The sequence below is a fragment of the Kitasatospora sp. NPDC058406 genome (assembly GCF_042722765.1).
Classification (GTDB): Bacteria; Actinomycetota; Actinomycetes; order Streptomycetales; family Streptomycetaceae; genus Kitasatospora.
Genome location: NZ_JBHXKE010000023.1, coordinates 12,649 through 58,243, shown reverse-complemented (window position 1 = coordinate 58,243; position 45,595 = coordinate 12,649). Strand labels below are relative to the sequence as shown.

Annotated in this window: 37 protein-coding genes; 19 read left to right on the top strand and 18 right to left on the bottom strand. The window is 75.1% G+C overall.

Annotated elements, in window-relative coordinates; genetic code table 11:
* Window positions 1-152: 152 nt before the first annotated feature.
* The gene (locus ACFWOG_RS07310; protein WP_380355666.1) at window positions 153-623 is read right to left on the bottom strand and encodes a pyridoxamine 5'-phosphate oxidase family protein; all 471 of its coding nucleotides are present in this window, start codon (window positions 621-623) and stop codon (window positions 153-155) included.
* Window positions 624-673: 50 nt separating this feature from the next.
* On the bottom strand, window positions 674-1,552 hold the full coding sequence (locus tag ACFWOG_RS07305) for a sigma 54 modulation/S30EA ribosomal C-terminal domain-containing protein (RefSeq protein WP_380355656.1): 879 nt from the start codon (window positions 1,550-1,552) through the stop codon (window positions 674-676).
* 310 nt (window positions 1,553-1,862) lie between these two features.
* Between ACFWOG_RS07305 and ACFWOG_RS07300 the strand changes: the two genes are divergently transcribed.
* The 4 genes from ACFWOG_RS07300 to ACFWOG_RS07285 all read left to right on the top strand — a co-directional run bounded on the left by ACFWOG_RS07300 (window position 1,863) and on the right by ACFWOG_RS07285 (window position 9,977).
* On the top strand, window positions 1,863-2,507 hold the full coding sequence (locus tag ACFWOG_RS07300) for a class I SAM-dependent methyltransferase (RefSeq protein WP_380355653.1): 645 nt from the start codon (window positions 1,863-1,865) through the stop codon (window positions 2,505-2,507).
* Window positions 2,508-2,756: 249 nt separating this feature from the next.
* Entirely contained in the window at window positions 2,757-6,179 is a 3,423-nt protein-coding gene (gene lanM, locus ACFWOG_RS07295) for a type 2 lanthipeptide synthetase LanM (protein ID WP_380355652.1), read from the top strand.
* 165 nt (window positions 6,180-6,344) lie between these two features.
* On the top strand, window positions 6,345-6,536 hold the full coding sequence (locus tag ACFWOG_RS07290) for a hypothetical protein (protein ID WP_380355649.1): 192 nt from the start codon (window positions 6,345-6,347) through the stop codon (window positions 6,534-6,536).
* A gap of 477 nt (window positions 6,537-7,013) precedes the next feature.
* Window positions 7,014-9,977, top strand: a complete 2,964-nt coding sequence (locus ACFWOG_RS07285; protein ID WP_380355646.1) for an AAA family ATPase — start codon at window positions 7,014-7,016, stop codon at window positions 9,975-9,977.
* Window positions 9,978-10,040: 63 nt separating this feature from the next.
* Here the strand turns inward: ACFWOG_RS07285 and ACFWOG_RS07280 are convergent, their stop codons facing one another.
* Window positions 10,041-11,270: an MFS transporter gene (locus ACFWOG_RS07280; protein ID WP_380355664.1), complete on the bottom strand. Its 1,230-nt coding sequence runs from the start codon at window positions 11,268-11,270 to the stop codon at window positions 10,041-10,043.
* Window positions 11,271-11,354: 84 nt separating this feature from the next.
* Here ACFWOG_RS07280 and ACFWOG_RS07275 point away from each other — a divergent pair, with 84 nt between their 5' ends.
* The gene (locus ACFWOG_RS07275; RefSeq protein WP_380355662.1) at window positions 11,355-12,257 is read left to right on the top strand and encodes an AraC family transcriptional regulator; all 903 of its coding nucleotides are present in this window, start codon (window positions 11,355-11,357) and stop codon (window positions 12,255-12,257) included.
* Window positions 12,258-12,294: 37 nt separating this feature from the next.
* Here the strand turns inward: ACFWOG_RS07275 and ACFWOG_RS07270 are convergent, their stop codons facing one another.
* From ACFWOG_RS07270 to ACFWOG_RS07235, 8 genes are all read right to left on the bottom strand, one after another.
* Window positions 12,295-13,173, bottom strand: a complete 879-nt coding sequence (locus ACFWOG_RS07270; protein ID WP_380355644.1) for a virginiamycin B lyase — start codon at window positions 13,171-13,173, stop codon at window positions 12,295-12,297.
* A gap of 180 nt (window positions 13,174-13,353) precedes the next feature.
* Window positions 13,354-14,589 (bottom strand): AI-2E family transporter, encoded by a 1,236-nt coding sequence (locus tag ACFWOG_RS07265; RefSeq protein WP_380355641.1) that lies wholly within the window; start codon window positions 14,587-14,589, stop codon window positions 13,354-13,356.
* 131 nt (window positions 14,590-14,720) lie between these two features.
* Window positions 14,721-15,155, bottom strand: a complete 435-nt coding sequence (locus ACFWOG_RS07260) for a hypothetical protein (RefSeq protein WP_329882427.1) — start codon at window positions 15,153-15,155, stop codon at window positions 14,721-14,723.
* Between the two features lie 162 nt (window positions 15,156-15,317).
* Entirely contained in the window at window positions 15,318-16,424 is a 1,107-nt protein-coding gene (locus tag ACFWOG_RS07255; RefSeq protein ID WP_380355638.1) for a winged helix DNA-binding domain-containing protein, read from the bottom strand.
* Entirely contained in the window at window positions 16,421-17,149 is a 729-nt protein-coding gene (locus tag ACFWOG_RS07250; protein ID WP_380355637.1) for a glycerophosphodiester phosphodiesterase, read from the bottom strand. The genes ACFWOG_RS07255 and ACFWOG_RS07250 overlap by 4 nt, the downstream gene beginning before the upstream one ends.
* 195 nt (window positions 17,150-17,344) lie before the next feature.
* Window positions 17,345-17,791 (bottom strand): hypothetical protein, encoded by a 447-nt coding sequence (locus ACFWOG_RS07245; RefSeq protein WP_380355634.1) that lies wholly within the window; start codon window positions 17,789-17,791, stop codon window positions 17,345-17,347.
* 36 nt (window positions 17,792-17,827) lie between these two features.
* Window positions 17,828-18,241 (bottom strand): TOBE domain-containing protein, encoded by a 414-nt coding sequence (locus ACFWOG_RS07240; RefSeq protein ID WP_355403074.1) that lies wholly within the window; start codon window positions 18,239-18,241, stop codon window positions 17,828-17,830.
* Between the two features lie 238 nt (window positions 18,242-18,479).
* Window positions 18,480-19,736 carry an ROK family transcriptional regulator gene (locus ACFWOG_RS07235; protein ID WP_380355631.1) on the bottom strand — a complete coding sequence of 419 codons (1,257 nt, stop codon included), beginning with the start codon at window positions 19,734-19,736 and terminating at the stop codon, window positions 18,480-18,482.
* A gap of 204 nt (window positions 19,737-19,940) precedes the next feature.
* Between ACFWOG_RS07235 and ACFWOG_RS07230 the strand changes: the two genes are divergently transcribed.
* From ACFWOG_RS07230 to ACFWOG_RS07190, 9 genes are all read left to right on the top strand, one after another.
* Entirely contained in the window at window positions 19,941-21,233 is a 1,293-nt protein-coding gene (locus ACFWOG_RS07230) for an MFS transporter (RefSeq protein ID WP_380355629.1), read from the top strand.
* A gap of 428 nt (window positions 21,234-21,661) precedes the next feature.
* On the top strand, window positions 21,662-21,820 hold the full coding sequence (locus tag ACFWOG_RS07225; protein WP_329882434.1) for a hypothetical protein: 159 nt from the start codon (window positions 21,662-21,664) through the stop codon (window positions 21,818-21,820).
* 104 nt (window positions 21,821-21,924) lie between these two features.
* On the top strand, window positions 21,925-22,467 hold the full coding sequence (locus ACFWOG_RS07220) for an RICIN domain-containing protein (RefSeq protein ID WP_380355626.1): 543 nt from the start codon (window positions 21,925-21,927) through the stop codon (window positions 22,465-22,467).
* A gap of 61 nt (window positions 22,468-22,528) precedes the next feature.
* Window positions 22,529-23,062: an RICIN domain-containing protein gene (locus tag ACFWOG_RS07215; RefSeq protein ID WP_329948187.1), complete on the top strand. Its 534-nt coding sequence runs from the start codon at window positions 22,529-22,531 to the stop codon at window positions 23,060-23,062.
* Window positions 23,063-23,103: 41 nt separating this feature from the next.
* On the top strand, window positions 23,104-23,652 hold the full coding sequence (locus ACFWOG_RS07210) for an RICIN domain-containing protein (RefSeq protein ID WP_380355624.1): 549 nt from the start codon (window positions 23,104-23,106) through the stop codon (window positions 23,650-23,652).
* Window positions 23,653-23,718: 66 nt separating this feature from the next.
* Entirely contained in the window at window positions 23,719-24,525 is an 807-nt protein-coding gene (locus tag ACFWOG_RS07205) for a TVP38/TMEM64 family protein (RefSeq protein ID WP_380355621.1), read from the top strand.
* Window positions 24,526-24,880: 355 nt separating this feature from the next.
* Window positions 24,881-25,273 (top strand): cell division protein SepF, encoded by a 393-nt coding sequence (locus tag ACFWOG_RS07200; RefSeq protein ID WP_329882440.1) that lies wholly within the window; start codon window positions 24,881-24,883, stop codon window positions 25,271-25,273.
* 137 nt (window positions 25,274-25,410) lie between these two features.
* The gene (locus tag ACFWOG_RS07195) at window positions 25,411-25,989 is read left to right on the top strand and encodes a TetR/AcrR family transcriptional regulator (protein WP_380355619.1); all 579 of its coding nucleotides are present in this window, start codon (window positions 25,411-25,413) and stop codon (window positions 25,987-25,989) included.
* A gap of 47 nt (window positions 25,990-26,036) precedes the next feature.
* Window positions 26,037-27,596, top strand: coding sequence for an MFS transporter (locus tag ACFWOG_RS07190; protein ID WP_380355617.1), 1,560 nt, complete (start codon window positions 26,037-26,039; stop codon window positions 27,594-27,596).
* A 107-nt stretch (window positions 27,597-27,703) separates the two neighbouring features.
* Here the strand turns inward: ACFWOG_RS07190 and ACFWOG_RS07185 are convergent, their stop codons facing one another.
* From ACFWOG_RS07185 to ACFWOG_RS07155, 7 genes are all read right to left on the bottom strand, one after another.
* Complete coding sequence (locus ACFWOG_RS07185; protein WP_329950754.1) at window positions 27,704-30,169, bottom strand: SpoIIE family protein phosphatase; 2,466 nt, start codon at window positions 30,167-30,169, stop codon at window positions 27,704-27,706.
* Window positions 30,170-30,317: 148 nt separating this feature from the next.
* Window positions 30,318-30,938 carry a TetR/AcrR family transcriptional regulator gene (locus ACFWOG_RS07180; RefSeq protein ID WP_329950755.1) on the bottom strand — a complete coding sequence of 207 codons (621 nt, stop codon included), beginning with the start codon at window positions 30,936-30,938 and terminating at the stop codon, window positions 30,318-30,320.
* Between the two features lie 157 nt (window positions 30,939-31,095).
* Window positions 31,096-32,682 (bottom strand): 4-coumarate--CoA ligase family protein, encoded by a 1,587-nt coding sequence (locus ACFWOG_RS07175; RefSeq protein ID WP_329950756.1) that lies wholly within the window; start codon window positions 32,680-32,682, stop codon window positions 31,096-31,098.
* A gap of 319 nt (window positions 32,683-33,001) precedes the next feature.
* Complete coding sequence (locus ACFWOG_RS07170; protein ID WP_380355613.1) at window positions 33,002-34,189, bottom strand: acyl-CoA dehydrogenase family protein; 1,188 nt, start codon at window positions 34,187-34,189, stop codon at window positions 33,002-33,004.
* A gap of 103 nt (window positions 34,190-34,292) precedes the next feature.
* Entirely contained in the window at window positions 34,293-36,251 is a 1,959-nt protein-coding gene (locus tag ACFWOG_RS07165; protein WP_380355660.1) for an acetyl/propionyl/methylcrotonyl-CoA carboxylase subunit alpha, read from the bottom strand.
* Window positions 36,252-36,265: 14 nt separating this feature from the next.
* Window positions 36,266-37,864 (bottom strand): acyl-CoA carboxylase subunit beta, encoded by a 1,599-nt coding sequence (locus ACFWOG_RS07160; RefSeq protein ID WP_380355610.1) that lies wholly within the window; start codon window positions 37,862-37,864, stop codon window positions 36,266-36,268.
* The gene (locus ACFWOG_RS07155; protein ID WP_380355659.1) at window positions 37,861-39,537 is read right to left on the bottom strand and encodes an acyclic terpene utilization AtuA family protein; all 1,677 of its coding nucleotides are present in this window, start codon (window positions 39,535-39,537) and stop codon (window positions 37,861-37,863) included. Before ACFWOG_RS07155 ends, ACFWOG_RS07160 begins: the two co-directional genes overlap by 4 nt.
* 540 nt (window positions 39,538-40,077) lie before the next feature.
* On the opposite strand from ACFWOG_RS07155, the gene ACFWOG_RS07150 reads away from it, so the two are divergent.
* The 5 genes from ACFWOG_RS07150 to ACFWOG_RS07130 all read left to right on the top strand — a co-directional run bounded on the left by ACFWOG_RS07150 (window position 40,078) and on the right by ACFWOG_RS07130 (window position 45,453).
* Window positions 40,078-41,010, top strand: coding sequence for a tyrosine-type recombinase/integrase (locus tag ACFWOG_RS07150; RefSeq protein ID WP_380355607.1), 933 nt, complete (start codon window positions 40,078-40,080; stop codon window positions 41,008-41,010).
* 507 nt (window positions 41,011-41,517) lie between these two features.
* Window positions 41,518-42,066, top strand: coding sequence for a SigE family RNA polymerase sigma factor (locus ACFWOG_RS07145; RefSeq protein WP_380355605.1), 549 nt, complete (start codon window positions 41,518-41,520; stop codon window positions 42,064-42,066).
* Window positions 42,063-42,641 carry a PASTA domain-containing protein gene (locus ACFWOG_RS07140; protein WP_380355603.1) on the top strand — a complete coding sequence of 193 codons (579 nt, stop codon included), beginning with the start codon at window positions 42,063-42,065 and terminating at the stop codon, window positions 42,639-42,641. Before ACFWOG_RS07145 ends, ACFWOG_RS07140 begins: the two co-directional genes overlap by 4 nt.
* Window positions 42,642-43,039: 398 nt before the next feature.
* Window positions 43,040-43,552: a hypothetical protein gene (locus tag ACFWOG_RS07135; protein WP_380355600.1), complete on the top strand. Its 513-nt coding sequence runs from the start codon at window positions 43,040-43,042 to the stop codon at window positions 43,550-43,552.
* A gap of 668 nt (window positions 43,553-44,220) precedes the next feature.
* Window positions 44,221-45,453: a hypothetical protein gene (locus tag ACFWOG_RS07130; RefSeq protein ID WP_355403024.1), complete on the top strand. Its 1,233-nt coding sequence runs from the start codon at window positions 44,221-44,223 to the stop codon at window positions 45,451-45,453.
* Window positions 45,454-45,595: the final 142 nt, after the last annotated feature.

Genomic DNA, 45,595 nt, shown 5'->3' with positions numbered 1-45,595 from the left:
GCCGGGGAGTTGACGTTCTCCCCGGTCGCGCCGGCGCAGTCGGGGGCCGTCGGCCGAGGGACGGCGGAGCGTCGGCGAAGGCCGCCCGCGGGCCTCGGCCGCTCACGTCCGCGGTGGCCACGCCCCCGGCCGCCGGGGCCGACGCGGGAGCGTCAGGAGGCGGCGGCGGTGCCGACCGCGGCGATCCGGTAGCCGGTCACGAGGTCGGGCCGGATGGCCACCGTGTGGTCCATCGAGGCGTTCACCCACGGGCTCAACAGCCCGCGGTAGCGGGCCAGGAGGGACGGATCGGTGACCGGCCGCGCGAAGCCGGTCACCACCACGCTCCACCCGAGCCGGGTCGACGGGTCGATCGCGTCGGCCTCGTAGGCGACCACCACGCCGGCGTCGTCCCCGCCCTGGGCGACCGTGGTCAGCGCGGCGCCGTCGTGGGTCCGGATCACGATGACGTCGTCCACCAGGAGGTGGTTCACGGGGCGGATCGCCGGTAGCGCGGACACGGTGAAGACGATCCGGCCGAACGGCGCACGTCCCAACAGCCGCAGGGCCTCGGCCCGTTCGAGCGGGACCAGCTCGCGCGGCGGGGCGTCGGAGGCCGGACGGGGTCGGGCGAGCGGCGGCAGGCCCTCGGGCCGGCGCAGCGCGCGCAGGCGGCGACGGACGGACTCGTCGTTCACGAGGCGCCCGCGATCAGGCCGAGCCGGCCGTCGAAGCGTCGGTAGAGCACCCGCCCGCGCCGCGAACCCGGCTGGGCGAAGAACAGGTACGGCAGCTCGGCGGCGGCCAGCCGTTCGACAGCCTGATTTTCCGTCAACTCCGGTGCACCGCTCGGACTGAGGGTGAGCGGGGCGATCGGCCGGGTGGGCGGACCGGCCGCGGCCGTACGGGCCAGCCGGTAGCCGGTCGGACCCACCCGGTAGACCACGGCGTCGGTCTCGGTGGCCGGGTCGGTGAAGAGGTGGATGTCGAAGTCCATCGCGTCCATCGTCCGGGCGGCGGCGTCCGGCGAGCACCACACGAGGTGGGCCTGCTTGCGCCGGACGATGTCCTGCGGCCCGGCGGCGCAGGGGAGTTCGGTACGGGCGGCCTGCGGATCCGCCCAGCGCCGGGCCCTGGCCTCCGAGGCCCTGACCTGCTGGGCCCTTACCTGCTGGGCCCTGACCTGTTGGGCCCTGACCTCCGGAACCCCGGCCGGCGGCGCCTCGACCGACGAGGGGGCCGCGGCAGGCCCGCGGCTCCGGGCCCGGCGGGGCCAGGGCCGGGGCGCCCACCCCGAGGCGACGACTGTCATCCGGCCGCGCAGGCCGTCGGCCAGCCGGTCCAGGGCCTCCCCCAGATCGACGGCGACCTCCTGGACGCGGATCCGCCGGCCGTCCACCTCCGCATTGACCTGGGCCAGGACGCCGGTCGGGCCGACCGATCCGACCCGGACCCGCAGCGACTCGACCAGGGCGTCCGCCCCGCTCACCACGGCTGCGATCCGGGCCCTGGCGTCGACCGCGAAACCTCGCGAAATCCCGTCGCACACCCGCACCGTGACCAACTCGCCCACCTCAGGCCTCTTCCCGTTCCGCGTTCTCGTCAGGCCGCGCCACCCGCCTCCGGCAGGCCCGCACACACCGGCGCGTCGATCACCATCCCGCCACCGCACAGCCGTCACAAGGGTCGAACGGCCCCATCGGCGCCCGCCGTCCGGCCCCCACCGCCGGGACGACCCGGCTCGTCCGGGCGTGGTGCTCCCGCCCGGGCGAGCCGGCCGTCCCGGGCGCCGGGAGTGCGGGAATCCCCGGACGGCCGGGCCACACCCGCTCTCTGACGTCGCGGGATGCCGGACCGCGCCCCGGCCGTGGCATGATCGGGCCATGTCGATCCCCGACGACCAGTCCGCGTACTGGAACTCCACCGGCACCGGGAAGACCTTCGGCCACCCGCTGCACCCCGGCTGGACCGCCCGGATCGACCGGGGTGCCGCCCTCCTGGACTACGGCTGCGGGTACGGCCGGCTCGCCGGCGACCTCGCCGGCCTGGGCTTCACCGACGTCGAAGGCGTGGACGTCGCAGCGGAGTCGGTCGCCCGGGCACGCGCCGAGCAACCGGCCGCCCGGTTCGACGTGCTGACCGACCCGCCCCGGCTCGACCGTCCGGACGCCTCCTACGACGCGGCCTTCCTGTTCGCCGTCCTCACCTGCGTACCGGGCGACGACGCCCAGCGCGCCCTCGTCGCCGAACTCCACCGGGTGCTGCGCCCGGGCGCGCTCCTCCAGGTCAGCGACTACTGCCTCCAGCCGGACGAACGCAACCGCGAGCGCTACCGGCGGTTCGAGTCGCGGTACGGCCGGTTCGGCGTGTTCGAGACCGGCGACGGCGCGGTCTGCCGCCACCACACCCGGGCGTGGCTGGGCGAACTGTTCGGCGACTTCGACGCGGTGGCCGAGCACGAACTCCCGGTGCTCACGATGAACGGCCGCCCGGCGGTCGCCACTCGGCTCCTGTTCGCCAGACGGTAGATCCTCCCCCCGGAACCCGGAAACGCGGCGGCCACGCACCCGACCGCGCACCGGCCCCCGCACTCGGCGCCGCCCCCGGCCCCGGCCGTCGGCCCGGATCATGCGGGCCGACCGCCACAAAGATGGGGGCCCTCCCCCCATGCCCCGGTGGCCGCCTCGACGCCAGGATCGGCACCGAGGGCGGCGCCTTCGACGGCAGCGCAGCCCTCTCCCGGCATCGGAGGTGCGGTGGTGGCAGAGGTGAACGCCGTGCGCAGCACGCGCCTCGACGGAGGCGCCGGACCGGTTCAGGGCCCGGTCGCACCGGCGATCTCCTCGACCGCACCGTTCCCGCACTCTCCGGTGCCCGGTGATGCCCCCTCGCCGGACGAACCGGCCGGTCCCGACCGGGCGCCGGCCGGAACCGGTGCCCCGGCCTCGTCCGGGCCGGGATCCGCATCCGGAACCCCGCACGTCCCCGGGGAGACGCCCGCCGCGCCCCCTCCCGCCGCACCGGACCTCGCCGCGCCGAGCCCCGGCCCGGCGCACCCCGGCCCGGCCTCCCGTCTCCACCGCTCCCGCCTCCGGGCGGCCCGTTCCGGCGGCCCCCCCTGGTGGGAGCGCGGCCTGACGCCGGGCCGGCCCGCCCCCGCCGCCCGCCCCGACTGGGCCGCCTTCACCGAGGCCGCCGTCGCCGCCGCCCCCGTCCGCCCGGTGGTGCCGCGCGCCGCCTACCCGGGGCTGACGGGTTTCGCGCTCGTCCTGCAGCCGTTCGCCGACCGCGCCCAGGTCCGGTTGCTGACCGCCCTCTCCCCCGGCGTGCGGGCCGCCGAGCAGCTGGGTCGGATCGACCTGGCCGCCCTGCGCACCGGGTTCACCGCCCGCCTGACCGAACGGCTCGCCCGGATCGCGGCCCGCACGCTGGTCCTGGAGCTCAACGTGGCACGGGCGGGCGGGCGGCTGGCCGGCGGCAGCCCGCACGAGCGGTTCCGCTCGTTCCTCGCGCTCACGGCGCGCCGCGAGGGCCTGGCCGCGCTGCTGCGCGAGTACCCGGTGCTGGCCCGGCTGCTCGCCCGCGCCTGCCTCGACGCCGCCGACGCGTTCGCCGAGCTGCTGGACCGCTTCGCCGGCGACCGCCCGTCCCTGGTCGCCGGCCTGCTGCGCGGACGCGACCCGGGCGCGCTGGTCGCGGTCGCCGCCGACGCGGGCGACCGGCACCGGCGCGGGCGTGCGGTGGCCGTGCTGCACTTCGCCGACGGCGGCGCCGTCGTCCACCGGCCCCGGCCGCCCGCCGCGCACCGGCACTTCAACGCCCTGCTCACCTGGTACACCGCGCAGCCCGGGGTGCCCCGGCTGCGCGCGCTCGGCCTGCTCGACCGCGGCGGCCACGGCTGGACCGAGTACGCCGAGGCACGCCCCTGCCTGACCGGCTTCGAGGTCGAGCGCTTCTACCGCCGGCAGGGCGCGCTGCTCGCGCTGCTGCACGTCCTGGACGGCACCGACCTGCACTTCGAGAACCTCGTCGCGTGCGGGGAGCACCCGGTGCTGGTGGACGTCGAGACGCTGTTCCACCCGCCGGCCCGGCGTGACCCGGCAGAGGACCCGGCGGTCCTGGCCCTCCAGGAGTCCGTGCACCGGGTCGGCCTGCTGCCGCAGTTGCTGGTCGGCGACGACGGCGCGGTGGACGTCTCCGGCATCGGCGGTGGCGGCGGTGCGGGCCGGCTCACCTCCCCCGTCGAGGGCGTCGACTGGGCCGGCGCCGGCACCGACGAGATGCGGCTGGTCCGGCGCCCGCGACCGTTCGGGGAGGCCCACAACCGCCCCCGCCTGGGCGGCGCGCCGGTGGACCCGGCCGGCCACACCGAGGCCCTGGTCGAAGGCTTCCGCGCCGGGTACGCCGCACTCGCCGCCGGGCGCGACCGGCTCGTCGGCCCGCGCGGCCTGCTGCGCTCGTTCGCCGAGGACGAGGTCCGCGTGGTGCCCCGGGCCACCCGGGTCTACGCACGCCTGCTCGACGAGTCCACCCACCCGGACGTGCTGCGCGACGCCGCCGCGCGCCAGGCCGTCCTGGAGCTGCTGCGCACCGACGCGGTCGACGATCCCGGCCGGCCCGAACTCGCCGACCACGAGATCGCCGACCTCTGGAGCGGTGACGTCCCGCTCTTCACCGCCCGCCCCGGCGCCCGCGATCTGTGGACCTCCGGCGGCCGGCGGCTGCCCGGGGAACTCGCCGAGGCGGGGCTGGCCCGGGCGGAGTCCAAGCTCGCAGGGCTCGGCGGGGTCGACCGCAAGGACCAGGAGTGGATCATCCGCGCGGCCATGGTCGGCGCCGCCGGGACGCCCGCACACCGGCCGGGCCGGCCCGTCCCCGAGAACGTCTGGGCCACCGCGCCGGAGCCCGAGCAGCTCCTCACCGCCGCCCGGGGCGGCGGCGACCAGCTGGTCGCCGACGCCTACCGGGCCCGGTCCCGCACCAACTGGCTCGGCCTGGAGCTGCTCGCCGACCGGTACTGGCGGGTCCGGCCGCTCGGCGCCGACCTGGCCGGCGGCTACACCGGTGCCGCGCTCTTCCTGGCCCAACTCGCCGCGCTCACCGGCTCCGACCGCTACGCCGAGGTCGCCCGTCAGGCCCTCACACCCGTGCCCGGCCTGCTCGAATCCCTCGCCGCCCACCCCGACCTCCCGGCCGCCGTCGGCTCCGGCGGCTTCGCCGGCCTCGGCGGCATCGCCTACGCGCTCACCGAGATCGCCCGTATCCTCGACGACCCCCTGATCAGGCAGTGGACCGGCCCGGCGGTGGCACTCGCCGCGTCCGCGATCGAACGCGAGAGCGACCCGGGCGTGCACAGCGGCACCGCCGGCGGCGTCGCCGCCCTGCTCGCGGTGCACGCCTCGACCGTGCGTTCCGCGCTCGCCTCCCCCGGACACACCGGCCGCGCGGGCCACCCCGGTCACGCCACGGGACGGCCGCCGCACGCCGCCGGCGCCCGCACCGCCGGTACGCCCGGCACCGACGCCCTCGCCGCACAGGCCACCGCCGCACTGCGCGCCGCCGCCCTCGGCGCCGAGCGGCTCGTGGACGGACCCGTGCCGCCCGCCACCGGATTCGCGCACGGCACGGCCGGCACGGGCTGGGCCCTGCTCCGGTACGCCGAGGCCATCGGCGAGGCGGCCGACGGGCCGCACCACCGGGCCGGGCTGGCCGCCCTGCACGCCGCCACCTCCGCCCGCTCCCGGGAGGGTTCCTGGTGCCGGGGCCGGGCCGGTGTCGCGCTCGCCGTGGTCGACAGCCCGCTCGCGCTCGCCGACCGCCGGCTCGCCGAGTGGGCCCAGCGCGCCGTCCGGAACACCGCCCGCGCCATACCGATCGCCGACCACAGCCTCTGCCACGGCGAACTCGGCGTCCTGGAACTGCTCGGCCGGCACGGCCCCGCGTCCGGCCGGACGCCGTGGGTCCGCCGGGCCGGGGCGCTACTGGCCGGAATCGACCACGACGGGGCCCGCTGCGGCACCCCCGACCACGTCCCGCATCCCGGCCTGCTCACCGGCCTGGCCGGGATCGGCCACGGCCTGCTCCGCCTCGGCTTCCCCGACCTCGTGCCGCCCGCCCTGCTGCTCCGCTCCGGCGGGCCTCCCGCGCTCCGCCGACCACGCCCTCCGACCGTTCCCGGCACCCGACCCGACCTGACCTGACCCGATCCGCGCGGGCCTCCGCCCGCCCCGCACACGCCCGTTCGCCGCACTCCGTGTGCGGCCGGACGGACCGCACCGCCCGCCCTGTCCGCCGACCCCTTCCGCCCCTGTCGAACCGGCGCCACCCCCGCACTGTCCGCACCGACCGCGAAGGAGCACCACCCGATGCACACCAACGACCAGCAGCCGAACCGGAACCAGCCCGTCGCCCGCCCCGGTGACGCGGCCGACCACCCGGCCGGCGAGATCCGGCTGCGCACCGGCAGCGGCCTGGGCCTGCGTTCGCAGCTGCTCGCCGGCACCGGCGGCGTCGTCCCGCCGATCTTCGAGTTCCCGACCATGACCACCCCGTTCTAGCAGTCCCTCCCCGGCCCTGACACGGCCGGACGGTCCACCGCCGGGGTACGGGCAGCCCCCCGGCGGTGGACCGCGCCACTGCGCGCCGCCGCACCGCGCCGTGCGCCCGTGCGCCCCTCCCGGCGCGCCCCGCGCCCCGGAATTGCAAGCCGACCGGCCCGCACCCGCCGCCGTCCGCCCGCACCCCGTGCTCCTGTGCGCCCCACCTGCACCACCCGGCGGGACGGCCGTGCCACCCGCACCCTCCGCCCCGCCGGAACCGGCCGCACCGTTCCGGAACACCGCTCCGCGCCCCGGCCTCCCCACTCCCGGACACCCCACCCGACCCAGTGATCACATCCGTCACACCCGTCACCCCGCCGGACCACCGCCCCATCCATGTGGTCGAGCCGTAATCCTCCCGTGTTCGTACCGTGTCTGCTTCGTGGCCGATTCGCCACCCTTCAGAACAGATGCCACGTCAAGTAGCCTGCGGCCATGCGCACCACGTCGTCGATCACCGTCGGCCGGGCAGCCGAGATCGGGCTGCTCGGCGATGTGCTGTCCGCCGCCCGGCAGCGGGCCGGCGGGGCGGTCTTCCTGCTCGGCGAGGCCGGTATCGGCAAGTCCAGGCTGGCCGGCGAATGCGCCTACCAGGCGTACGGGCTGGGCCTTCCGGTCCTGCGCGGACGAGGCAGTTCGACCGGCACGGTGACGCCCTTCCGCCCGCTGATCGAGGCGCTCTCCTCCCGGTTCCGGGCCGCCGGCCCGCCGGCCGACCCCGAACTCGCCCCGTACCGCCCGGCGCTCGCCCGGCTGGTGCCGGAGTGGCGCGACGGGGCGTCGGCGGCCGGCACGGGCGCCTACCCGGAGACGGTGGTCGAGCTGGCCGAGGCGCTGCTGCGGCTGCTCGCCGTACTCGGCCGCGACCAGGGCTGCGTGCTGCTGCTGGAGGACCTGCACGACACCGACGCGGAGACCGTCGCCGTGCTGGAGTACCTCGTCGACAACCTGGACGGCCTGCCGGTGCTGCTGCTCGGCACGCTGCGCGCCGAACCGGGCCCCGCCCTGGACCTGGTCCGGACCGCCGAGCGCCGGCGCGCCGCCACCGTCGCCGAACTGCGCCCGCTGCCACCCACCGAGGTCGCCGCGCTGGCCGCGGCGATCCTGGAGAGCGAGGTCGCCGACGTACCGGCGGCCGTCATCGACCAGTTGGCCGCTCGTGGCGACGGCTGTCCCTACCTGGTCGAGGAGTTGCTCGCCGACATGCTGGACTCCCGCGCGCTGCACCGCGGCGAGGACGGCCGCTGGACCCTGCCGGGCGGACCACGGACCGGCGTGCCCAGCACCATCGTCCGCAGCTGGAGTCGCCGGATCGACCAACTCGACTCCCAGGTGAGAGAGTTACTGCTGACCGCCGCCACCCTGGGCAGCCGGTTCTCGGTGACCACCGTCCAGCTGATCACCGGGTACGACGACCGGACCCTCTTCAGCCACCTGCGCTCGGCGTCCGAGGCCAACATGATCGTGCCGGACGGCGCCGCCCCCGACCGCTACGCGTTCCGGCACGCCCTGACCGCCGACGCGGTGACCGCCGCCCTGGCCCCCGCCGAACGGGCCGCGCTGGCCCGCCGGGCGGCCCGCGCGATCGTCCGAACGGATCCGGAACTCGCCGACGAAAGACGCCAGTTGGTCGCCTCCCTGCTGCTCGCGGGTGGCGACCGGGCAGGCGCGGCGGTGCACTTCGCGGAGGCCGGACGGCGGATGCTCGAGGCGGGCGCGGCCAGCTCGGCGGTGATCCTGCTGGAACGCGCCCGCGAGCTCGCCGGGGACGCCGAACGGACCACCGTCACCGAACGGCTGCTGCCCGCACTCGCCGAGGCGGGCCAGCTGGACCGGGCGTTCGAGCTGGCCCGGACGCTGCCCCCGGTCCACGCCGACCGGGGACCGGCCCGGACCCCCGCCGTCGAGCGCCGGATCGACCTCCACACCCGCCTCGCCTGGGCGGCGGTCATGGCCGAGCGCGGCCCGGACGCGGTGGCCCAGGTCGCCGCCGTACGCACGCTCTCGGCCGACCGCCCACGACCCGAGCAGGACGCCGCGCTCGCGGTCGTCGAGGGACACCTCGCCCTGCTGCCGGTCCACGACCCGCAGGACCGGACCGACACCGCCACCCGCCTCGCCGAGGCCGAACGACGCGCCCGCCAGGCCGCCGAGGTGGCCGAACGGGCCGGGCTACCGGTGGTCGCCTGCCAGGCCTGGCAACTGCTCGCCCTGCTCGCCCGCGAACGCGGCTTCGACGCCGCCGACGCCTGCCTGGAACGCATGCTGGCCGTCGCCGAGGCCCACGCCCTGCCGGTCTGGCGGGTCGAGGCGCTGCTCCGGCTGGGGGCCAACGCCTTCATGCGCACGGGCGACGGCACCCGGCTGGAGCGGGCCCGCGAGGCCGCCGCCGGGCTCGGCGCGATCATGCTCACCCAGACGCTGGACGGACTGCTCGCGATGAACGCGGTGCTGCGCGGCGAGTGGGACACCGCCCGGGAGATCGTCGACCGCTGTCTGGACGCCACCGCCCGGCTGCGCAACCTCGCCGCCCACCGCTACCTGCTGCTCTGTTCCGCCACCTTGGCCGCGCACCGCGGCCGCGGCCGGGAGACGGAACGCGAACTGGCCCGGTTCCGGCAGGCCGGCGGCGAGGAGTCGTTCCTGATGCCGCTGCGGTACGGGCTCTGCCGGGCCGTCGGCGCGCTGCTCGCCGAGGACCGGGCCGGGGCCACCGCCGAGCTGGCGGCCGGCCTGGTCTGGGAGCAGGAGCACCCCAGCGTCTTCTACCTGGCCGGCCGGCACGGCCTGCATCCGCTGCTGGAGGTGGCCGACGGCCGCTGGGGGCGGGCCGAGCTCGACCGGGCCGTGGCCTCGCCGGCCGCCGAACTCGCCTGGAACCGTCAGTTCCTGGGCTTCGCCGAGGCGGTCCTGCTGGGCCGTGAGGGCCGGCCGGCCGAGGCCACCCGTGCGGTCACGGAGGCCCGGCTGACCGCCGCACCGTTCCCGCTGGCCCACCACCTCGCCCTGCGGCTGACCGCGGAGGCCGCGCTGGCCGACGGATGGGGCGATCCGGTGACCTGGCTGCGCACCGCCGAGGAGTACTTCCACCAGGCGGAGGTGCAACCGGTCGCCGCCGCCTGCCGGACGCTGCTGCGGCGGGCCGGCGCCAGTGTCGCCCAGCACCGGGGAGGCCGCGACGCCGTGCCGGCCCGGCTGCGCACCTGCGGGGTGACGGTCCGCGAGTACGAGGTCTTCGTCCTGCTCGCCGCCCGCCCGGGCAACCAGGAGCTGGCCCGGAAGCTGTCCATCTCCCCCCGCACGGTGGAGAAGCACATGGCCAACCTGCTGGCCAAGACCGGCCGCACCGACCGCGCCGGGCTCTGCGACCTGGCCTCCGAACTCTGCGGCGAGGGCTGACCCGGGCGCCCGGCGGAGCCTGTACCGGTGTCCGCGCGGGGCCGCACCCGGCGGGCTCCGCCGTCAGGACTCCCGGACCGGACCGCCGGCCGTCCCGGGCAGCCCCGCCGCTTCGGCCGGCGGCTCCGTGCCGGCCGCCGCCACCGCCGCCACCGCCGCCGCCCCGGCGGGCTCCACCAGTCGGCGCGCGATCCACCACGCCGCCGCGCACAGGGCCGCCAGCGGCGCGAGCGCGACCCGCAGACCCACGTGATCGGCGAGCAGCCCGATCACCGGGCCGGCGACCCCGCCGACGCTGACGGCGAGGCCGAGGGTGACGCCACTGGCGGTCCCGATCCGGCTCGGGAGGTAGTCCTGGCCGAGCGTCACCTGGATCGAGAAGGGCACGTACAGGGCCAGCGAGACGACCGCCGCGAAGCCGTACAGCGCCGGCCCGGGCACCAGCAGCAGTCCGGCCACGGCCGGGACGGCGGCCGCGTACGCGCACCGGACGGTCCGCACCCGGCCCCAGCGCGAGGCGAGCCACCCGCCCAGGACGGTGCCGACCGCGCCGCCCGCGAACAGGGCGAACAGCGCCACCGTCCCGGCGCCGGAACTGCCGCCCGTCCCGCCGCCGAGCCGCTGCCGGACGTAGAGGGCGACGAAGGCGCTCAGCCCGACGAAGACCACCGAGCGGCAGCCGACCACCGCCGAGAGCCGCAGGAACGCGGGCCAGTCGTCGTGCCCGCCACCGCGCGGGGCGGCGGACTGCGCGACGGCCGTCCGGGTGGCCAGGTTGCGGACCACCGGGCCGGTCAGCACGGCGGCGGCCAGCGCGGGCAGCACCAGCCAGGGCGTCGCACCGAGCCCGCCGGCCTCCAGCACCGGGCCGGTCAGCAGCGGGGCGAGAGCGAAGCCGATGTTGCCGCCGAGCGAGTACCAGCCCATCCGGGTGTGGCCCGTACCGCTCGCGGCCCGCGCCAGCCGAGCGGACTCGGGGTGGTAGGCGGCCACCCCGATCCCGGAGACCGCGACCGCCGCGCAGACCAGCGGGTAGGTCCCGAACAGCCCGGCCACGCCGACTCCGGCACCTGCCGTCACCGTCGCGGCCGGAATCAGCCAGGGCATCGCCCAACGGTCCGTCAGCACGCCGAACAGCGGCTGCACGACGGACGAGAGCAGCGTCGCGGCCAGAATGATCCCCGACGCGGCGAGGTAGCCCAGCCCGCGGCCGGCGACGAGGAAGGGGATCAGGGCGGGGACGACGCCCTGGTAGAAGTCGACGGCCGCATGGCCGGCGGCCAGCGCGGCGATCGGGGCGACACCGCGGGGCCGGCCGGCCCCGCCGGTTCGGGCGGTTCGGGCGGTTCGGGACGAGGTCTGGGAGGTCACGAGCCGATCATCGGGGACCGGACCGGTGGCGTACTTCCGATAAAGTGCCGATCGATGCCGGATTCTCGCCAACCCCCGCCGCCCGACCAGACGCCCGACCAGACGCCCTGTCCGTCAACCGCCCCCTCACCCGACCGACCGCCCGGTCCCGACCGTGCGCAGCACGGCCCGACGGACCACCCGACCACCACGCGACCGCTGTCGGCCGGCTCGGAGGTGGCCGCGCACCGGCACGAGGTGCACCAGATCGTGTACGCGGGCCGCGGCGTGCTCGCGGTGACCACGGACGCGGGCACCTGGGTGGCACCGGCGACGCGGGCCCTCTGGATCCCGGCCGGGACGCTCCACCGGCACCGCGCGTACGGACGGACGGTGCTGCACACGGTCGGCCTGCCGCTGGACCGGAACCCGCTCGGGCTGACCCGCCCGGCCGTGCTGGCGGTGGGCCCGCTGCTGCGCGAGCTCCTGATCGCGTACAGCAGCCCCGGCACCGAACGGACCGAGGAGGGGCGGCGCGTGCTGGCCGTCCTGCTGGACCAACTGCGGCACGCCCCCGAGCAGCCGCTGCACCTGCCCGTGCCGCGCGACCCGCGGCTCGCCGCGGTCGGGGCCCTCCTCGACCGGGACCCGGCCGACCGGCGCACCCTCGCCGAGCTCGGCCGGGCCGCCGGGGCCGGGTCCCGTACCCTCAGCCGGCTCTGCCACGACGAACTGGGCATGACCTTCCCCCAGTGGCGCACGCAGCTGCGACTGCACCACGCGCTGAAGCTGCTGGCCGACGACCTGCCGGTCACGGCGGCGGCGCACCGTTGCGGCTGGGCGTCGGCCGGCGCCTTCATCGACGCCTTCCGCCGGGTCTTCGGCCACACCCCCGCCGCCCACCACCGCCGGACGGACTCACCGCGCTGACCGCCCCGCCGTAGCCGCTGCCGGCCCGGTGGCTCCGCTACCGGGCGAGGCGGGCGATCTCGCCGATCTCCAGCGCCGCGTACACCGCGCCGTCCTGGCCGACGACGATGCCGTGCGGCTCCGCGCCGGACACCGGCAGCTCGTGGCTCCGGTAGTCGCCCCCGGGACCGAGCGAACCGATCCGGCCGGCGCCCCACTCGGTGAACCAGAGCCGGCCGTCCGGGTCGGCGGTGATGGCGTGCGGTCGGGCGGCCCGGTCGGGCAGCGGGTACTCCGTGACCTTGCCGTCGACCTCGATCCGGCCGACCAGCCCGGCGCCGATCCCGACGAACCAGAGCGCGCCGTCCGCACCGCTTGCGATGCCGACCGGCGCGGTGCCGGTGGTGGGCAGCGGATGGATCGTCACCTCGCCCTCGACCGTGATCCGGCCGACCGCGTCGGCCTGGTTGAGGGTGAACCAGAGCGCCCCGTCCGGCCCGGCGGCGATCATCGACGGGAAGCCTCCGGTGACGGGCAGCGGGTACTCCGTCACCTCGCCGTCCACGGTGATCCGGCCGATCCGGTCGGCGCTCAGCTCGGTGAACCAGAGCGCGCCGTCCGGGCCGGCCGTGATCCCGTACGGACCGGCGCCCTCGCCCGGCAGCGCGAAGGAGCGCTCGGTCCCGTCGGTGCCGATCCGTCCGATCCGGTGGTCGCGCATCCGCGTGAACCAGAGCGCGCCGTCCGGGCCGGCCGTGATCACCGACGGTCCGCACTCCGGCGCGCCCAGCCCGTACCCGGTCACCGTGCCGTCGGCCGCCAGCCGTCCGATCTCCCCGGCGTGCACCAGCGTGTACCAGATCGCTCCGTCCGGACCGACCGTCACGCCGTACGGACCGGCCTCACCGTCCGACACCTTGATACGTTCGACCGTCATCAGCAGCCCCGCCCCTCTCTCGTGACACCTCGGCGGCTCCCCCGCACCCGGCACTCTCCACTACTCGGCACACGCACGGCAACCGGGTTCCGGACGATCGGGCAGGACGGACGGGCAGGACGGACGGGCAGGGCAGCCGCCCGGGCAACCGGGACGGCCGGGAGGACGGCGCCCGGCCGCCTACTCCGGTACGGCCACCTCGGCGGGGGCCGTGCCGTTCCGCCGCCCGCCGCGCGCCCGGCGGTTCGGATCGCCCCGCAGGACGGAGACGACGCCCAGGACGGCGGCACAGATCGGCACCGCGAGCAGGGCACCGAGGATGCCGGCGATCCCGGCGCCGGCCACCACCGCGACCATGATGGTGGCCGGGTGGAGTTCCACGGTGCGGCTCTGGATCAGCGGCTGGAGGATGTTGCCCTCGATGACCTGGACGGCGAGCACGATGCCGAGCGCCCAGAGCGCCGTCCCGAAGCCGCCTTCGGCGAGCGCCACCAGGACGGCGACCGCACCGGAGAGGAAGGCCCCGACGAAGGGGATGTAGGCGCCCATGAAGACCAGCGCACCGAGGCCGGGCGCACCGGGGACGCTCAGCACGAGAAGGCCGACGGTGATGAAGAAGGCGTCGATCAGGGCGATCAGGGTCGTGCCGCGCATGAACCCGGCCATCGCCTCGAAGGCCCGCTCGGCACAGGCGACGACCGTGTCGGCGGTGCGGCCGGGCAGGTAGGAGCGGATGGCGTCGCCGGTGCGGTGGCCGTCGCGGAGGAAGAAGAAGACCAGCGCGAGTGCCAGCACGGCTCCGGTGACGATCTGGGTGGCCAGGCCGAGCCCGGACAGCACGCCGTCGGTGACGGTCGAGAGCAGCGAGCTGGTCTCGCCCTGGGCGTTGTCGAGGGCGTGCCGGATCTTCTCGCCGAACGGGCCGAGCCATGCGGCGATCCGGTCGCCGGCCTCCTGGAGGGAGGCGGCGATCTGCGGTGCGCTGTGCACCAGGGAGTTGACCAGGAGGGCGATCACCCCGCCCACGGCGGCCACCAGCACCGCGCACGTGAGCCCGGAGGCGACCGAGCGGCTGACGCCGCGTCGGACCATCCAGGGCATCACGGGGTACAGCAGCGAGGTGCCGAGCAGCGCCAGGATGACCGGGACGGTGGCGGCGCGCAGTTCGACGAGGGCGTAGACCACCAGCGAGGCGACGGTGATGAGCAGGATGACCGCCACCGACCACGCGGCCGCGGCCCGGATCGGGGGCGGCAGCATCAGGTAGGGACGGCGGTGGTCCGTGGGCCTCGCTTCGAGGACGTCGACCGGTCCGCGCCGTTCGGCCTCGCGCCGTTCCTCCTGCGAGCCGTCGCCGGACGGGCCTTCCTTCCGCTCCCCCGGCTGCGCCCCTGGTTTCCCCGGCTCCCCCGGCATCCGCGTCTCCGTCCGGTCGATCGGTCCAGGCCTGCCCCATCTCAGCAGATGATCCGATCAATTGCGCGTTTTGTTCCCTCTCGGGCGCGCCCGGGGCCGGCCGTGGCGGTACCGGCCCGGACGCCCCTCCGTCACTCGTGGAACCTGAACGACCAGGTCTGCGCCTGGTCCTCGACGTCCAACGGCCGCAGCGCGGTGCGCGGCGGGAAGATCCGCAGCACGCTCAGGTCGAGCGCCAGTTCCTCACCGTCGACCGGGCCGCCGGGGAGGACGACGTGGAAGGAGTACGGCTCGGCGGCCTGGTAGAGCACCCACTCGAAGGGCTCGGCGGCACCGACGACCTGCTGGTTCACCTCCGGCCTGCCCTCCAGCCCGAGGAAGCTGCCGTGCCGGAGGTTCTTGACGACGACGTTCCCGTTGCTCTGGGCGGCCACCTCCCACTCCTGCTCGCCGGGCCCACCGGTCGGCGGGAGGACGACCACGAACTCCTTCGCTTCCTGGAGGGTGAGCAGTTGCTCCTCCGGCTTGCCGATGGCGTAGACGCCGTCCGGTACAGGTGCTGCCATTGTCGACTCCACTTCACGGGGCGGCGCCGCGTGCGGCGCCGCCGTCCGACGGGTGGGTCGATTCAAGCCAGGCCGGCCGCTCCGTGCACGGACCACCCGCCGCAGGCCACTCGAACGAGTCGGCCTCCCCGAACACCGGACCGACCGTCGAACGCCCGCCCCCTACTCCGGCTCCTCGAAGCGGACCGCCCCGCCCCCGCCCGCGAACGCCAGCACCCGCTCGGCCTCCGCCTCGGCCGCACGCCGGTCGGCCCGGGCCTGCGGCACGAACGGGCGGACCGTCACCACCCGCTCACCGGGCCGGTCCTCGGCCAGCCGCCAGCTCCCGGCGACGAGTCCGTCCACCAGCAGGGTGCCGAGCACGATGCCGTTCTGCGTCATCACCCGGCCCCGGTACTCCTCGGGCAGCACGCGGGTGCGGTCGGCGTGCGAGAGGAGCAGGTTGTCGAACGGCGCGACCAGCCGGACCGGCGCCGGGGTGTCCGGGTCGGGCCGGGGCGCGTCGGGCAGGTCGTGGAGCAGCCGGCCGTGGTCGTCGCGGAAGGTGACCAGACCGGGGGCGAGGCGCTTCAGCACCGGGGCGAGCCGGCTGAGGCCGCACCACTTCTGCAGGTCGGCGACGGTGGCCGGACCGAAGGCCGCCAGGTAGCGCAGGGCGAGGTCGTCGAGCGAGGGCGCAGGATCGAGCGGACGGCCGAGCCACTCCTCGGCGGTGGTGTGCGCGGCGGGGCCGCCACGGCCCCAGAGGCCGCGCGGCGGGACCTGCACCAGCGGCAGCAGGCAGCGCGCCGCCTGCGCCAGCGCGGCCGGGTCGCGGTCGGCGCGGGTGGCCGCCAGCTCGACGCCGAGCCGCTGGAACGTCCGGGGCTCCTCCTCCACCAGGGCGCGGGCCTCGGCGGCCAGCGCGTCGAGGTCGAGACCGTCCAGGCGCTTGCCGAAGGCGGCGCGCAGCCCCTGGTCCAGCACCGGCTGGAGCAACGGGCGCAGTGTGAGGCAGTCCTCCGCCGTGACCAGGTGGATGGTGCCGCGCTGGAGGGCGATCCGGACGGCCTGCCGCCCCTCGATCAGCTCGTCGAGCGCGTCCGGGGTGAAGCCGTCCAGCCGGGCGAGCAGCCCGAGGTAGGGCGGCTGCGGGACGGCCTGGGCCTGGAGGCCCCCGAGGTGCCCGATCATCGCGGCCGGGGTGGCGGCGGTACGGGTCAGCAGGTGCTGCCGGGCCAGCAGCGCGCGGCCGAGCGCTCTCGGCCCGAGGACCTCGCCGTCGTTCACCGGCGGCCGTCCAGGACGGAGCGCAGGACGGCGATCCGGTTGCTGGTGATCGAGTCGACACCTGCGGCGCGCAGCCTGCGCATGGTGCGGCGCAGGTCGGCGGTCCAGGTGGAGACGGCGAGCCCGGCGTGGTGCGCGGCTGCGGTGAACTCCGGGGTGGCCAGGCCGAACGGCGGGTTGAGGTAGTGCGGGCGCAGGTCGTCCAGCAGGGCGCGGACGGGCAGCCGGGGCTGCTTCCAGGTGAGCGCGATCTCCGCCCCGGGGGCGAGCGCGCGGACGGCGAGCATCGCGGTGGCCGGGCCGCAGAACGCGACCCGCCGCTCGGCGCCGAGCCCGGTGACGGCCTCCCAGGCCGCCGCGGCGGGCGTCGGGTCGTCGAGGTCGATGAGCAGCCTGGCCGTCGGGGACGCCTCCGCGGCCTTGAGCGCCTCGGCGAGGGTGGGGACGGCGTACTGCCCGTCACCCAGGTCGTCGAGCTGCTCGGCGGTGACCCGGTCGAGTGCGCGCGGGTCACCCCAGAGCCGTTCCAGCGTCGCGTCGTGCAGCAGGACCGGGACGCGGTCCCTGGTGAGCCGGACGTCGACCTCGACGGCGTCGGCCCCGGCGGCGAGCGCCGACTCGATCGACGGGAGGGTGTTCTCGCGGTACCGGTACGGGTCGCCCCGGTGGGCGACGGCGAGCACCGGGCGGGGGGCGGAGCCCTGCGGGCGGGCTGAGTCGGTCATCGGTCCGTTCATCGGTTCACTCATCGGTGCGCGCATCAATTCGCTCATCGGGTCGATCATCGGGTCGGTGGTCGGGGCGGTCGTCGGGTCGGTCGTCGGGTCGGTCGTCGGCCGGTGGGAGGTGCGCGGTCGAGGGGTTCGCCGGGCTTGCGGGCACCGCGGACACTGCGGGCACCGGCCGGGTCGGCCGGGTGGTCAGCGGATCTTCCCCGCGAGCCACGGGGTGAGGACCGGCAGGGTGACGGCCTCGCGGTAGGCGGGTTCGCCCGGCACGGTGACGATCATGGTGCAGGCGGGCGGGAAGGCCCGCCGCTTGAGGTGGACCAGATCGGACCAGACCGAGTTCAGGAAGGCCGGCACGCTGTCGCGCGGGACGTCGAAGGCGATGTGGTCGACCGTCACCACGGCCTCGTCGTGGACGAAGAGCCGGACGGTGATCCCGGGCCGGCCCGGGATCTCCAGCAAGGCCTCGTGGGGTATCGCGGCCAGCTCGTCACCACCGCCGCCGGTGCCGACCAGACCGGCGAAGGTCCGGTCGTGTCCGATGTCGTGATCGGTGCTCACCGCACGGCCGTGCCGGGCGGCCATCGCCTCGATCGCGAAGACGGCGCTCTGGGTGGACGGCAGCGGGGGGTGGGGCATCGGGCGATCCTCTCCTGACGGGTTCTCGGGTCGCGCTCAGCGCCGTTCGATCATCACATTGGTGGACTTGATGACGGCAGTGGCAGGCGCTCCGGGCACCAGCTCCAGCTCCTCCGCGGACTCCCGGCTGATCAGCGAGACCACCCGGAACGGCCCGGCCTGGATCTCCACCTGGGCGGCGACGTCGCCGAGCACGACGTCGGTGACGATGCCGGGAAAGCGGTTGCGCGCGGAAGAGGCACGCCCTTCGGTCGCATTCTCCGGGCGGGCCAGCTCGCGGGCGAAGGCGGCCAGCTGGGCGCCGGGGACGATCCGGTGACCGTGCTCGTCACGCTCGGCGACGACCCGGCCGGCATCCACCCAGCGCCGCATGGTGTCGGCGCTCACGCCGAGCAGCGCCGCGGCCTCGCTGATGCGGTACGGGTTGACCGGTGCCCCGGGCTGGCCCATGGTGCGACTCCTGACGATCGTTCGGGTGCCGGTACGCGTGACGGCGGACGCGGTGCGGACACGGCGGGCCCTGGCCGGAGCCCCCCGCGGCCATCCTGCCGTACCGGGTGCCCGCACGGCCAAGCGGCGCCCGGCCGTGCCGCCGCCGGCGACGGCACGGCCGGTCCGGCCGGGTCCGACGACCGGCCCGCCCGCCCGACGGCCGGCCCGCCGGAGGGCGTCCGCCGCCCCTGCGTGCCTACGGCTCGCCGAAGAGGTCACGGCGGACGGCGTCACCGGCGGTGAGGACGGCGCCGCCGAGCACCGCGCCGCCGCCCGCCTCGCCGGCCCGGACCTCGGTGCGCAGCGGGGAGAGCATCGCGAGCCGGCGTTCCACCCGGGCGGCGAGCTCGGCGCCACCGGCCCGGCCGATCTCGCCGCCGAGGACGACGCAGCCCGGGTCCAGGACGACGCAGACGGCCGAGGCCCCGACGGCGATCCGCTCGGCCAGCTCCTCCAGGAAGGGCCCGCCCGGCTGATCGTCACCGGGCGCGCGCAGGGCGGCCCGGACGGCGGCCTCGGCGGCGGAGGCGTCGTCGGCGGGGTCGGCGGGCAGCCCGTGGGCGCGGGCCAGCGCGCAGACGGCCGCGCTGCCGGCCAGCCCGTGGAAGCCGCCCTCGCAGCTGGTCGCACTGGGCAGGCCGGTGGAGCCGGGAACGGGCAGGAAGCAGATCTCACCGGTGCCGCCGCTCGCCCCGCGGCGCAGCCTGCCGTCGAGGACGACGGCGGCGCCGACGCTGTGGCCGAGCCAGATGAGCACGAAGTCCTCCCGGTCGCGGGCGGCACCGGTCCGGTACTCGGCGCGGCCGGCCAGGTTGACCTCGTTCTCCAGGATCACGTCGGTGCCGGGGAGCGCCCGCAGGGCGGCGAGGAGTTCGGCGTGCCAGGCGGGCAGCTCGCCGGTGGACTGGAGGCGGCCGGTGGCGGGGTCGACCAGGCCGGGGGCGCCGACGGCGACGGTGTGCAGGTGGCCTGCGCCGGCCCGGGCGGCGGTGTCGAGCAGGGTGCGGACGATCCGGGCCGCGGTGTCGCGGTCGGCACTCGCACGGTCGGCGGTGGAGCCGTCGACGGCGGCGGGGCCGTCGGCCGCGGAGTCGCCGCCGGGCACGTCGACCGGGATGTCCGCGGAGGCGAGGACCTGTCCGGCGAGGTCGGCGACGACCAGCGAGACGCCGCCCTCGCGGACGTCGACGGCCGCGAGGTGCGCACGGGAGGCGACCAGCGCGTAGAGCCGGGCGTTCGGGCCGCGCCGCTGCTCGCCGCGCTCGCCGACCACGGCGACGAGCCCGGTGCGCTGCAACCGTTCGAGCAGGTCGGCGACGGTGGGCCGGGAGAGGCCGGTGAGGTCGCGCAGCTCGGTGGCGGTGAGGGGTCCCTGGTCGAGCAGCAGGTTGAGCGCCAACCGGTCGTTGATCGCCCGGGCGGTGCTCGGCGTGGCCGTACGCGCGGTGGTCATGGGCGGACATCCTTCCAGAGTGTTTCTATCAGGGTCCCTTCCTGATAATTTATCCCACGTCGCCGCCGCACACCGACGACCCCGCGCGGGCACCGGTCACAGGTACCGCTCGACGGGTACCACCTTCAGCAGCAGCCACCCACCAGGAACCACCACCTCAGGGCACCGCCGCGCCTCCGGCGCGGCCGGGAGGGAAGAAGCCGGATGACCAGCACCTCGACCGCAGGACCACCCCTCGACACACTGGACTCACCACGCCGGGCCAGGGCCTCCATCTCCCTCGTCTTCGCCGTGCACGGGGCCGTGAGCGGCACGTTCGTCAGCCGGATCCCGTGGATCCAGGACCGTCTCGACCTCTCCCCCGGCCAGCTGGGCCTGGCCCTGGTGATGCCCGCGATCGGCTCGTCCCTCGCGATGCCGCTGGCCGGGCGGTTCGTCCACCGCTACGGCGGCCGGGCGGCGGTCCGCGGGCTGCTCTCGCTCTGGTGCCTGGCCCTGATCCTGCCGCCCCTCGCCCCCTCGCTGCCGCTCCTCTGCCCGGCCCTCCTGCTCTACGGGGCCAGCGCCGGCATGGCCGACGTCGCGATGAACGCCCAGGGCGTGGAGATCGAACAGCGGCTCGGCCGCTCGATCATGTCCGGACTGCACGGGATGTGGAGCGCCGGCGGGCTGCTGGCCGCCGGGTTCGGCATCGTCGCCGCCCACCAGGACCTCGACGCGCGCCTCCAGCTCGCCGTCACCGCGCTCGTCCTGCTGGCCGTCAGCCAGCCGGTCTGCCGCGCGCTGCCCGACCTGCGGGCTCCGGACGGGGCCGAGGAGCCGCCGCGGTTCGCACTGCCGCCGCGCAGCTCGCTGGTGATCGGACTGGTCGGCTTCTGCGCGGTGTTCGCCGAGGGCGCGTCGATGGACTGGAGCGGCGTCTACCTCCGGGACGTCACCGGCGCCTCGTCGACCGTGGCCGCCGCCGCGTACACCGCCTTCTCCCTCACCATGGCCGTCAGCCGGCTCGCGGGCGACGCGGCGATCCGCCGGCTCGGCGCCGTCCGGGCCACCAGGCTCAGCGGGGCGATCGCCACCGCCGGCGGCCTGCTGGTCGTCGTCGCCGACAGCCCGGCCCTGGCCATCCCCGGCTTCGCGCTGATCGGGGTCGGCGTCGCGGTGGTGGTGCCGCTGGCCTTCGCCGCGGCCGGCCGGATCGGCACCAACCCGAGCCAGGCCATCGCCGGCGTCGCCACCGTCACCTACACCTCCGGGCTGATCGCGCCCGCGATCGTCGGCGGGCTGGCGCAGGCCACCTCGCTCACCGTCTCGTTCGGGGTCGTCACCGCGCTCTCCGTCGCCCTGTTCCTCAGCGCGGGCGCCCTGCGCCGGGCCGAGCCCGACCGGGCGCCGGCCACCACCCCGAAGCCCGCTCCGGAGCGCACCCCGCACCCCGCCCCGGCCGCCGTCCCGGGCCGGACCGGCCGCACCGGAACCGGGCAGCAGCAGGACGGCTGAACACCCTGCCGGCACCGTCCTCCGGCGCGCACCACCCGACCCCCGCAACGCCCCGGCCGCAGCCACCCCGCGGCCGGGGCGCACGCGTTCGCACCCTCCGCCGCTCCCTCGCACGCCCCGCCCGCACACCCTCGGCCACCGAACCCGGCCACTTCTCAGGGTTCATGAACTTTCCTCAGGTGCCGCACAACCCTTTCGAATGATCCTCAGTCGAACCCTGCGAACCGGTCGGGGGGACCGGGTACATCCGACCATCCGCCCTTGACTCCCGGCGCTCCGTGGTGAGCACGGACCGCCGTGTCCCAGGTATGTCCATATTCGAACACGCCGTGAGGGCCCCATGACCCGTCGCACCATCGTGAAGCGTCGTCCCGGCTCGGCCTCCGCAGCCGCCGTCCTCGCCCTCGTCACGACCGCCGTACTACGGGGTGCGCACCTACCGGGAGTTCGTCAACGTCCACAGCGGGCTCGCCCTCGACGTGGCCGAGGTCTCCTTCGACCCCGGCGCCCCGGCCATCCAGTGGCCGCGCAGCACCGTCGTCAACCAGTTCTTCTTCGTCTGGAAGGACGGCAGCACCCCGCTCTGAAACCGGTGAACCGCGCCGGTGCGGGGCGGGTCCGCCACCCCGCCCCGCACCGGTCCCCTCCGGTACCGCGACCACCCGACCCGACCCACCGTCAGGAGAAGACCGTGAGCACTCCCACCGCACTCGCCCGGCGGGCCGGCTCCACCGCCGCCTGCCTCGCTTTCGCCGTCGGACTGGCCGTCACCGCCCCGTCCTCGCCCGCGCACGCCGCGGACTCCGCGCACTTCCAGCTCGGGAACCTCGCCGTCGGCAAGTGCCTGGAGGTCGCCGACTGGCGCACCGACGACGGCGCCCCGGTCCGGACGTGGACCTGCACCGGCGGCGACAACCAGAAGTGGTACTGGACCGACCGCGACGAGCTGGTGAACGTCCACAGCGGCAAGTGCCTGGAGATCCCCGGGTACAGCACCACCTGGGGCACCCCGGGCGGCCAGTGGAGTTGCAACCGGGGACGCAACCAGGCCTGGAGCGACGCCAACCGGCTCCACAGCGGCAGCCGCACTATCGTCAACCTGAACAGCGGCCTCAACCTCGACGTCTCGGGCTCCGACCCGGCCAACGGCACGCCCGTCATCCAGTGGGGTCCGACCGGCGGTTACAACCAGGTCTGGGCGCCCTCGCCGTTCCCGCCCGGCCCGCACCACTGACCCCGGAGCCGTCCGGGCCGTCCTCCCCCGTTCGCGAACCCACCCCACCGCAGGAGGAACCATGGGCACCGCCCGCCGTACGCTCGCCGTCCGCCTCGGCCCCGCCGCCGTCCTCGCCTGTGCGCTCGCACTGGCGGTACCGGCGCCGGCCGGGGCCGCCGACAGCACCCCGTTCGAGATCAACAGCGCCGCCACCGGCAAGTGCCTGGAGGTCGCGGACTGGCGCACCGACGACGGCGCACCCGTCCGCCAGTGGACCTGCACCGGCGGCGACAACCAGAAGTGGGTCCGGACCGACCGCGGCGAGTTCGTCAACGTCCGCAGCGGCAAGTGCCTGGAGATCCCCGGATACAGCACCACCTGGGGCACCCGGGCCGGCCAGTGGACCTGCAACGGCGGGCTCAACCAGACCTGGACCGAGACCGTCGTCCACCACAGCGGGATCCGCACCCTGACCAACGGTCACAGCGGTCTCCTGCTCGACCTCACCGGCTCCAGCGCCGACGACGGCACCCCCGTGGCCCAGTGGGGGAAGAACAACGGCCTCAACCAGGTCTGGTTCTACTCGCCGTGGCCGGCCGGCAGCGTCCGCTAGACAACCCCAGCACCCCGTCTCGACAGCGAAGGGACCACCCCATGCGCGCACCGCTCGGCAGCCGGCTCGCCTCCGGCGCCGCCGTCCTCGCCCTCGCGTCCGGCCTCGCCGTGACCGGGTCGGCCTCGGCGGCCGCCTCGGAGCAGATCCCGCGCTACACCCCCTACTTCGAGCTCTTCAACCACTCGACCGGCAAGTGCCTGGAGGTCTCCGACTGGCGCAGGGACGCGGGTGCGCCCGTCCGCCAGTGGACCTGCACCGGCGGGGCCAACCAGCAGTGGGCGGCCAACAGCAACGGGTTCCTGGTCAACCGGAACAGCGGGCTGTGCCTCGACATCCCGGGCGGCAGCACCGTCTGGGGCGAACGGCCCGTCCAGTCGCACTGCGCACCGCGACCGGCGTCGGGCAGCCAGCGCTGGTACGTCCCCGGGGTCAACAGCGACCCGGTCGGCACCGTCGGCAACGGCAACGGCCTGGTGCTCGACGTGGCCGGGTACGACGCGAGCGACGGCGCCCCGGTGATCCAGTGGGGCGCCAACGGGGGACTCAACCAGCTGTGGACCGGCCTCCGGCCGCCCGTCCGACTCTGAGCACGCGCGCGGGCACGGACGGTCCCGCCTCCCGGACCGGTGACGTCCGCGGTTAGGCTCGGGGGCGTGCCCGCAGCCGTGACACCCCCGACGCCGCCCGTACCGGCAGAGACCGGCCCCGTGCCGGCGGACGCCTCGCCGGCGGACGCCTCGCCGACGGACGCCTTGCCGACGGACGCCTCGCCGACGGTGTCCTCACCGACGGTTCCCGCGCCCGCGGGGCGTCTGCCGCGCGCGGTCCGGGTCCGGTTCGCGGCGCTCCTGGCGATCCTCGGTGCCGCGGCCGGCTCGCTCCTGCTGTGGAGCCCGACGGCGCTGCTCGACGGCGGGCTCCCGCCCGGCGTGCCGCTGGCTCCCGTGTTCGTCGCGGTCTACGCACTGGGCACGGTGGCGTTCTTCCCCCGGCCGGCGCTCAACGCGGCCGCGGGGCTGCTGCTGGGCGTGCAGCAGGGCGTGGTGCTGGCCGTCCTCGGCACCACGCTCGGCGCGGCAATGGCGTTCGTCCTGGCCCGCCGGCTCGGGCGGGACGCGCTCCGCCCCTACCTGCGCGGGCGGCTGCTGCTCTCCCTGGACCGCCGCTTCACCGAGCAGGGCTTCCGCAGCGTCTTCCTGCTGCGGTTGCTGCCCGGGCTGCCGTTCCAGGCGGGCAACTACGGCGCCGCCTTCTCCGGGGTGCCGTTCGTCCCCTTCGTCACCGCGACGGCGCTGGGGGTGACGCCGTTGACGGCGGTCTACGTCACGGCCGCGGCCACCGCGCGCGAGCCCGGGTCGACGGCGTTCCTGCTGTCGGCCGGGGCCATCGGGGTGCTCTGCCTGGTGAGTCTGGTCTCGCTGTGGCGGGCCGCCGCCCGGCGGCGCTCGACCGCGGCCTGAGCGCCCGGCGCCCGACCCGGTGCGCCGGGCGCGTCGGACCCGCCGATCCGCTCGGCCGGCCGGGGGTCACTGTCGGACGTGTGTGAAATCGTTCCCGCATTGTTGACAGAAGGTCAATTGCGCGGTGACCGCGACCGATATGGTCTACGCGCGCAACCGTACGTCGCGCACCAGCGTCGCAAGAGGTGTCCGGGTCCGCCCGGGCTTCCGGCGCGGCACGACTCGTACGGGGGTCGCGAGCGGGCACGGTACCGGTGATCAGTGCGATACTCGGACAGTTCCGACGAGTGGATGACGTGTCAAAAGGACACGCGCACCCGGGGGACCTGTACGGAACGAGGCAGGGAGGCGCGGCATGGGAGCACTTCGCGACGAGCACCACAACGGGTGGCTGATGCCCTCCGGGAACTACCCGGCCGCGGTGTACGACGACGAGTGGGTCGAGCAGGAGACGGTGCAGTCCTCCCCAGCCCCCACCAAGATCGTCTCCCTGCGGCCGACCGGATTCGAGGCAGCCCGCACGGTCGGCGAGCACATCCGGGCCAGCATCCCGGTGGTCATGGACCTCACCGAGATGGACGAGGCCGAGGCCAAGCGCATGGTCGACTTCGCCTCCGGTCTGATCTTCGGCACCCGTGGCGGCATCGAGCGGATCGCCCGCCGGGTGTTCCTGCTGACCCCGGCGGACGTCGAGGTGATGGTCATCGACCGACCCCTGGACGAGACCGGGTTCTACAACCAGAGCTGACCGCGGAAGCCCCCGACCGGGGACGGCAGGTGCCGTCCCCGGTTTTTTGCTGCCCGCCGCCCATCGACTCTCGCCTCATCTGCGTCATCGGAATTAATTTTGAGACATCCATGTCTCATTCAGCGTACACTCGCTCCATGGCCACCGATCGTGACTCCGTCCTCGAAGCCGCTGTCGGCGTGCTCTCCCGCCGCCCGACCGCCCACCTCGACGAGATCGCCCGCGCCGCGGGCATCAGCCGCGCCACCCTGCACCGGCTCTTCCCGGGCCGTGACGCGCTGATCCGCGAGGTCGGCCTGCTCGGGCTCCGCCGGTTCGGCGCCGCGCTCGACACCGCGGCCGTCGAGGAGGGCGACGCCCACGCCGCGCTGCGCCGCCTGGTCGACGCGGTCGTCCCGGACGCCGCGCTCTGCGCGTTCCTGGCCGGCGAGAACCAGCTCTACGACGACGCCGACATCAACGACCTCTGGGACTCCCAGATCGACCGGATGCACGCACTCTTCCTGCGCGGGCAGCAGCAGGGCGCCTTCCGGATCGAACTCTCGGCGGCCTGGCTGAGCGAGGCCTTCTTCGACCTGGTGGCCGGCATCGGCTGGGCCATCCAGGACGGCCGGCTCGCCCCGCGCGACGCCGCGTTCTCGCTGGCCGAACTGTTCCTCGGCGGCGCGCTGCGCAGCTCCCGGCCGCAGCCCCACCCGCAGCCTCAGCCGCACTGATCTCCACCATCCACGCACCTCGGACCGGAAACCGGACACCGATACCCATGAGCAGCACCGTCCACCTCCGCCCCCGCCAGCGCTGGACCGGCCTCGCCGTCCTCGTCCTGGCCGTCACCCTGGTCGCCGTCGACGCGACCGTCCTCTCGCTGGCCATCCCCTCGATCAGCGAGACCCTGCGGCCCAGCGGCACCCAGCTGCTCTGGATCGGCGACGCCTACTCCTTCGTCCTGGCCGGCCTGCTGGTCTCGATGGGCGCGCTCAGTGACCGGATCGGCCGCAAGAAGCTGCTGCTGGCCGGCTCCGCCGCGTTCGGCGCCGCCTCGCTGCTCGCCGCCTACGCCCCCACCGCCGGCTGGCTGATCGTCGCCCGCGCGCTGCTCGGCGTCGCCGGGGCGACCGTCATGCCGTCCACGCTCTCGCTGATCCGCTCGCTCTTCCCGGACGACCGGGAGCGGGCCACCGCGATCGGCATCTGGGGCGCGGCGGCCACCGCCGGCGCTGCGCTCGGCCCGGTGGTCGGCGGGGTGCTGCTGGAGCACTTCTGGTGGGGCTCGGTCTTCCTGCTCAACATCCCGGTGCTGCTCCTGCTGCTGGTGCTCGGTGCCTGGCTGCTGCCCGAGTCGAAGGACCCGAAGCCCGGCCGCTGGGACGTGCTGAGCGTGCTGCTCTCCCTCACCGGTGTGATCGGCGTGGTCTACGCGATCAAGGAGGCCGCCGCCCACGGCCTCGTCCGCTGGGACGTGCCGGTCGCGGCCGTCCTGGGCGCGGCGGCGCTGACCGTCTTCGTCCGCCGCCAGCTGCGGCTGGAGACCCCGCTGCTGGACGTCCGGCTCTTCACCGACCGTCGCTTCACCGCCGCCGTCCTCGCGTCGCTGACCGCGCTGATCGGGCTCTCCGGCGTGGTCTTCGTGACCTCGCAGTACCTGCAGCTGGTGCGCGGCTACCCGCCGCTGAAGGCCGGCCTGGCCGAGCTGCCGGCCTTCGCCGGCGCGGTGGTCGGCGGCCTGCTGACCGCGCGGCTGGTCCGCCGCACGGGTGCCCGCACCGCGCTGACCGCCGGACTGCTGACGATGGGCGTCGGGATCGGCATCCTCGGCTGGATCCAGCAGGACACCACCTACCTGGTGCTGGCCGCCGCCTTCCTCCTGGTCGGCACGGCCGAGGGCGTGGTCTACACGCTCGGCGCCGACCTGGTGCTGGGTGCCGCGCCCGCCGACAAGGCAGGCGCCGCGTCCGCGGTCTCCGAGACGGCGTACGAGCTGGGCACCGCGCTCGGCATCGCGCTGGTCGGCTCGGTGGTCGGCGCACTGTACGTGGGCCGGCTGGTCGTCCCCGCCGAGGCCGGGTCTGCGGCGGCGCAGGCCGGTGAGTCGCTGGGCGGCGCGGTCGAGGCCGCGCACGGACTGCCGGAGGCGCTGGCCGCTCCGCTGCTGGCCAGTGCCCGGGACGCCTTCGTCCACGGGCTGAACGTCGCGGCGGTCCTGGCGGGCGTGCTGCTGCTGGGCGCGGCCCTGCTGGCCTGGCGGCTGCTGCGGAAGCTGCCCGACGCGGCCCCGCAGCAGGAGCCGAAGGAGGAGCGGACGCCGGAGAAGGCCGGGGTGTAGCCACGGGCACGCGGGGCCCGGTCCGATCGTCGATCGGACCGGGCCCCGTCGTGTGCCGGTCCCGACGGTTCGCGCCGGACGGACGCTTTCGGGCAGGCCCGGCGGCGTCACACCGCGCCGAAGGGGAGCTCCAGCTCCGCCCAGACCACCTTGCCGTCGCGGGTCAGCCGGCTCCCCCAGCGCTGGGCGAGTTCGCTGACCAGGAACATGCCGCGCCCGCCCTCGTCCTGCTCGGCGAAGGGGCGCAGCTGGGGCGTCTGGCCGCCGGCGTCCGCGACCTCCAGGGTGAGCACCCGGTCGCGGAAGAGCCGGAGCCGGCGCGGGGCGTCGGCGTGCAGCAGGGCGTTCGTGACCAGCTCGCTGACCAGCAGCTCGGCGTAGTCGGAGAGGCCGGACAGGCCCCAGCCGTCGAGCGTGCTGCGGGTGAAGCGGCGGGCCATGCCGGGGAGCCTCCCGCCGCCGGTGAGCGGCAGGGTGGCGACCCGGTCCGCGGGCAGCGGCAGCACCCGGGCCATGATCATCGCGATGTCGTCGTCGGTGCCGTCGGTGACCAGCGCGCCGAGGACGGCGTCGCAGCTCTCCTCCAGGGTGCGTCCGGGGCCGGAGAGGGTGCGGGCGAACAGGTCGATGCCCTCGTCGAGGTCGCGGCCTCGGCGTTCGACCAGGCCGTCGGTGTAGAGGGCGACCATGGCGCCCTCCGGGAGGCTGAACCCGACGGATTCGAAGGCCACGCCGCCGACCCCGAGCGGGACGCCCGGCGGCACCTCCACCCGGCGGGCGGTGCCGTCGGGGGCCACCCAGACGGGCGGCAGGTGGCCCGCCGAGGCGACCTGGACGGTGCGCTCCAGGGGGTCGTAGACGGCGCAGATACAGGTGGCGAACTGGCCCTCGCCGATGCCGGAGGCGGTCTCGTCCAGCCGGGTGAGCACCTGCTCGGGCGGCATGTCCAGGGTGGCGAGGGTGCGGGCGACGGTGCGCAGCTGGCCCATGGTGGCGGCGGCCCGGATGCCGTGGCCCATGACGTCGCCGACGACCAGGGCGACCCGCCCGCAGGAGAGCGGCACGACGTCGAACCAGTCGCCGCCGACCTCGCTGGTGACGCTGGAGGGCAGGTAGCGGTAGGCGATCTCCAGACCCAGGGTCCGGTGGATCTCCTGGGGCAGCAGGCTGCGCTGGAGGGTGAGCGCGGTCTCGCGCTCGCGCCGGTAGAGCCGGGCGTTGTCGATGGCGAGGGCGGTGCGGGCGATCAGCTCCTCGGCGAGCGCGACGTCCGCGGCGGTGAACGGTTCGGGGTTGCGCATGCGGATGAACTCGGCGCCGCCCAGCACCATGCCCCGCGCGGTGAGCGGGAGCATCAGGTACGAGTGGATGCCCGCCTCGATGCCGGGGGCGACGCGGTCCTCGGAGGCGACCAGCCCGCGCAGCACCTCCTCGTCGACGTGGGCGCGCAGCAGCGGGCGGCCGCTGCGCAGGCACTGGGTGTAGCTGCGGCCGGGGGCGTACTCGGAGACCTCGCCGATGGTGTCGACGGCGTGGACCAGTCCGGACTCGTAGGACTCGCCGACGGCGACGGCGCGCAGCTGGACGGAGCGGTCCTCCGGGATGGCGGTGGGCTCGGAGCCGCGCAGCACCGTTTCGAGCAGGTCCACGGTGGCGAAGTCGGCGAACCGCGGGACGACCGCCTCGATCAGCTCCTCGGCGGTGCGCTGGAGGTCGAGGGTGGTGCCGATCCGGGCGGTGGCCTCGGCGATGGTGGAGAGACGTTCCTGCGCGCGGGCGGCGCGGGCCTCGGCCTGGAAGCGCTCGGTGACGTCGATGATCGACGAACAGACGCCGAAGACCCGGCCGGTGGAGTCCTCCAGCCGGAAGTAGGAGGCGGACCAGGCGCGGTCGCGGCGCGGGTCCCCGGGAACGCGGCCGTGCGAGCGGGCGTCGACGACGGGGCGGCCGGTGGCGAGCACCTGGCGCATGGTCTGTTCTATCTCGGCGCTGTTGATGCCGGGCAGCACGCTGCTGATCCGGCGGCCGAGGTGGGCGGCGACGGGGACGCCGTTCATCCGGGCCAGCGACTCGTTCAGCCGCACGTAGCGCAGGTCGGTGTCGTAGACGGCCATCCCGATCGGGGACTGGCCGAAGATGCCGTCGAGGACGGCGAGGTCCGCCTCGACGCGGTGCAGGGCGACGGTGTCGGAGGCGGTGGCGAGCAGCAGCAGGGTGCCGCCGGGGCCGGAGATCGGGTAGGTGCGGAACTCCAGCTCGACGGTATGACCGTCGCGGTGGCGGACGGGGAAGACGCCCGACCAGCCCTTGCCGCCCATGATGCGTTCGAAGAGTTCCAGCACTTCGGGGCGGTCGTCCGAGGCGGTGAGCAGTTGGGCCGCGTAGCTGCCGACGGCCTCGTCGGCGGGGTAGCCGAGCAGTGCCTCGGCGTCCTCGCTCCAGTGGAGGATCAGACCGTCGTCCTGGAGCAGGGCGGTGGCGAGCGGAACGAGCCGATGGCCGTCCAGACGTGCGGAGGTGCCGCCCGGATCGGGGCCGGCGGCGTCGGTCGCGTCCCACTCGTGTCTCCGCATGATCAGGCAGCACCCCGGTTCGGCTCGTGCCCGGCCGGGCGGGGCCTCGCGGTCCGTGCCGGCCGGGGTTCTTCTCCAGACTGCACGGACATCGGCCGCCCGGCGACCCCTTGGTGAAGGGTCGGCCGGTCGTTCAGGTGTACGGGCGTCATGGGCGTACCGGCCGCAGCGTACCCTCAAGAACGCCCGCCCACTGCCGGATCACTCCGGATCGTCGTGCACTGTCGTCGGTGAGCAGGTTCGCCAGGCCGAGACCGCGTGCCATGTCGAGGGTGGCCTGCACCGTCTCGCGAACACCGGGAACGCTTTCGTCGGCCCCGAGGAACTCGACGGCGGCCCGGTGGGCCTCGCGTCCGACGTGTCCCTCCAGGCCGATGATCCGGTCGCGCAGCGACTCCTCGGTGGCGGCGGCGACCCACAGGTGGAGGGCCGCGCGGAACAGCGGGCCGGTGTAGAGGCGGACGATCATGCCGACGACGGCCTCGGTGCGCGCCGGGCCCGCGGCCGGCAGCTCGTCCGCGTGGGCCCGGACGGCGGCCAGCCGCTCGGCGGTGACGTGCTCGACCGCCGCGGTGAAGAGGTCCTCGCGGGTCGGGAAGTGGTGCTGGGCCGCGCCCCGGGAGACGCCGGCCCGCTCGGCGACGACGGCGACGGTGGAGCCGTTCCAGCCGAGCTCGGCGAGGCAGTCGACGGCCGCCGCCAGCAGCCGCGCCCGGGTGGCGCGGCTGCGGTCCTGCTGGGGGGCGCGGGCGGCGGGGTGCGTGGTCATCTGCGGTGGCGGTTCCGTTCGTGCGGGGGCCGGCGGGCGGGGCCGGGGACGGCGACCGGCCCGGGGGCCCGGGGGGTGCGCCAGATCCTGCCAGACCACGGCCCGTGCGGTGCGGCCGGTGACGCCCCGGGTCGTTCGGCGACGCGGCGGGTGCCCGTCAGCGGGCGGCCTCCCGGGCCCGCAGCTCCCGGCGCAGGATCTTGCCGGCCGGGGACTTGGGGACGACCTCCAGGAACTCGACCACGCGGACCTTCTTGTACGGGGCGACCTGCCCGGCCACGAAGGCCGCGACCTCCTCCTCGGTGAGCGCGCTGCCCGGAGCCCGCACCACGAAGGCCTTGGGGCACTCGGTGCCCTCGGCGTTGCGCACGCCGATCACCGCCGCGTCGGCGATCTGCGGGTGGCTGAGCAGCAGCGCCTCCAGTTCGGCGGGGGCGACCTGGTACCCCTTGTACTTGATCAGCTCCTTCACCCGGTCGACGATGTGCAGGTAGCCGCGGTCGTCGACGAAGCCGACGTCCCCGGTGTGCAGCCAGCCGTCGGCGTCGACGGTGGCGGCGGTCTCGGACGCGCGGCCGAGGTAGCCCTTCATCACCTGGGGGCCGCGGATCAGCAGCTCGCCGCGTTCACCGGGGCCGAGGTCCGGGTCGCTGCCGTCGAGGGCGGCGACGCGCAGCTCGGTGGAGGGGACCATCCGGCCGACCGAGCCCGGCGGCGGGTCGGTCTCGGAGGGGGAGACCAGGTGGCTGACCGGGGAGAGCTCGGTCATGCCGTAGCCCTGGAGGATGTGCGGCAGGCCGAGGCGGCGGGCGCAGGACTCGGCGAGATCGCCGTCCAGCGGGGCCGCCGCGCAGAGCAGGTACTCGACCGAGGACAGGTCGTAGCGGTCGACCACCGGGTGCCGGGCCAGGGCGAGGGCGATCGGCGGGGCCACGATCAGGGCCTGGACGCGCTGCTCCTCGATGGTGCGGCAGAACTGTTCCAGGTCGAAGCGGGGCAGCACGACGACGGTGGCACCGCAGCGCAGCGGCTGGTTGAGCAGGGCGGCGAGGCCGTAGATGTGGAAGAAGGGGAGGACCGCGAGCACCCGTTCGCCCTCTGCGGGGCGGTAGAGGGCGTCGGTCTGGGCGAGGTTGGTGGCGATCGAGCGGTGGGTGAGCATCACCCCCTTGGGCATCCCGGTGGTGCCGCTGGAGTACGGCAGGACGGCGATGTCGGTCGCCGGGTCGAGGTCGATCTCGGGTGCGGGGCCGGTGGCGGCGAGCAGGTCGGCGAGCGAGCGGTGGCCCGGGACGCCGTCCAGGACGATGATCTCGGCGAGCGGCCGGCCTTCGGCGGCGAGCTTCTCGGCGGCGGCCCGGGCGGTGGGCAGGAACGCCGAGACGGTGATCAGCCAGCGGGCGCCGCTGTCGGCCAGCTGGCCGGCGAGGTCGCCGGGGGTGGCGAAGGAGGAGACGGTGGTGACGGTGGCGCCGGCCCGACCGGCGCCGTAGCAGGCCATCGGGTAGCCGATGGAGTTGGGACTGAACAGGGCCACCACGTCGCCCTGGCGGACGCCCGCCTCGGCCAGTCCGGCCGCGACCCGGCGGACGGCACGGCCGAGCTGGGCGTGGGTGACCGTCTCGCCGGTGACGCCGTCGACCAGGGCGGGCCGGTCACCGTGGCGTTCGGCGCCGCCCAGGACGGCCTCGTGCAGGGGCAGGTCGACGATGCCGACGTCCGGGAACTCGCTGTGGAACACCAAGGAGTGCCTCCTGTGCGGAAATTGGCGCGGGGCGGGGTGGCCGGCGGGAGGTCCTGGACGACCGGCCGCACGGTGCGCACAGGAGCATACGGACAGTGGCCGGGCGGTGCGTCGTAGTGACGAACGTTTGGCGGAGCGCGCGGGGCGCAAGAAGGGGCGCGGTCCGCGAACACCGAGGTCGGAGGGCCGGACGCCTCCGGAGACGGTCAGATGCCAGAACGATGATGCGACGATCCGTTCGAGGGCTCGGCGCGGTGGGGCGGCAGGGAGTCCTCGGGGCGGGGCCGGACCGGTTCCGGACGGGACCGGTCCGGTCCGCCTAGTAGGACCTGGGCAGCCCGAGCGTGTGCTGGGCCACGTAGTTGAGCACCATCTCGCGGCTGACCGGGGCGACCCGGCCGACCCTGGTCGCGGCGAGCAGGGCCCCGAGGCCGTACTCCTGGGTGAGACCGTTGCCGCCGAGGGTCTGAACGGCCTGGTCGACCGTCCGGGCGGCCGCCTCCCCCGCCGCGTACTTCGCCATGTTGGCGGCCTCGCCTGCGGCCCGGTCGTCGCCCGCGTCGTAGAGCAGACCCGCCTTCTGGGTCATCAGCCGCGCCAGCTCGATCTCCACCGCGCACCGGGCGAGCGGGTGCGCCAGGCCCTGGTGCGCGCCGATCGGGGTCGACCAGACGGTGCGGGTCTTCGCGTACTCGACGGCCTTGCCGAGCGCCTGGCGGGCCAGACCGAGGGAGAACGCGGCGGTCATGATCCGCTCGGGGTTGAGGCCCGCGAAGAGCTGGAGCAGCCCCGCGTCCTCGTCCCCGACCAGGGCGTCGGCGGGCAGCCGGACCTCGTCCAGGAAGACCTGGAACTGGCGTTCGGGGGAGACCAGTTCCATCGGGATCGGCCGGAACTCGAAGCCCGGGGTCCCGCGCGGCACGACGAACAGGGCGGGCTTGAGCCGCCCGGTGCGGGCGTCCTCGGTGCGGGCGACGAACAGGACGGCGTCGGAGTGGTCGATGCCGGAGACGAACACCTTGCGGCCGGTCAGCAGCCAGTCCCCGCCGTCGCGGCGCGCGACGGTGGAGATCCGGTGCGTGTTGGAGCCGGCGTCCGGTTCGGTGATGCCGAAGGCCATCCGCCGGCTGCCGTCGGCCAGTCCGGGCAGCCAGTGCCGCTTCTGCTCCTCGGTGCCGAAACGGGCCACGACCGTGCCGCAGATCGCCGGGGAGACGATCAGGAGCAGCAACGGGCACCCGGCGGTGCCGAGTTCCTCCAGGACGATGGCGAGGTCGGTGATCCCGCCGCCACCACCGCCGTACTCGGCGGGGAGGTTCACCCCGAGATAGCCGGCCTTCCCGGCATCGGCCCAGAGCTCGTCGACGGGCTCGCCGGCGCGGGCCCTGGCCAGGTAGTAGGCGGAGCCGTAACGGGCGCCGAGGTCGGCGACCGCGCGGCGCAGCGCCTGGCGTTCGGGGGTCTCGACGAGCGGGCTGCCGGGGGCGGTGGTGCGCGGTGCGGACATGGCCTGGTCCTTCCGGGCGGGGGCGAGGGCTCTCGGTACGGGGGCAGGGGCGGCCTGCGAGCCGGGGCCGGGGCCCGGCTCGGCCGTTCCGGGCGGGCGGTGCTCAGGTGGCGGGCTGCACGACGGCGAGCAGGGTGCCGAGTTCCACCTGCTGGCCCGGGGCGGCCCGGAGCTCGGCGAGGACGCCGTCGGTGGGAGCGGTGACGCGGTGCTCCATCTTCATCGCCTCCAGCCAGAGCAGCGGCTGCCCGGCCGTGACGGTGTCGCCGACGGCGGCGACGGTGCGGACGACGGTGCCGGGCATCGGGGCGAGCAGCGCGCCCGGGTCGGTCCGCGCGGCGGGGTCGGGGAAGCGGTCCGACACGGTGAGCACCGTGGTGCCGGACGGTGTGTCGACGTACACGCGGTCGCCGTGGCGGGTGACGTCGAAGGTCCGGCGGAGCGGGCCGGTCCGCAGCGTGACGCGCTCCGGCGCGGAGTCGACCAGGACCGTGTCCGGGTGGCCCTCGGCCCGCAGGCCGTCGCGGGTGAGCCGGTAGCGGACCTCCGTCTCGACGCCGTCGGCGGTCCGGTAGCGCTTCACCTGTGGCTGGGAGGGGAGGTTGCGCCAGCCCGACGGCAGTGCGGTCCGGCGGCCCGCCGCGTCGGCGAGCGCGGCGGCGAGGGCGGCGAGGGCCCGGTCAGCACCGTCGGGGGCGGCGCCGCGGGCGCCGCCGGGGGCCGGGGCACCCGGCGCGACGAGCTCGGCCGCGTGCTCGGTCAGGAAGGCGGTGTGCAGGCGCCCCGCCAGGAACTCCGGGTGCCGGAGCGCGCGCACCAGCAACTCCCGGTTGGTGACGGGCCCGTGGATGCGGGCCCGGGCGAGCGCGTCCGCCAGCCGCCGGGCGGCGGCCGACCGGGTCGGCCCCCAGGCGATCACCTTCGCCAGCATCGCGTCGTAGTACGCCGTGATCTCGCCGCCGTCGGCGACGCCGGAGTCCAGCCGTAGCCCGCGCCCGGTGAACTCGGTGTGCGGGAGCGGGATCCCGAAACGGTGCAGGACGCCGGTGGAGGGCCGCCAGGCGTGGTCCGGGTCCTCCGCGTAGAGGCGGGCCTCGATCGCGCAGCCGACCGTCTCCGGCGCGGGCCCGGTGAGCCTCCCGCCCTCGGAGACGGTGAGCTGAAGGGCGACCAGGTCAAGGCCGGTGACGGCTTCGGTGACCGGATGCTCCACCTGGAGACGGGTGTTCATCTCCAGGAAGTAGAACCGCCCGTCCGGCGCGAGCAGGAACTCCGCCGTCCCCGCGCCGACGTACCCGGTGGCCCGGGCGGCGGCGACGGCGGCTTCGTGCAGGGCGGCGCGCACCGCCGGGTCGAGGCCGGGCGCGGGCGCCTCCTCGACGACCTTCTGATGCCGTCGCTGCAACGAGCAGTCACGGTCGCCCACCGCCCACACCGTCCCGTGCGCGTCGGCGAGCACCTGCACCTCGACGTGCCGGCCGGCGGGCAGGTAGCGCTCGCAGAACACCTCGTCGGAGCCGAAGGCCCTCGCCGCCTCCACCCTGGCCGACGCCAACTCGCCCTCCAGGTCGGCCAGTCGGCGTACCACCCGCATACCGCGCCCGCCGCCGCCGGCGGCCGCCTTGACCAGCAGCGGCAGGTCGGCCTCGACCGGCTCGGCCAAGGCGTCCAGGACGGGCACACCGGCCTTCGTCATCAGCCGCTTGGCGGCCGTCTTGGAGCCCATCGCGGCGATCGCCTCCGGCCCGGGACCGACCCAGACGAGGCCCGCGTCCAGCACGGCCCGCGCGAAACCGGCGTCCTCCGAGAGGAACCCGTACCCGGGGTGGACGGCATCGGCGCCGGCCGCGAGCGCGGCGGCGATCAGGAGGTCGCCGCGCAGGTAGGTGTCGGCGGGCGCCGCACCGGGCAACCGGACGGCGGTGTCGGCCTCGCGGACGTGCGGGGCGCCGGCGTCCGGGTCGGCGTACACGGCCGTGGTGGCGATGCCCAACTCCCGGCACGTGTGCAGGATCCGGCGGGCGATCTCGCCGCGGTTGGCCACCAGCAGGTGGGTGATCAGCACGTTGTTCCCTCTCACATCCGGAAGACGCCATAGCCGGACGCGCCCTCGACCGGCGCGTTGTGGACCGCGGAGAGGCAGAGCCCGAGCACCGTCCGGGTGTCGCGCGGGTCGATCACCCCGTCGTCGTAGAGCCGCCCGGAGAGGAACACCGGCAACGACTCCGCCTCGATCTGCTGCTCCACCACGGCCCGGATCGCCGCGTCCGCGTCCTCGTCGTAGGGCCGGCCCTTCGCGGCGGCGGACTGCCGCGCGACGATCGACAGCACCCCGGCCAGTTGCTGCGGCCCCATCACCGCCGACTTGGCGCTCGGCCACGCGAACAGGAACCGCGGGTCGTACGCCCGCCCGCACATGCCGTAGTGACCGGCCCCGTAGGAGGCACCCAGCAGCACGGACAGGTGCGGGACGCGGGAGTTGGCGACCGCGTTGATCATCATCGCGCCGTGCTTGATGATGCCGCCCTGCTCGTACGCGCGGCCGACCATGTACCCGGTGGTGTTGTGCAGGAAGAGCAGCGGGACCGCCCGCTGGTTGGCCAGCTGGATGAACTGCGCCGCCTTCTGGGACTCCTGGCTGAACAGGACGCCCTGCGCGTTGGCCAGGATGCCGACCGGGTACCCGTGCAGGCGGGCCCAGCCGGTGGCCAGGCTGGTGCCGTAGAGCGGCTTGAACTCGTCGAAGTCGGAGCCGTCGACGATCCGGGCGACCACCTCGCGCGGGTCGAACGGCACCTTGAGGTCACCCGGGACGATGCCGAGCAGTTCCTCCTCGGCGTACTTCGGCGGCTCGGCCGACGGGTCGGGGTCGGGGCCCGGCTTGCGGTGGTCGAAGCGGGCCACGATCCGGCGGGCGAGGCGCAGCGCGTCCTGCTCGTCCGCCGCGAAGTGATCGGCCAGCCCGGAGGTGCGGGCGTGCATCTCGGCGCCGCCGAGCGACTCGTCGTCCGTCTCCTCCCCGGTGGCCATCTTCACCAGCGGCGGGCCGCCCAGGAACACCTTGGCCCGCTCCGCGACCATCACGGTGTGGTCGGACATCCCGGGCACGTAGGCGCCGCCGGCCGTCGAGTTGCCGAACACCACCGCCACGGTGGGGATCCCGGCGGCGGAGAGCCGGGTGAGGTCGCGGAAGAGGGCGCCGCCGGGGATGAAGATCTCCTTCTGGCTGGGCAGGTCGGCGCCGCCGGACTCGACCAGATTGACCAGGGGGAGGCGGTTGGTGAGGGCGATCTCGTTGGCGCGCAGGGCCTTGCGCAGCGTCCACGGGTTGGAGGCTCCGCCGCGCACGGTCGGGTCGTTGGCGGTGATCACGCACTCGACGCCCCCGACCACGCCGATCCCCGTGACCAGTGCGGCGCCCACCGGGTAGTCGCTGCCCCAGGCGGCGAGCGGGGAGAGCTCCAGGAACGGCGAGTCCTGGTCGATCAGCAGCTCGATCCGCTCCCGCGGCAGCAACTTGCCGCGCTCGCGGTGGCGTTCGACGTACCTGGGACCGCCGCCGGCCAGCGCCGCGGCATGCTCGGCGTCGAGTTCGGCCAGCTTGGCGAGCATCGCGGCGCGGTGCCCGGTGAAGTCGGCGCCGCCCGGGTCGAGGCGGGTGGGCAGGACGGTCACAACAGTGCCTCCGGGATGTCGAGGTGGCGCGAGCGCAGCCACTCCCCCAGCGCCTTCGCCTGCGGGTCGAAGCGGTGCCGGGCCGCCACCCCCTCGCCGAGCAGACCGGTGATGGTGAAGTTGAGCGCGCGGAGGTTCGGCAGGACGTGCCGGACGATCTCCGACTCCGACGTCTCGGGGAGGAGCTCCCGCAGCCGGTCGACGGTGAGGGCGTGCGCGAGCCAGCGCCAGCCGGGCTCGTCGCGGGCCCAGACGCCGAGGTTGGCGTCACCGCCCTTGTCGCCGCTCCTGGCGCCCGCCACCAGGCCGAGCGGTGCCCGGCGGGTGGGACCGCCGTCGGGGAGCGGCTCGGGGAGCCCGTACCCGGCTTCCCCGCCCGGGAGTTGCGGCGCGGGCGGGGGCGGTTCGGGACGCGGCGGTGCGGCGGGCGGCGGTGCGGCGGGCGGGACGGCCACCCGGCGGCCGTCCGGCAGGACCGCCGTGTGCTCGACCACCGCCGCGTCCACGGGCACGGCCGTGAACACCCCGTACGGGGCCCCGGGCCCGGGCGGAGCGACCAGGTGGAAGCCCGGGTAGCCGGCGAGCCCGAGTTCCACCGCCGCCCGGCCGAGGTCGCGGCCGACCCTGGCGGGATCCGGATCCCGCGCGGTGAGCCGGAGCAGCGCGGAGGAGGTCTCCTCGGTCTCGGCGTCCGGGTGGTCGGTGCGGGCCAGCGTCCAGCGCAGCTCGGCAGGCCGGGATCCGGGCGCCAGCGCCTCCTCGAACTGCCGCCGCACCAGGTCCGCCTTGGCCTCGATGTCCAGCCCGGTGAGGACGAAGACCACCTCGTTGCGGTGCCCGCCCAGCCGGTTGAGCCCGGCCTTGAGCGTGGTGGGCGGGGCCTCGCCGCGCACCCCGTCGATCCGGACCCGGTCCGGGCCCTCCCGGGTGAGCCGGACGGTGTCCAGACGCGCCGTCACGTCCGGCCCCAGGTAGCGCGGTCCACCCGTCTCGTAGAGGAGCTGGGCGGTGACGGTGCCGACGGTGACCGCGCCGCCCGTCCCGGGGTGCTTGGTCACCACGCTGGACCCGTCGGCGTGCAGCTCCGCGACCGGGAAGCCGGGCCGGGTGACGTCGTGCTCCCGGAAGAACGCGTAGTTGCCGCCGGTGGCCTGCGCGCCGCACTCCAGGACGTGCCCGGCGACGACGGCGCCCGCGAGGGCGTCCAGGTCGTCCCCGGTCCAGCCGAAGCGGGCGACGGCCGGCCCGACGACCAACGAGGCGTCGGTCATCCGGCCGGTGACCACCACGTCGGCGCCGGCCGTCAGGCACTCCGCGACGCCGAACGCTCCGAGGTAGGCGTTGGCCGCCAACAGCCCCTCCGGGAGTCCGAGTTCGGCCCGGCGGGGCAGCAGGTCGTCCCCCTCGACGTACGCGACAGCCGGCTCCAGCCCCTGTCGCTTCGCCAACTCCACGACAGCGTGCGCCAGTCGGGCCGGGTTGAGCCCGCCGGCGTTGGTCACGATCCGGACCCCGCGATCCAGGGCCAGGCCGAGGCACTCCTCCATCTGCCGGAGGAAGGTCTTCGCGTACCCGAGGGAGGGATCCCTCAGCCGGTCGCGGGCGAGGATCAGCATGGTCAGCTCGGCCAGGTAGTCCCCGGTGAGCACGTCCAACGGCCCGCCCGTGAGCATCTCCCGCACCGCCGAGAACCGGTCCCCGTAGAACCCCGACGCATTGCCGATCCGCAGCACCGGCCCCGGCCGATCCGCCGCCCCCGCACCCGACTTCGACCCCGATGTCACGCGAGCGCCTCCCCGACCGGTGGCCCGATGTTCGCCGTCGGTGAGCAGAGTGGCACCGTGCGCGAGAAAAAGCAATCACGCCTGCTTGTTTTCACGTCCAGAGCAGGACCCCGCCGACGGGAGGATCTTGTGACTGGAACCGATGGGTGGCGGTTGGAAGCGATAGGTGGCGGCCCCACTAGCTCATTACGGTGAGTAGTGGTGTGACTCAGCAGGCTAACTGTCGTGTCAGCGCGGCATCTGTCGTGCCGGGTGTGACTGAGCACGACAATTGGCCACCCGTCACGGTCAGCGGACACGTTTTCTGGCCCGCTTGGCCGGCGAGGCCTGGGGCCCATCCAGAGACTCGGCGATGACCGTACTCGCCTCGGAGGCGGACGTCCGGATTGTCGGGCATGCCTCGTAGGCTCGGCCCATGAATGATCAGACGTGGATTGGCGGGCCGATGTCTTCCTCGACTCGCTCGCCAACCCGAACACCGTTCGGAACTACGGCATCACGGTCGGGAAGACCGCCGAGCACCTGGGCGGGGCCCGCCCGTTCACCGCGGTTGCGGACGACGAGATCGGCGGCGCGCTGGAACTGCTCTGGGGCAGCTCGGCGGTGAACACCTGGAACGCCCGCCGCGGCGCGGTGCTCTCCTGGACGAGCTGGTGCGCCGAGCGCGGCTACGACGGGCCACAGGTGCCGGCCTGGGCGAAGCGGATGCCGCCACCGGACTCCGACACCCCGGTGCGCTCGAAGATGGCGATCGATCGGCTGATCGCCCGCCGCGACGTCCACCTGCGGGAGAAGGCGCTGTGGCGGATGCTCTACGAGACGTGCGCCCGCTCCGAGGAGATCCTGGACGTCAACATCGAGGAGCTGGACCTGGCTGGGCGCCGGGCCCCGGTGAAGGCCAAGGGCGCCCAGCCGAAGGTGCGTCGGCGCGGCGCGGAACGCGCCGACTACGTGCTGGAGATGGTGTTCTGGGACGCCGGGACTGCCCGGCTGCTGCCCCGCCTGCTGAGGGGCCGCACCCCCGGGCCGGTGTTCGTCACCCACCGCCGCCCCGGCCCCGGCAAGGTGCTCTCCGCTCGCGACGTCTGCCCCGACACTGGCCCGGCCCGCCTCTCCTACGGTCAGGCCCGCGCGCTGCTTGACCAGCACACCGCCCTGGCTGGGCCGGGCACCGGCTGGGACCCGCACGAGTACCGCCACTCCTCCCTGACCCACCTCGGCGAGCAGGGGGCCTCCGAGCTGATGCTGATGGCCAAGTCCCGGCACAAGAAGGCGGACAACGTCCGGCGGTACTTCAAGCCCTCCGCCGAGGCGATCGCGGACGTCACCAGCCTGCTGGCCCCCGGCGACGCGCGCCGCTGAGGACGGGGGCGGTCGGGACTCGCGAACGCGCCCAGGTCAGAGTATGTATAAGACGGTACGCAAGGCGGTACGCAGCGGTACGCACATGTGAAGCCGCGCCCGGCCATCGACCGGAACCCCCGGAGACGAACGCCGGGGCTGGGTAGCTTCCTGGCAGCCGGGTGGTCCCGCTCACTGAGGAGGGCATGCACCAGACTTCCTGCGTCTGACGGTCGGTAGGAGGGTGGGCGCGCCCGGCGGCGGGCCGGGAGGCCGGTCACGGCCGGGTCGGACCGGCGACGGTGAACGCGCGGCCACACAAACGGTCAGTCGGGGCGTCGGCGCGGACGCGCCGTCCGCTTCGCCTGGCCCCGCCCGCACCCCGGGCGGCAGCGGCGCGAGGTCCTGGGACACCCTTCCGTCCCGGCTGTGATTCACGTCACTGCCAGCGGCTCGGTGCAGCATTCGGCCCCGTTCCGCCGTCATGGGGGCAGTGATCGGGACGGGACGAGGAGAGGAGGTCGGCGGGTGAGGTTTCGCAGGAGCGGTCCGGACAACGGATTCACGGAGTTCGTCGCACATCGGTCGGGAGCGTTGTTCCGCACCGCGTATGCGCTGACCGGGGACGTGCACGTGGCCGAGGATCTGGTGCAGGAGACGCTGGAGCGGGCGTGCCGACAGTGGCGGAAGGTCGCGGTGGCGGACTCGCCGGAGGCGTACGTGCGCAAAGTGCTGGTCAACCTGGCCAACGACCGCTGGCGGCGGCTGTCGCGCCGGGGCGAGCGCCCCGGGCTGTCGGGGGTGCCCGAGATGGCCGACCCCCGGGACCGGTTCGGGCAGGTGGATCTGCGCGCGGAACTGATCGAGGCACTGCTCGGGCTGCCGATGGGCATGCGCAGCGTGGTGGTCCTGTACTACCTGCACGATCTGGACGCCCGGCAGGTCGCCGACGTCCTGGACATCTCCTCGAGTGCGGTGAGGTCCCAGCTCGCCCGCGGCCTGGCCAAGCTGCGCGATTCCGTATCGGGCGCCCAGGCGCCGCACACGCCGTCTGCCGCTTTCGGAGGTACGAAGTGAGGAACACGTCGTTCGGACCGGCCCCGTTCGAGCCGGGCCTCGAAGCCGAGCTGCGTGCCGCGGTGGCCTCCTTCGCCGACGGGCCGACGGCACCGGTCGTCGACGCGGCCGCGATCGAGCGAGCCGTCAGCCGCAGCCGCACCCGCCGGGCGCTCCTCGGCACCGCTGCGGCGTGCTGCGTGCTGGCGTGCGCCACGGTGGGGTTCTTCGCGCTGAAGCCCGTGCCACCCGCGCCCGGCGCCTCCCCGCCCCTGTCCCCACCGGCGAACGGGGCGTGCACCCCGCTCGCCACCGGCACCCCCAAGAGCGGAAGCGCCGATGCGACTCCGACACAGGAGCAGGAGCAGACCGCAGGAGCGGGCATCGCGCTGCCGGACCTGGCTGGCATGCCGGTCGAACAGGCCGGAAGCCTGCTGCGCGGACTCGGACTGAGCTGCACGATCATGCGGCACACGGACTGGAACGCTCCCGCGGGGCAGGTGATCAGCAGTCAGCCCCGGGGCGGCGCAGCACCGGTGGCACCGGGCTCGTCCGTCCTCCTGCTGGTCTCGACGGGCAAACCCGGCGGAACCTGAGCGACCGGGCCCTTCGGCCCGCGCACCGGCCGAGTGACCCAGGGGCCGGTGCCGGGCAGTCCGTCGACCGCGGCGCACCGGCTGGACGCCCCCGGCCACTTGCAGAAGCCGTCGGCCGACGCGGGATCAACTGCATTCGTTGTGCGGCTGAGCCGCGGCACGCTGGTCCGAGCAGGAGCGCGGGCCCGTCCGGGGACGGCCCGTCAACAGGAGGACAGCGGGCGCGGGGCCCGTACGGGTGAGGGAGGGGCGCGGTTTTCGCGAGCCGACGGGCGGGGCGGCAGATCGCGGGGCGGTGTTCTGCCCGTCGGACCGCTCCGGGTGTGGTGATCTTCCCCCTGTGGCCGGCGGTGTCCGCCGGCCGGTCCGTCGGTGATGACTAACGGTGAGGAGGCGGCATGTCCGAAGGCGTGGACGTTCCGGAGCGTGACGAGGCCTACTTCAAGGCCCTTGTCGAGCGCGACAGGAAGGGCCTGGAGGGGAGCGGGGGAACCCTGAACCTGCTCACATTCAGGGTGGAGTTCGAGGACGAACGCCGGCCTGCCGTGGCGCGGCAGCTGGACAGCGCGGAAGCACTCGCCGCGACCAAGGCGGACGCGTTCGTCCTGCCCGAGGGCTGCCACTACCGGATCAGGGTCGACTTCCGTGTCGACGATGCGCCCGTGTCCGGGGTCCTGTACACCAGCAGCCACTACCGCAAAGGTCTCAGGGTCGGCCGGGAAAAGCAGATGTTGGGTTCGTTCCCACAGCAGGGAATGCCGCACTCGGTGACCTTCCCCCGTCACGGCTGGGAGGAGGCACCCAGCGGGATGCTGAACCGTGGGAGCTACACCGCCAAGGCGGAGCTCCACGACGACGAGGGCAAGGCACTCGCAGAATTCGAGTACGCCTTCGACATCAGGACGGCCTGACCCGGCGCCCCGGGAGGCAGCGCCGCACCCTCCCCTGCATTCGTCCTTCCGAACTGCACTGACAGGGGCAGGCCCTGGATCCCGGGGCCTGCCCCGGCCGGCTGTCTCCGACAACCGTGGCCAGGTGCTCCTGACAGGTCACCCGTCCAGGAAGCCGCCTGCACCCGTGCCCCCGGCGCGGCGTCCGCCCGGGCCCGCCTCGCCGCGCTCCGGGCCGATCCGCTCGCGGCCGGGCTCCACGAGAAGGCCCGCCGGCGGTTCGCCCCACTCGACGGCACGCCGGCGGCCGGCACCCGCCGCGACCGCCCCCTCGGGCGCCCGGGTGCCACTGCCGCCAGGGGCGCCCCGGGGCGGGTCCGCAACGTGCGAAGGCGCCGTCGCCCCCTCCCGACGCGTGCACACCTGGGAAGGCTCATCCGGACAGACGGAATCACCTGCGAAGGCGAGGTGCGCCAACTAGAGTCGCGGCCAAGACAGTTCGCCGCCGGGCGCGCGGCCCGACCACCGGCCACCCGCGAGCGGGCGGTACCACCGCCCCGGTGTGCCCGGTGTCCGTACCGGCGGCGAGCAAGCACGGCCCGTCCCGTACCACCGCACCACCGGCCCGTCCGCCGCAACCGCCGCCGGACCGGGCCGACATGTCGCCGAGTAGACAGGGAACCCGTGCCATGGACTTCCGGACCGGCCGCCGTACGGCGATCGCCGTCACCGCCGCCCTCACCGCCGGAGCGCTGCTGGGGGCCGCCCCCGCGACGCCGGCCGCACCCGTCGCGGCCACCGCCCCCACCCCGACCATCCTGCAGACCGGCCTGCCCGCCCGGTCCTTCAGCGACCCCACCGGGGTCAACGACAACGGCGTCGTCGTCGGCTACGCCTACGGGTCCGGCCAGGGCAACGACACCAGCGCCATCCGCTGGAACCCCGACCTCACCCCCACCACCCTCCCCCCGCTGTCCGGCGAGGACTTCGCGCAGGCCCTGGGGGTGAACGACGCGAACCTCGCCATCGGCATCTCCTGGCCCGCCTCCCGGGACCGCTACCGGGCGACGGCCGTCCGCTGGGCGGCCGACGGCACACCCACCGTCCTGCCGCCGCTGCCCGGCGACCAGTACAGCAAGCCCACGGCGATCGGCTCCGGCGGCGCCGTGGTCGGGGTCTCCGGCAACGGCGCCGTGGAGCACGCCGTGGCCTGGCGCCCGGACGGCACCGTCGTCGCCCTCGCCCCGCTGCCCGGGGGCACCAGGAGCGAGGCCGTCGACATCAACGGCGCCGGAGTCGCGATCGGCCGCTCCTCCACGGGGAGCGGCACGTACCGCGGCGTGATCTGGAGCTCCACCGGCACCCCGACCCCGTTCCAGACCGGTCCGACCGGCGGGGCCGGCGACGTGCCGGTCCAGATCAACGACGCCGGCACGGTGATCGGATGGGCCGACCGGCCGCAGTCGACCGGAACCGTCCGGCACGGCCTGGTCCGGTCGCCCAACGGGGCGATCCTCGACCTCGGGGCGAACACCCTGCCGGTCGCGATCAACGGCTCCGGCACCGTCGTGGGCCAGCACCAGCCGAACCCGACCTCCAGCCAGACGTCCGCCGCGAAGTGGAGCCCCACCGGCACCCTCACCCCTCTCCCCCTCGCCGCCTCGTCGGGCGCCAAGTCGACCGCCGTCGGGATCAACGACTCCGGCACCGCGATCGGCTACTCGTGGGACGGCATCCCGGCCCGGCAGTACCAGGCGGGCAAGATCTGGGCCGCCGACGGCACCCTCACGGACCTCGACCCCACCGGCACCACCAACACCACCCTGTTCATCAACAACACGGGCCTGGTCGTCGGGCTCTCGCTGTTCCGGTCGGCGGGAAGTCTCTACCCCTCCCACCTGGCCACCGTCTGGCGTCCGTAGGGTCCGAGTCGCCTGTGCCGCACCGGGATCACCCGCAGGGTGACGCACGAGGCGGGGGGGGGGGGGCCCCCCGGGGGGGGGGCCCGCCGCCCCGCCGCGGGGCGGGGGGGGGCAGGTTGTGCCCACGCCGGCCGGCGCCCCC

What these genes read in the sequence shown, in the direction of transcription:
- ACFWOG_RS07300 (WP_380355653.1), top strand. Translation starts at nt 1,863, where the DNA reads ATGTCGATCCCCGACGACCAGTCCGCGTACTGGAACTCCACCGGCACC.
- ACFWOG_RS07290 (WP_380355649.1), top strand. Translation starts at nt 6,345, where the DNA reads ATGCACACCAACGACCAGCAGCCGAACCGGAACCAGCCCGTCGCCCGC.
- ACFWOG_RS07285 (WP_380355646.1), top strand. Translation starts at nt 7,014, where the DNA reads ATGCGCACCACGTCGTCGATCACCGTCGGCCGGGCAGCCGAGATCGGG.
- ACFWOG_RS07270 (WP_380355644.1), bottom strand. Translation starts at nt 13,173, where the DNA reads ATGACGGTCGAACGTATCAAGGTGTCGGACGGTGAGGCCGGTCCGTAC.
- ACFWOG_RS07265 (WP_380355641.1), bottom strand. Translation starts at nt 14,589, where the DNA reads ATGCCGGGGGAGCCGGGGAAACCAGGGGCGCAGCCGGGGGAGCGGAAG.
- ACFWOG_RS07260 (WP_329882427.1), bottom strand. Translation starts at nt 15,155, where the DNA reads ATGGCAGCACCTGTACCGGACGGCGTCTACGCCATCGGCAAGCCGGAG.
- ACFWOG_RS07250 (WP_380355637.1), bottom strand. Translation starts at nt 17,149, where the DNA reads ATGACCGACTCAGCCCGCCCGCAGGGCTCCGCCCCCCGCCCGGTGCTC.
- ACFWOG_RS07245 (WP_380355634.1), bottom strand. Translation starts at nt 17,791, where the DNA reads ATGCCCCACCCCCCGCTGCCGTCCACCCAGAGCGCCGTCTTCGCGATC.
- ACFWOG_RS07240 (WP_355403074.1), bottom strand. Translation starts at nt 18,241, where the DNA reads ATGGGCCAGCCCGGGGCACCGGTCAACCCGTACCGCATCAGCGAGGCC.
- ACFWOG_RS07235 (WP_380355631.1), bottom strand. Translation starts at nt 19,736, where the DNA reads ATGACCACCGCGCGTACGGCCACGCCGAGCACCGCCCGGGCGATCAAC.
- ACFWOG_RS07230 (WP_380355629.1), top strand. Translation starts at nt 19,941, where the DNA reads ATGACCAGCACCTCGACCGCAGGACCACCCCTCGACACACTGGACTCA.
- ACFWOG_RS07215 (WP_329948187.1), top strand. Translation starts at nt 22,529, where the DNA reads ATGGGCACCGCCCGCCGTACGCTCGCCGTCCGCCTCGGCCCCGCCGCC.
- ACFWOG_RS07210 (WP_380355624.1), top strand. Translation starts at nt 23,104, where the DNA reads ATGCGCGCACCGCTCGGCAGCCGGCTCGCCTCCGGCGCCGCCGTCCTC.
- ACFWOG_RS07200 (WP_329882440.1), top strand. Translation starts at nt 24,881, where the DNA reads ATGGGAGCACTTCGCGACGAGCACCACAACGGGTGGCTGATGCCCTCC.
- ACFWOG_RS07195 (WP_380355619.1), top strand. Translation starts at nt 25,411, where the DNA reads ATGGCCACCGATCGTGACTCCGTCCTCGAAGCCGCTGTCGGCGTGCTC.
- ACFWOG_RS07190 (WP_380355617.1), top strand. Translation starts at nt 26,037, where the DNA reads ATGAGCAGCACCGTCCACCTCCGCCCCCGCCAGCGCTGGACCGGCCTC.
- ACFWOG_RS07185 (WP_329950754.1), bottom strand. Translation starts at nt 30,169, where the DNA reads ATGCGGAGACACGAGTGGGACGCGACCGACGCCGCCGGCCCCGATCCG.
- ACFWOG_RS07180 (WP_329950755.1), bottom strand. Translation starts at nt 30,938, where the DNA reads ATGACCACGCACCCCGCCGCCCGCGCCCCCCAGCAGGACCGCAGCCGC.
- ACFWOG_RS07170 (WP_380355613.1), bottom strand. Translation starts at nt 34,189, where the DNA reads ATGTCCGCACCGCGCACCACCGCCCCCGGCAGCCCGCTCGTCGAGACC.
- ACFWOG_RS07155 (WP_380355659.1), bottom strand. Translation starts at nt 39,537, where the DNA reads ATGCTCACGGGCGGGCCGTTGGACGTGCTCACCGGGGACTACCTGGCC.
- ACFWOG_RS07135 (WP_380355600.1), top strand. Translation starts at nt 43,040, where the DNA reads ATGTCCGAAGGCGTGGACGTTCCGGAGCGTGACGAGGCCTACTTCAAG.
- ACFWOG_RS07130 (WP_355403024.1), top strand. Translation starts at nt 44,221, where the DNA reads ATGGACTTCCGGACCGGCCGCCGTACGGCGATCGCCGTCACCGCCGCC.